Origin of the sequence: Streptomyces sp. NPDC060064 (assembly GCF_042736455.1) — a bacterium.
Classification (GTDB): domain Bacteria; phylum Actinomycetota; class Actinomycetes; order Streptomycetales; family Streptomycetaceae; genus Streptomyces.
Genome location: NZ_JBHWWF010000001.1, coordinates 1 through 40,755, shown reverse-complemented (window position 1 = coordinate 40,755; position 40,755 = coordinate 1). Strand labels below are relative to the sequence as shown.

The following is a 40,755-nucleotide window of genomic DNA, read 5'->3' as shown; positions in this document are numbered from 1 at the left end:
TTCTTTTTTTAATACCCCAAATCCCCCCCCCCCCCCCCCGCGCCCGGCACACCCGGGGGGTCCGTCGCCCCACCCCCAATTGGCCCCCCCGGTTTGGGGCCCCGCCCCCCACCGGGCACCGGGCCACGACACCTCAGGTCAGGTTCCGACAGACAGGGCATGCCGCCCGTCGGTACCCGCTCGCGCTAGGGGACGAACTGGTTCTTGACCAGCGTCCACGTTCCGTCGCAGTCGAGAGAGGCTGCTGCGAACGCCGGGTCTGTCGTGCCCGGGGGAGGATTGACGGCTTCGTCTCCACGATCGACGTCACAGAGCGTCTCCCAGACCTGCCCGCTCGTGGTGATGACCTCGACGAACACCTGGTTGGGGGTTCTCTCGTCGATCGTGGCGTCGCAGGCGCCCTCGATCGTCACCGGCGGGTCAACACCGAGCGTGGTGATGTCCGTCCAATCGAACGGGTCGACCTGGGGCGTGAGCCCCCTGACCCCGACCCAGATTGTCCCGTCGTTGACAGCCGCGAAGACCTGCGTCTGCCCGTGAATGTTGGAGTTGATGCTGTGGCACGTCCCGTCAGCACCGGTCGGTCCGGTCCCACCCGTCGGCCCTGTGTCACCGGTCGGCCCTACGCCACCGGTCGGCCCGGTCGGTCCGGTCGGACCGACATCCCCGGTCGGTCCGGTCGGACCCGTAGGCCCGCGGCGCCCGTTCTTTCCGTTCTTCCCGTTCTTCCCGTCCCGCCCTTCCTTACCGCGAAGTCCTCGAGGCCCGGGCTGGTCCATCGTGGTCGTCGGGGCATTCACTCCCGCAACGACACGGGACTGCCCCACGGCGGTGTGGGCGGCGGCCTGTACGGGTACCGAGGCCGCTCCCAGCGCGGCGGTCAGCAGCGCAAGCATGCTGCCGGTCACCAACTTCTTGCGAAGAAACGCGCGCGGCAAGCTCCTGTTACCAGGAATCATGCGACTCTCCCTTGGTCCTTTGGTCCTTGGCGGAGACTTGTTGAACGTCGATCCGCTACTGCGTGGACAATCGGAGCAAGAGGGATAAATCTTGACCTTTCACCTCCGCGTATCACCTGCCCGGTCGAGGTATTTGCGCCGAAAGTGCACCACACGCCGGAAAGGCTGAAAATCAGCCTTTCCGGCGTGTGAGCGGGGCCCTAGGCCCCGATTACCCGTCCAGCGCCTCCCGCCATTCCCGCACCGCCGGCGCCGCCACCGGGGCCGACCAGCCGCCCGGCCGCGCCGCGCCGCCGATATGGAACGCGTCCACGCCCGCCGACCGCAGCGCCGGCACGTGGTCGAGGCGCAGGCCACCGCCGACCAGGATCTGCGGCTCGTAACCCGGTTCACCCCGTCGCGCCGCCTCCGTCAGCAGCGTCGGAAGCCCGGCGTCGACGCCCTCGGCCGCGCCCGCGGTCAGATAGGTGTCCAGACCCGGCAAATCCGCCAACTGCTTGCGCAGCGCATCGCGGTCCGCCGCCCGGTCGATCGCCCGGTGGAACGTCCACCGGCAGCCGTTCAGCTCCGCCACCACCCGCTCCACCGCGACCAGATCGGGATTGCCGTTCTCGTCCAGGAACCCGAGCACGAACTCCTCCGCACCCTCCGCCCGCAGCTCTCGCGCGGCCCGCACCAGCGCGTCCACGCCGCTCACGTCACCCGCGGCGAACCCGTCGGCGAGGCGCAGCATCACGCGCAACGGGATGTCGACGGCCGCGCGGACCCGGGCGTATGTCTCCCGGGTCGGGGTCAGCCCGTCGGCCGCCATGTCGGTGACGAGCTCGAGCCGGTCGGCCCCTCCGGACTGGGCGGCGACCGCGTCCTCCGCGTCGAGAGCGATCACCTCCAGGACTGCACGGTTGCTCATGGAACCCCATTCCTCGAGGGAGACGACTACGGCTCATACAGGTCTAGTCCAATCACAGCCTAATACGCATGTACGACGAAGGCAGCTGTACCGAGCTCCGAGCGGGGCTTCCGCACAGGATCACCACGTGCGCCGTATACGACCTGGGGGTATGCGGGGGGGGTGACGCTGCTCGCCGTACACACCGATGAGGACGAGTCCGAAGTCCTGCGGCAGGCAGGCGCGTTGGAGCACGCGTCCGAGCACCTCGTCGCGCTGGAGGGCGCCAAGGACGAGGCCGTAGCCGCAGGCCGTACCGCGATCGCCGTCACCGTCACCGTCACCTGGGACGGCGCGGCTTCAAGGCGGCCCAGCGGGACCGTAGGGGCGGCTCAGCCGCCCGGGCCGCCGCTCCCGGACGCGCCGCCACTCCCGCCGGGGCCGCCACTCCCGCCCTGGGCGCCGCTCCCGGACGCGCTGTCACTGTCCTCCCCGGGCGGAGGCGCGGCCTCGGGCTTCTTGCTGGGGCTGTGCGTGCTGTGGGTCTTCATGTTGTACGGGAGGAGCCGCCCGCCGTCATGCGGGAAGTCGTCCTCGTCCGGCTCACGGACCTCTTCGATGTGCGTCGGATGGTCGGGCGGCTTCGGCTGCTCCTCGGGGCGCGGCGGGACCCGCTGCTGATCCCGCCGTCTCCCGTCGAACCACATGGCGCCCGCCAGGAGCGCGATGAGGAAGATTCCGAAGATGAAGGGCGCGGCTCCCTTCAGCTGCTCAGCGACCGCGAGGTCGGAAACCGGGCTGTTCTGGGCGAGCATCAAGGCGTTCATAGGGTCTGCCTCCGCACACCACCGGAATGGCACACATGCCCTTTGCCCCATTGTCGCCCCTCACCACCGTCACCACCGCTTCAGCCGAAGAAGACCAGCTCCTTCTCGTTCGCTCCGGTGAGCTCGTAGCGCGTGCCGGTCAGCGGGCGGCCTGCCAGCAGGCGGATCAGAGTCGGAGCCGCTCCGGTGTACGTGGCGGGGTCGGGGCTGTCCGCGCCGAGGACGATCGGGCCGTCCCGGCCGTCCAGCCGGGCCAGCAGCGGCATGGTCCTGCGGGCCCTGGTGAGCCCGGCCAGCAGCTCCAGCGCGTACCCGAGGCCCTCGCCCGCGTACGCTCCCGGCTCGCCGAACGCCTCCCGTACGTCGCCGGCGTGCACCCACTCGCCGAGCGCGATGCCGTCCAGCAGCCCATGCTCCGCCTTCGCGATGACCGGCCCGGCCTCGGTCATACCGCGCTCCAGCTCGTCCACGACACGGGAGTTGGACCACTCGGCCCGTTCGGCGATATCGCGGTCATTGGACTCGGGGCTGAACACACCCTCCTCGAACCGCCCCTCCACCACCCGCATCAGCGCCGCGCCGCAGTGCGCGAGCACATGGCGCACGGTCCAGCCGGGACAGCACGTCCGGAGGGCGAAGTCCTCGTCGGGGCGGGCACGCAGCAGCGGGACCAGGACGTCGCGCTCGGTGCGCAGCAGCCGGCCGGGAAGCTCGGGATCGCGTACAGATTCCATGGCGCCCAGCCAACCGCACCCGAGGGGCCCCGCTCTAGAGTCGCCCCATGACCGACGACTTCGTGGACCTGCGCGCACGCTGGCACCGGACCCTCCTCGCCGCCCGCCACGACGCGGGCGCACCGGACCCGCTGCCGTACGCCGAGAATCTGCTCTCGCGCTGGTCGGAGCCGCAGCGCCGCTACCACACGGTCGATCACCTGACGGCGGTGCTGAACCATATCGACGTACTGGAGGAGCACGCCGCGGATCCGGACCTGGTCCGCCTCGCGGCCTGGTTCCACGACGCGGTCTACCTCCCCGACCGCTCCGAGAACGAGGAACGCTCCGCCCACCTGGCGGAACGCGCCCTCACCGAGGCCGGGTTGACCCCCGCCGCCACCGCCGAGGTGGCCCGGCTGGTCCGCCTCACCGTCACCCACGCGCCTGAGATCGACGATCTGAACGGCGCGGTCCTGTGCGACGCGGACCTGGCCGTCCTGGCGGCGCCGCCTGAGCCGTACGCCGCGTACACCGCGGCCGTACGCGAGGAGTACGCCTTCGTCCCGGACGACGCCTTCCGCGAGGGCCGCGCGGCGGTGCTGCGCCAGCTGCTCGGCCTGCCGCGACTGTTCCGTACGCCGCACGGGGAGCGGGAGTGGGAGTCGCGTGCGCGGCACAACCTGGCGACAGAGCTGAAGCTGCTGGCGTCCTGACCCGCGTCCTCGGCGTTCCCGGCGTGCGCGGAACGGCGTGCGCGGAACGGCGCGCGCGGAGTTCTCCCTGGGTTCGCCCGCCCGACTCTCGCCGGGCGCCCTCAAGCGGGGCGGCGCCCCTTGCGTCTGCGCAGCCCCGCCTTCGTCAGCAGCACCACCACCTCGCGGCTGGACACCTCCACCGCGCCCGCCCCCACCGCATCGGCATACCGGTGCGACGGCACGTCGTAGTGGTCCCGCTCGAAGGCCCGCGGCGGGCAGCCGATCGATGCCGCGAACGCGTGCAGCTCCTCGTACGAGACATCGCTGACCAGGTGCGACCACAGCCGGCCGTGGCCCGGCCAGGTCGGCGGGTCGATGTACACCGTCACGAGAGGCCGCCGACCGGCGCCACCACGACGCCCGCCTTCGCGCAGACCCAGTGCGGGTCCGGGCCCAGCTCCGGTTCGACGTCCAGCGCGTGCGGGTCGCCGGCGTCGCAGACCGGGCACAGCGGCCATCTTCCGTGCCGCTCGAGCAGCGCGTCCTGGACGTCCTGGGCCACCAGGCCGGCGATGTACTCGACGCCCTCCGGCCACTGCTCGACCCACCAACGGCGGTGCGTCACCGCGTCCTCGACCAGCGAGACGACAGCCGCGTCGGCCACATCGCGGGCGGCCAGGTCGGCGAGGACCAGCGCACGCGCCGCGTGCAGGGCCTGCTCGAGTGGGTTCGCGTCGTCCATGAAGCCATTGTCACCCCACCCGCCGCACTGCCGGCCGGCGGTCCGCTCCCGGCCGCCGGTCCACCCCGGGCCAAAGGGGGTTGACGACAAAGGAACACCGAAAATATCTTTCAAGAGTGACCAATCCAGTGAAGGAAATTTTCAGCGTCGACGCTCCGCCCGCCCCCGCCGCCCTCGCGGCCAAGGTCCGGACCCTCGCGCCGTCCATGACCCGCTCCATGCAGCGGGTCGCCGAAGCCGTCGCCGACGACCCGGCCGGCTGCGCGGCCCTCACGGTCACCGGCCTCGCCGAGCTCACCGGCACCAGCGAGGCCACCGTGGTCCGCACCGCCCGGCTCCTCGGCTATCCCGGCTACCGCGACCTGCGCCTCGCGCTTGCCGGGCTCGCCGCCCACCAGCAGTCCGGCCGCGCGCCCGCCGTCACCGCCGACATCGCCGTCGACGACCCCATCGCGGACGTCGTCGCCAAGCTCGCGTACGACGAGCAGCAGACCCTCGCCGACACGGCCGCGGGGCTCGACACCGTACAGCTGGGCGCTGCCGTGAGCGCCGCGGCGACCGCCCGCCGTATAGACATCTACGGCGTCGGCGCGTCCTCCCTCGTCGGCATGGACCTCGCCCAGAAGCTGCTGCGCATCGGTCTGATCGCGCACGCCCATACCGATCCGCACCTCGCCGTCACCAACGCCGTGCAGCTCCGCTCCGGCGATGTCGCCATCGCCATCACCCACTCCGGCTCCACCGGCGATGTCATCGAGCCGCTGCGCGCCGCCTTCGACCGGGGTGCGACGACGGTCGCGATCACCGGCCGCCCGGACGGGCCCGTATCGCAGTACGCCGACCATGTGCTGACCACCTCGACCGCCCGCGAGAGCGAGCTGCGGCCGGCCGCGATGTCGTCCCGTACCAGCCAACTCCTCGTTGTGGACTGCCTGTTCATAGGCGTGGCGCAGCGCACGTACGAGACGGCGGCCCCTGCCCTGGCCGCTTCGTACGAGGCGCTCGCCCACCGGCACAGCCCCCGCACCCGCTGAGCACCCCGATCACCCCCTCCCCCCACGGACCGAGAAAGCTGAGCCGCTCTTCATGACCTTCTCCTACGGTGAACTCCGCGCCGAGCTGGCCACCCTCACCACCGAGGCGTTCCGGCCCGAACTCGCCGAGATCGACCGGCTCCCGACCCTCGAGATCGCCCGGATCATGAACGGCGAGGACGAGTCCGTCCCCGCCGCCGTCGCCGCGCAGCTGCCGCGGATCGCCGCCGCGATCGACGACACCGCCGAGCGGATGTCCCGCGGCGGCCGGCTGGTCTACGCGGGCGCCGGCACGGCGGGGCGCCTCGGCGTACTGGACGCGAGCGAGTGCCCGCCCACCTTCAACACCGACCCGACCGAGGTCGTGGGCCTGATCGCGGGCGGCCCGTCAGCCATGGTCAAGGCGGTCGAGGGTGCCGAGGACAGCAAGGAGCTGGCCGCCGCCGACCTGGACGCGCTGAAGCTGACCGCGGACGACACGGTGGTCGGGATCTCCGCCTCGGGCCGTACCCCGTACGCGATCGGCGCGGTCGAGCACGCCCGCTTCCTCGGAGCGCTCACCATCGGCCTGTCCTGCAACGCGGACAGCGCACTCGGCGCGGCCGCCGACCACAGCATCGAGATCGTCGTCGGCCCCGAACTGCTCACCGGCTCCACCCGGTTGAAGGCCGGTACGGCGCAGAAGCTGGTCCTCAACATGATCTCGACGATCACGATGATCCGGCTCGGCAAGACATACGGGAATCTGATGGTGGACGTCCGCGCCTCCAACGAGAAGCTGCGCGCCCGCTCCCGCCGGATCGTCGCGCTGGCCACCGGCGCGTCGGACGAGGAGATCGAGGCCGCCCTCGCCGCGACCGACGGCGAGGTGAAGAACGCCATCCTCACCATCCTCGGCTCGGTCGACGGCCCCACCGCCGCACGACTCCTGACCGAGAGCAAGGGCCATCTGCGCGCGGCACTGCAGTCCGCCCGCCGGTAACCACCGACTGAACGTCCCCCCACAGCAAGGCACTCCGCACCATGGCAACAGACGCCCCCAACGCTCCTGACGCCCCCAACACCCCGGACGGCCCGGACGCCCCCAACGGCCCCAACGGCCCCAACGCCCCGGACAAGAACAGCGCCGTCGCCGCCGCCATCCTCCCCCTGGTCGGCGGCGCCCGGAACATCACCACCGTCGCGCACTGCATGACCCGCCTCCGCCTCGGGCTGCGCGACTCCTCCCTCGTACAGGAAGAGGCGCTGAAGGCGCTTCCCGCGGTCATGGGCGTGGTCGAGGACGACACGTACCAGATCGTGCTCGGCCCGGGCACGGTCGCCCGGGTCACCCCGGAGTTCGAGGCGCTCGTGGCAGCGGCCCCCAGGACCGCCGATGACCTGGCCGACCGGGGCGCCGCCATCAAGGCGGCCCGGAGGGCGAAGAATTCGACGCCCTTCAAGCTGTTCCTGCGCCGTATCGCGAACATCTTTGTCCCGCTGATCCCGGCCCTCATCGGCTGCGGCATCATCGCCGGCCTCAACGGCCTGCTGGCCAACCTCGGTTGGGCCCCGGCCGTGGTGCCCGCACTGGCCGCGACGGCCTCCGGCTTCATGTCGCTGATCGCGGTCTTCGTCGGCTACAACACCGCGAAGGAGTTCGGCGGTACGCCGGTCCTGGGCGGCGCGGTCGCCGCGATCATCGTCTTCCCGGGCGTCGCGAAGATCAGCGCCTTCGGTGTCCATCTCTCCCCCGGCCAGGGCGGCGTCCTGGGCGCCCTCGGCGCGGCGGTGCTCGCGGTGTACGTGGAGAAGTGGTGCCGCCGCTGGGTGCCGGAGGCCCTGGACGTCCTGGTCACGCCGACCCTCACGGTCCTCGTCGCCGGCCTGGTGACTCTCTTCGGCCTGATGTTCGTGGCCGGTGAGATCTCCACCGCGATCGGCGAGTTCGCGAACTGGCTGCTGGCAGGCGGCGGCGCGGCCGCGGGCTTCGTCCTCGGAGGTCTCTTCCTGCCGCTGGTGATGCTGGGCCTGCACCAGGCGCTGATCCCGATCCACACCACGCTCATCGAGCAGCAGAGCTATACGGTCCTGCTCCCGATCCTCGCGATGGCGGGCGCCGGGCAGGTCGGCGCGGCGGCCGCGGTCTACGTCCGGCTGCCCCGCAACACCTCGATCCGCAGCACCATCAAGTCCGCGCTCCCGGCGGGCTTTCTGGGCGTCGGCGAGCCGCTGATCTACGGCGTCTCGCTCCCGCTGGGCCGACCGTTCATCACGGCCTGCGTCGGCGGCGCGTTCGGCGGCGGCTTCGTCGGCCTGTTCAACATGCTGGGCGACAAGGTCGGCTCCACGGCGATCGGCCCCTCGGGCTGGGCGCTGTTCCCGCTGCTCGACGGCAACAAGGGCCTGGGCGAGACGATCGGGGTCTACGCGGCCGGGCTGCTGGTCGGTTACGTCGTCGGCTTCCTGGCCACGTACTGGTTCGGCTTCACCGGGCCGATGCTCAAGGAGCTCAACGTGGCCCCGGAGGAGTCCTTGCCCCCAGTGGCAGCGGGCTCCCCCGCCCCACCGAAGGAACCCGCGTCGGCCACGAACTGACGCCCCCGTACGCCTTCCGGGCACAGCACACGTGGCCCGGCTGCGCGTCACGGGAGCCGCCCCTCCGCGTTGACCTCCCGCACTCGCGCCCGCAGCACCTCGCCCGGCCGGGCGGGAGTGACTGCTTCAAGCGGGCAGTCCCACTCCCGTCCGCCACCCGGTGGGCGCAGCTGTACGTAGGTGCCCACGCGCCCCATGACCCGACCGATCCGCCCGTTGCGGGAGTCGATCACGTACTCCCCGGCGGTCACCGGCGCACCTCATGAAGCACAGCGGCGAGCCGCAGCGCCGTGTCCAGGTTGCAGCGCCCCAGGTCCACGAGTGGATACGGGTCCTCACTCGCGAGCATCACCGGGTCCACCCGCAGCGACGGCAGTTTCACCCCCACCTCGCCGAGCTCGACCCGCAGCTGGGCCACCACCTCTTCCGCAGCCCGCAGCCGCTCCGCCGATCGCACCACCATGACCAGGCACATCCACGCTGAGTGTCCGCATTACGACACAGCGCGTCCGACAGGTGGCTAGCCTGAACAGCGACGGCCGCCCAACAATCCCCCGTGTACGACCGGGAGTTGCCCATGCCTGGCCCGAAGGATCTCGACCCGTCATCGTCCCCGCGCGCACTGCTCGGCGCGGAGCTGCGTCGGTGATCGACGAGCTGGTCGAGGCACGACTCGCTCGCGCGCACCTGTTGAACGGTCCAACGGTGCCCTTGTTTTGGACCGTTCTGGACGAAGCAGCCTTACGGCGGACGGTGGGTGGACCCGCGGTGATGGCAGAGGCGCTGCGCCATGTGGCCTCACGGGTACGCAGCCACCAGATCATCGTGCAGGTGCTCCTGCTCAACGCGGGCGCACACGCTGCTATGGACGGCGCCCTCAAGCTGATGTACTTCCCTGACGCGCCCCCTCTCGCTTACGTCGATGGCCCCGGCACAGGCCAGTTGTTGGACGACCCGGGCCACGGTCGCACGGCACGAACTGACCTACGATCTGCTCGGGGCCAGCGCACTGTCACCCCAAGAATCCCTGGCCCTGATCGAATCAGTGGCGGAGGATTACGCGCATGACGATCAGCCCTGAGTACGACCTGAGCGTGGCGACCTGGCACAAGCCCAGCTACAGCGACGGCAGCTGTCTCGAGGTCGCCACCTGGCGCAAGTCCACCCACAGCGGCGGCGACTGCCTCGAAGTCGCCGACGGCCACCCCGACATCGTCCCCGTCCGCGACTCCAAGAACCCCGCCGGCCCTGCGCTCGTGTTCCGGAGCGCCGCCTGGTCCGTCTTCGTCGCGGACCTCAAGCAGCACTAGCCGGCGGAGCCCCTCGGAACTGGCCGGTCTTGTTCGTGTGCCGAGGGGCCGCCCTCTGGGCGGACCAAGTAGCCCGCGCGGCGGCGGCCCGTTGCGCCCACCGATTCGGCGGACCGGGGCGCCCGTCGCGCCCACGCCTGCCGGGGATGTCAGGATGGTCCTATGACGACCAAGGTCTACTTCGACATCACCATCAATGACGCCCCCGCCGGGCGGATCAACTTCAACCTGTACGACGACGTCGTTCCCAAGACGGCAGAGAACTTCCGCGCGCTCGCCACCGGCGAGAAGGGGTTCGGCTACGAGGGGTCCTCCTTCCACCGCGTCATCCCCGACTTCATGCTGCAGGGCGGCGACTTCACCCGCGGTGACGGCACGGGCGGCAAGAGCATCTACGGCGAGAAGTTCGCCGACGAGAACTTCAAGCTCACGCACAACAGGCCGGGCCTGCTCTCGATGGCCAACGCCGGCCCGAACAGCAACGGCTCCCAGTTCTTCATCACCACCGTGCTGACGCCGTGGCTGGACGGCAAGCACGTCGTGTTCGGCGAGGTCGCCGACGAGGACAGCATGGCCCTGGTCAAGAAGATCGAGAGCTACGGATCGCAGAGTGGCCGGACCAAGGCCAAGATCACCATCTCCGGCTCCGGCGTCGCCTGACGAACCTGCGGGACCTGAGCGGCCGAGAGGTCCGGGTCCCCGCGTGAACACGCGCTGAAACGCCCGAAGGCGGCACCCCTGTCAGGGATGCCGCCTTCGGTTGCGTAACCGGGCTTACTGAGCCGAGGCTCAGAAGTCCATGTCACCGCCCGGCATGCCGCCGCCCGCGGGGGCACCGGCCTTCTCGGGCTTGTCGGCGATGACGGCCTCGGTGGTGAGGAACAGCGCCGCGATGGAGGCCGCGTTCTGCAGAGCAGAGCGGGTCACCTTCGCGGGGTCGATGATGCCCTCGGCGATCATGTCGACGTACTCGCCGGTCGCGGCGTTCAGACCGTGGCCGACGGCCAGGTTGCGCACCTTCTCGACGACGACGCCACCCTCGAGACCACCGTTGACGGCGATCTGCTTGAGCGGAGCCTCCAGCGCGAGCTTCACGGCGTTGGCGCCGGTCGCCTCGTCACCATCGAGGTCGAGCTTCTCGAAGACCGAAGTCGCCTGGAGCAGAGCCACGCCACCACCGGCGACGATGCCCTCCTCGACGGCGGCCTTGGCGTTGCGCACCGCGTCCTCGATGCGGTGCTTGCGCTCCTTGAGCTCGACCTCGGTCGCGGCGCCGGCCTTGATGACGGCCACGCCGCCGGCCAGCTTCGCGAGGCGCTCCTGGAGCTTCTCGCGGTCGTAGTCCGAGTCGGAGTTCTCGATCTCGGCACGGATCTGGTTGACGCGACCGGCAACCTGGTCGCTCTCACCGGCACCGTCGACGATCGTGGTCTCGTCCTTGGTGATGACGACCTTGCGGGCGCGGCCCAGCAGGTCCAGGCCGGCGTTCTCGAGCTTGAGGCCGACCTCCTCGGAGATGACCGTGCCGCCGGTGAGGATGGCGATGTCGTTCAGCATCGCCTTGCGGCGGTCACCGAAGCCCGGAGCCTTGACGGCAACGGACTTGAAGGTGCCACGGATCTTGTTGACGACCAGGGTCGACAGGGCCTCGCCCTCGACGTCCTCGGCGATGATCAGCAGCGGCTTGCCGGACTGCATGACCTTCTCGAGAAGCGGCAGCAGGTCCTTGACCGAGCTGATCTTCGAGTTGACGATCAGGATGTACGGGTCGTCGAGCGACGCCTCCATACGCTCCATGTCGGTGGCGAAGTACGCCGAGATGTAGCCCTTGTCGAAGCGCATACCCTCGGTGAGCTCAAGCTCCAGACCGAAGGTCTGGGACTCCTCGACGGTGATGACGCCTTCCTTGCCGACCTTGTCCATCGCCTCGGCGATGAGCTCGCCGATCTGGGTGTCGGCGGCGGAGATGGAGGCCGTGGAAGCGATCTGCTCCTTGGTCTCCACGTCCTTGGCCTGCTCGAGCAGCGCACCGGAGACGGCCTCGACGGCCTTCTCGATGCCGCGCTTGAGAGCCATCGGGTTGGCACCGGCGGCCACGTTGCGCAGGCCCTCGCGGACCAGCGCCTGGGCGAGGACGGTCGCGGTGGTCGTACCGTCACCGGCGACGTCGTCCGTCTTCTTGGCGACTTCCTTGACCAGCTCGGCGCCGATCTTCTCAAACGGGTCCTCGAGCTCGATCTCCTTGGCGATGGATACACCATCGTTGGTGATCGTGGGGGCGCCCCACTTCTTCTCGAGGACGACGTTGCGGCCCTTGGGGCCAAGGGTGACCTTGACGGCGTCGGCGAGCTGGTTCATCCCGCGCTCGAGACCGCGCCGTGCCTCCTCGTCGAACGCGATGATCTTGGCCATGTGAAGTGGTCCTCCCGGACTGGGGTGGATTCTCCGGACCGCGCTGGCGCCCGCGACGGACGGCCTGCATGCCTTGTGGTTCCTTGCCCCACCCGGCCTGCGGACCTCACCAACCCGGTCCTCGTTGTCACTCTCACTGTCAGAGTGCTAACGCCAATGATTAGCACTCGCCCTAGGAGAGTGCAAGCGACTCTCACGGATCGAAGACCCACGAGCGGACCCACGGGCGGACCCAGCAGCGGACGCGCGAAGGGACCCACGAAGGGACCCAGCAGCGGACGCGCGAGCGGACCCGCGGGCAGACGCACGAGGGGCCCGCATCCCTGGTGGGATGCGGGCCCCTCGTGCGTGAGTGCGTCGGTGGCCGATCGCGCCGAGATCAGACGGCGAGCTTGACCATATCCGCCTGCGGACCCTTCTGGCCCTGCGAGATCTCGAATTCGACTCGCTGACCCTCTTCAAGGGTGCGGTACCCGTCCATCTGGATCGCGCTGTAGTGGACGAAAACATCCGCACCACCGTCGACCGCGATGAAGCCGTACCCCTTCTCCGCGTTGAACCACTTGACGGTGCCCTGAGCCATGCCTAACTCCCCTATTACTGGCCCTTGCGCAGGACCGCACTTCGCGGACCCGGGTCAGACCTCCACCCTCCGACAGGAGAGGGTGTGCGCCGGAACGCGTCGACCGCGGCTGAATGTATCTGCCCAACTGCCCTCTGCAACAGGTCAATCCGACGAGAAATCCGAGCACGCGTGAACGGATAATTGAACTGAATTCAATAAATTCCGGGGCAAGTCGGGCCCGGCAAATGGCGCTTAAGAGGCAATTCGAGCGAACTTATTGGCTGCTTCTTGATGGGGCCAGGACGCATTCTCATATGCGGCCGGCATAAGCAGCGGCGGGGCCTTCCCCAACTGTACCGCGCTCAACCATACAGAATTGCCCCCTCCGCTTCTCTTGCGGAGGGGGCAATTCTGGTGACGCTGCGTAGCTCAGCCGCCGGCGACGGCAGGAATGATCGAAACGCCCGCACCGTCCGGCGTCGCGGTCTCAAGACCCTGCTCGAAACGGACGTCGTCGTCATTCACGTACACGTTCACGAAGCGGCGCAGCTTGCCCTGGTCGTCCAGGACGCGCGCGGCGATGCCCGTGTGGTTCTTCTCCAGGTCGGCGATCACCTCGGAGAGCGTCGCGCCCTCCGCCGGGACCTCGGCCTGACCGCCCGTGTACGTACGGAGAATGGTGGGGATGCGGACGTTCACGCTCATGGTGTTCTGCCTTCCGTAGGTAGTCAGCGGGCCAGGCCGGCGTCGCGGAACGCGTCGAGGCTCGGGCGGATGGTCGCCGTGGGTCCGGTCGTCGGAGCGACCGCGTCGAGGGTCTTGAGACCGTCGCCGGTGTTGAGCACGACCGTGGTGAGCGCCGGGTCGAGCACGCCCTCCTCGATCAGCTTCCGCGTCACGCCCACGGTCACACCGCCCGCGGTCTCCGCGAAGATGCCCTCGGTACGGGCCAGCAGCTTGATCGCGTCGACGATCTGCTCGTCGTTGACGTCCTCCACCGCGCCGCCCGTGCGGCGCGCGATGTCCAGCACGTACGGGCCGTCGGCCGGGTTGCCGATGGCCAGCGACTTGGCGATGGTGTCCGGCTTCTGCGGGCGTACGACGTCGTGCCCGGCCTTGAAGGCCGTCGACACCGGCGAGCAGCCCTCCGCCTGGGCACCGAAGATCTTGTACGGCTTGTCCTCGACCAGACCGAGCTTGATCAGCTCCTGCAGACCCTTGTCGATCTTGGTGAGCTGCGAGCCTGAGGCGATCGGGATCACGATCTGGTCGGGCAGCTGCCAGCCGAGCTGCTCGCAGATCTCGTACGCCAGCGTCTTGGAGCCCTCGCCGTAGTACGGGCGGAGGTTGACGTTGACGAAGCCCCAGCCCTCGCCCAGCGGGTCGCCGATGAGCTCCGAGCAGAAGCGGTTGACGTCGTCGTAGTTGCCCTCGATGCCGACCAGCTCGCCGCCGTACACCGCGGCCATGACGACCTTGCCCTGCTCCAGGTCGTGCGGGATGAACACGCAGGAGCGGAAGCCGGCCCGTGCGGCGGCCGCACCGACGGCGCCCGCGAGGTTGCCGGTGGAGGAGCAGGAGAGAGTCGTGAAGCCGAAGGCGCGCGCGGCCTCGACGGCGATCGCGACGACGCGGTCCTTGAAGGAGTGCGTCGGGTTGCCGGAGTCGTCCTTGATGTACAGGCCACCGGTAACGCCCAGCTCACGGGCGAGATTGTCGGCCTTGACGAGCTTGGTGAAACCGGGGTTGATGTTCGGCTTCTCGGCCACGTCGGCGGGGACGGGCAGCAGCGGGGCGTACCGCCAGATATTGTTCGGACCCGCTTCGATCCGCTTCTTCAGCGCGTCGGGGTCGCCGCTCGGCAGGTCGTACGCGACTTCGAGGGGCCCGAAACACAGGGCGCAGGCGAAGATCGGGCCGAGGTCGAAACGCTCTCCGCACTCGCGACACGAGAGCGCCGCGGCGGGACCGAGGTTCACTGGAGTGGTGCTTGCGACAGTCTGAACAGCCATGGAGGCGAGGCCCTTTCTCCTCATCTTCCCCGTGACGCATTTCGCCACGAGACGGAATTGGCACCTTCCCCACCGTGACCTCGCGGTCGGCGGGAGGGTTGCCGGGGCTTCAACGGGCCGTTCCCTCTGCCCCTCTGGATGAGCGGTATTCGATTGTCAGCGTGAGGACCCCCGACATGCGACGGTCATCCGCGTTGTTCAAGACTGTAACCGAAGGCCTGGACGGTTGAGATAGTCGTCCGAACCGCGAGATGAAGATCATGGCCCCTGCCGCTGGCGCGGCGTGGCACAACCAGGGAGTAACGAGCGTGCTGGAAGAGGTGGAGCGCTGGCTGAGCAGGCGTTCCTGGTCCGCGTCCGACCGGCCGCTGCACCAGCTCATCGCTGCCAAGCGCGGTACGACCGTCAGTGTCGTCCTGCCCGCGCTCGACGAGGAGGCGACGGTCGGCGAGATCGTCACCGTGATCCGGCGCGAGCTGATGGAAGCGGTGCCGCTCGTCGACGAGCTGGTCGTCATCGACTCGGGCTCGAGCGACCGTACGGCCGAGGTGGCCGCGGCGGCCGGCGCGCGGGTGGTGCACCGCGACGCGATACTGCCGCGGATACCGGCGGCCCCCGGCAAGGGCGAGGTGCTGTGGCGGTCGCTGATGGTGACCAGCGGCGACATCGTCTGCTTCATCGACGCGGACCTCAGGGACTTCTCGGCGGACTTCGTCTCCGGGATCGTGGGACCGCTGCTGACCGACCCCGAAGTGCAGTTCGTCAAAGCGATGTACGACCGGCCGCTGGGCGATGTGGCAGGTCAGGGCGGCCGGGTCACCGAGCTGGTGGCGCGCCCGCTGCTCAATCTGCACTGGCCGCAGCTGGCCGGGGTCGTCCAGCCGCTCGGCGGCGAGTACGCGGCGCGGCGCTCGCTCCTCGAGCGGCTGCCCTTCCCCGTCGGTTACGGAGTGGAGCTGGGCCTGCTCGTGGACGCGCTGCACACGGTAGGTCTTGACGCGCTGGCCCAGGTGGACGTCGGCTCGCGCAAGCACCGGCACCAGGACGGGCAGGCGCTGGGCCGGATGGCCGCGGCGATCTACCGTACGGCTCAACTGCGGCTGTCCCGGGGCCACTTGGTGCGGCCGGCACTCACGCAATTCGAGCGCGGCGAGGACGGTTTCGAACCGCGCACCTATCCGGTGGACACGGAGGAGCGGCCGCCGATGCGCGAGATCGGTGAGTACGCGGCGCGTCGCGCGGCATAACCACCACCGCTGTAGCGGTTTGTCCAACACTTCCTGCTTATGGCCTTCAGATGCAGTACGGGCGCTCCGCGCCGCAGTGCCGGGCTGCCGCGGTTCCTCGGGGCCCTGGCAGTCATCACCACCGTTCTGACCGCTGTGGTCATCCAGGGACAGGCGATGGCCGACACCGTCGCCCCGGCGAACCGGGGCGACCACAGCTCCGAGCGGCTGTGGCTCCTCGGCGGTCTGGCGCTGAGCCTGACCGCGGCCGGCGTGATCGCGGTCGCCGCCTCGCGCGGGCGCCGCGATCACTGAGGGGGCGCCGCAATCACCGGCCTGCTCCCGTGAATCACCAATCTGCCGACCTGCCCTTCGGCCGTACGCACGTTTGAGGGTTTGTGCGACGGGCTAGGTTTCGCCACATGGTCTCCGAGCACCCTGCTGCCCAGGTCCTCGTCGCGTCGAACCGCGGCCCGGTCTCGTACACGCTGCGCGAGGACGGCTCGCTCGACGCCAAGCGCGGCGGCGGCGGGCTGGTCTCCGGTCTCTCCGCCATCGGCTCCGAGGCGGACGCCCTGTGGGTGTGCGCCGCGCTGGGCGACGGCGACCGTGAGGCGGTACGGCGCGGGGTCGGCGAGGCCGGGGTGCTGATGCTCGACATCGACCCGGCCGTCCACTCCGACGCGTACAACGGCATCGCGAACTCCGTGCTCTGGTTCGTCCACCATCTGCTGTACCAGACGCCGGTGGAGCCGGTCTTCGACGATGAGTTCCGCCGCCAGTGGGCCTCGTATGAGACCTACAACCGGGCCTTCGCGGACGCGCTCGCCGCTCAGGCGGCTCCCGGTGCGGCGGTCCTGGTGCAGGACTACCACCTGGCGCTGGTACCCGGCATGCTCCGCGAGCTGCGCCCGGATCTGCGGATCGGGCACTTCTCGCACACGCCGTGGGCGCCCGTCGACTACTTCCGGATGCTGCCCGACGACATCGCCGAGCAGCTGCTGCGCGGCCTGCTCGGCGCGGACCGGACCTGTTTTCTCACCCGGCGGTGGGCGGACGCGTTCACGGCGTGCTGTACGGAGCTGCTGGGCGCGGACTCCCTGGAGGGCACCCGGATCGGGGTGCACGGGCTCGGCGCGGACGCGGACTTCCTGCGGGAGCGCGCGCACCGGCCGGATGTGGCGGAGCGGCTGGTGGCGCTGCGCGAAGAGATCGGCGGCACCCCGTCGGCGCCCCGGAAGACGATCGTCCGGGTGGACCGCACCGAGCTGTCCAAGAACATCGTGCGCGGCCTGCTCGCCTACCGGCAGCTGCTGGAGTCCCGTCCGGAGTGGCGGGAGCGGGTCGTCCATGTCGCCTTCGCCTACCCGTCCCGGCAGGACCTGGCGGTGTACCGCGACTACACGGCGGCGGTCCAGCGCCTCGCCGACGAGATCAACTCCGGCTACGGGACACCGACGTGGACCCCGGTCGTCCTCCATGTGAAGGACGACTTCGCACGCTCCCTGGCCGCGTACCGGCTGGCCGATGTGGCCCTGGTCAATCCGATCCGTGACGGCATGAACCTCGTCGCCAAGGAGATCCCGGTCGTCTCGGACAACGGCTGCGCGCTGGTGCTGTCGCGGGAGGCAGGGGCGTACGAGGAACTGGGCGAGGACGCGCTGGTGGTGAACCCGTACGACGTGACCGGCACCGCCGAGGCGCTCCACGAGGCGCTGACGATGCCGGACAACGAACGGGCCGGGCGCACCAAGCGGCTGGCGGCGGCGGCGACCGCGCTGCCGCCGCAGAAGTGGTTCCTGGACCAGCTACAGGCGCTGCGCGAGATCTGACAGAAACCCGACCACCGCCGCCGGGCCCGGCAGCAGCAGATCGGCCCGCTCCGCGAGCTCGGGGACCTCCTCGCTTCCGCTGCACACCAGCAGACCGGGGACGCCGTCCGCGCGGAGCTTCTCCACCGCGGCGAAAGCGGGCAGATCGCCGAGGTCGTCGCCGGCGTAGAGCACGGAACCGGCCTTCACCTCGCGTACGTACTCCTCGAGCGCCACGCCCTTGTCCATGCCGGGCGGGCGCAGCTCCAGGACCATACGGCCCGGCTCCACGATCAGGCCGTGGCGTGCGGCGAGTTCGGCGAGCGGTTCACGCAGGGCCTCGAAAGCCGCCTGCGGGTCGGACGCACGGCGGGTGTGGACGGCGACCGCCTGGCCCTTCTCCTCGATCCAGATGCCCTGCCAGGCGCCGATGCGGTCCAGGAATCCGGGGAGTTCGGCGCGGACGGCCGCGACGCCGGGGTGCGGGGCAGGCGTATGGACGGTGCCGGAGACGGCGTCCCAGCGCTCGGCGCCGTAGTGGCCGAGGACGACGAGGTGGTCGAGGCCCGGCACTCCGGCGAAGCCGCCGTACCGCACGGCGACACCGGCGGGGCGGCCGGTGATCACGGCGACGGACAGGACCCGCGGGGCGAGCGCGGCGAGCGCGGGGACCGCGCCCGGGTGGGCGCGGGCCTGGTCGGGGTCGGGCACGATCTCGGCGAGGGTGCCGTCGAAGTCGAGTCCGACGACGGTTTTCCCGGGCCTGGCGAGGATCGCGGCCAGACCTTCCCGGCCGGCGGGCGTCGACGGTGTCGGCAAGGGGTGCGCATACGGAGTGCTGCCCATCCCCCGACCCTATCGGCGACTTCGCCGGGCGTCTCTGACGCGACGCAGCCGGTTGACGGTCACGGGGTCGTGGGCCAGGGCGCGCTCGTCGTCGAGAAGGGCGTTGAGGAGCTGGTAGTAGCGGACCGGGGAGATGCCGAGCTGCTCGCGGATGGCCCGCTCCTTTGCGCCGGGTCCCGGCCAGGAGTGGTGCTCCATGGCCAGAACGGCACGGTCCCGCTCGGAGAGCGCCTCGTCGTGGGTCATACGATCCAACATATCCGCGCGACGAGGCCCACTGCCCGGCTGTCCGCGCACTCGGCCGCCCGGCTGCCCCGCTGCCCGGCTGCCCGCGCACTCGGCTGCCCGGTTGCCGGACCACTCGGCTGCGCGGTTGCCGGACCTCGGCTACTCGGCGTTCTCCGCGGCGGTGGCCGCCCGGCCGATCCGGCCGAGGACGGTCGCCGGGTCGCCGCCCGGCTCGACGGCCTTGCCTATGTTCCCCTTGATGTTCTCGCTGACCGAGGCCCACGACGTCTTGCCGACCGGCGGAAGCACCGAGGTGGGGAGCTCGTGGAGGAACTTCCTCAGCTCCAGGTGCTCCGGGTCCTTCTCCATCGCCTCGGACGCGGTGACCGTCGCCGGCAGCAGGGCATTCTGGCCGGCGAAGTCGAGGACGTTCTTGTCGCTGAAGACGAAGTCCAGGAACTTGCCGACCTCGACCCGGTGACCGTTCTGCTTGAAGCCCATGATCCAGTCGGCGACGCCCATCGCCGACTTGGCCTTGCCGTTCCTGCCGGGCAGCGCCACCTCGCCGACCTGGACGCCCGCCTTCTCCGCGGCCTGCATCAGCGAGGGGTGGCCGTTGAGCATGCCGACCTCGCCGCGGGTGAAGGCGGCGAACGCCTCCTTGCGGTTCAGCTTGGAGGGCGCGACCGGGCCGGTGAGCTTCTTCTCGACCAGGTTCTCCTTCAGCCAGGTGAAGGTGCTGATGTTCTGCGCGGAGTCGATCGCGTACTTGCCGACCGGGTCGATATAGCCGTCGCCGCCGCTGAGCAGCCACATCATGGTCTCGGCCTGGGCCTCTTCCGGACCGAGCGGCAGCGCGAAGGGGTACTTCGCGTCCGTGTTGGCCTTCAGCCTGACCGCGTCGTCCTTGAGGTCGTCCCAGGTCTTCGGGTCCTCCTTGATGCCGGCCTCTTTGAAGAGCTTCTTGTTGAAGAAGAGGAGCCGGGTGGAGGCGACGAACGGCAGACCGTACTGGACATGCCGGTGCTCGCCGGCGTCGACGAGCGGGGCGAGGAAGTTGGACTGCACGGGTACGGAGAGCAGTTGGTCGGCGCTGTAGAGCTTGTCGGCCGCGGCGTAGTCGGCGTACGCGCCGATCTGCGCGACGTCAGGGGCCTTGCCCGCCTTGACCATCTCGGCGACCTTGCGGTCGACGTCGTTCCAGGATTCGATCTGGACGTCGATCTTGATGCCGGGGTTCTTGGACTCGAACGCGGCGGCGAGATCCGCCCAGTACTTCTTGCTGCTCTGGCCGCCGGCCACGTCGTAGTCGGCCGCGACCAGCTTGAGCGTCACATCTCCGGAAGCGCTGGAGCTGCCACAGCCCGCGAGCGTCACCGTCATACCCAGCGCGGCGACTGCCGCGGTCAGACCCAAGAAGCGCTGCTGCACAGCTCTTCCCCACCCTCTGCCGTTGGTTGCCCGTCTTGTCCCAGACGGTCCCCCGCGACGTCTTCTGAGATGAGCTGCGATTTTCCCCCATCCGAGTGATGAGGTCTACTCCACTGGATATCACTTCCGCAACGCCTGGCCCACGGCGGAGGGGCATTGCCCGGGTGGGCCACGGCCTGCTAAGCACGTCACGGCACGAAGTGGTCGGTGCCGGTCCCGAGTTACGCGTACGTCACTAGGAGCCTTGCCGCATGTCCCGTACCGCAGCAGAGATTGCCACCCAGCCCGCCTGCTGGCGACGAGCGGCCGAGGCCGCCGCCGTCTTCGAGGGACTTCCGGCGCCGGGCGAGCGCGTCGCCGTCACCGGGTGCGGGACGTCCTGGTTCATGGCGATCGCGTACGCCGCGCTGCGGGAGGCGGCGGGACAGGGCGAGACGGACGCCTTCGCCTCCTCCGAGTTCCCGGCCGGCCGGTCCTACGACCGTGTCGTCGCGATCACCCGCTCCGGCACCACGACCGAGGTGCTCGACCTGCTGCGCGAACTGAAGGGCTCGGTGCCGACGCTGGCTCTGACCGCGGACCCGAAGACACCCGTGATGGAGGCGGCGGACGCGGTGGCGGTGCTGGACTGGGCGGACGAGGAGTCGGTCGTCCAGACCCGGTTCGCCACGACCGCGCTGGCGTTCCTGCGCGCGGGGCTCGGCGACATCCCCGGTCTGAAGTCGGTCACCGACGCGGCGGTCGACGCGGAGCTGGCGATCACGGAGCCGCTCGCGGACGCGGTGGTCGGCGCGGAGCAGTGGACGTTCCTGGGCCGCGGCTGGACGTACGGGCTGGCGCTCGAGGCGGGTCTGAAGATGCGCGAGGCGGCGGGTGCGTGGACGGAGTCGTACCCGGCGATGGAGTACCGCCACGGTCCGATCTCGATCACCGGTCCCGGCCGGGTGGCCTGGGTCTTCGGCGCGCTGCCGGAAGGCCTGTCGGTGGACGTGGCCCGGGTGGGCGGCACGCTGGTGGCCCGTCAGGAGACGGATCCGCTGGCGGACCTGATCCGTGCGCAGCGTCTCGCGGTGACGCTGGCCGAGTCGAAGGGCTACGACCCGGACCGCCCGCAGAACCTGACCCGCAGCGTGATTCTGGGCTGACGGGTCCGCGGGTCGCGGGTGCGGGTGCGGGTGCGGCTGCGCCTGCGGCGGGCCCTGTTCCCCTACCCGCCCCTTCCCGCTGTGTCGATGTGCGGCTCCGCCGCGTGGGGGGCTTCGCCCCAGACCCCGTATGCGACCTTCGGCCGCATGTCCTCAATCGCCGGACGGGCTTGAATTTCCGCCGGAGATCCAGTCCCGCCGGCGATTGAGGCGCGGGGTCCGGGGCAGGACCCCGGTCACTCCGCCGTTTGTATGACCGCGCAACAATCCGTCGTAGTGGACTAGACCTTTCTTGGGTGTACACGCCAGACTGTCCACGTGAGACACGTCATCGCCCTCGATGTGGGCGGCACCGGGATGAAAGCCGCCCTGGTCGGGGTGGACGGGACGCTGCTGTACGAGGCCCGCCGCGCGACCGGGCGCGAACGCGGGCCCGACGCCGTCGTCGAGACCATCCTCGGCTTCGCCGAGGAGCTACGCGCGTACGGCGCCGAGCACCTCGGCGAGAGCTCCCTCGCCGCCGGCGTCGCCGTACCCGGCATCGTCGACGCCGACCGCGGCATCGCCGTCTACGCCGCCAACCTCGGCTGGCGCGACGTACCCATGCGCGCCCTGCTCGCCGAACGCCTCGGCGGCGTACCGGTCGCGCTCGGCCACGACGTCAGGACCGGCGGCCTCGCCGAGGGCCGGATCGGGGCCGGCAAGGGCGCCGACCGGTTCCTGTTCGTGCCGCTCGGCACCGGGATCGCCGGCGCCATCGGCATCGCGGGATCCATCGAGGCCGGCGCCCACGGATACGCGGGCGAGATCGGCCATATCGTCGTACGCCCCGAAGGCCCCGACTGCGGCTGCGGCCAGCGCGGCTGCCTCGAGACGCTGGCCTCCGCCGCCGCGGTGACCAGGGCCTGGGCCGCCGCGTCCGGCGACCCGGACGCGGACGCCGCCGACTGCGCGAAGGCCGTCGCGTCCGGCGACGAACGGGCCGCACGGGTCTGGCACGACGCCGTCGACGCGCTCGCCGCCGGCCTGGTCACCGCGCTCACCCTGCTGGACCCCCGCACGCTGATCATCGGTGGCGGTCTCGCCGAGGCGGGGGAAACCTTGTTCACACCACTGCGGGCCGCGGTCGAGGAACGCGTCACGTTCCAGAAGCTGCCCGCGATCGTCCCGGCTGCCCTCGGGGACACCGCCGGATGCCTGGGCGCGGGGCTGCTCGCCTGGGATCTGCTCGCCACCGACTCGGAGGTAACCGCCTAATGGCCGCAAGCGCCGAAAGCACAGTTCTCGCGGGCGCCCGGGTGGTGCTGCCGACCGGGATCGTCGAGAACGGACGGCTCGTCGTCGCCGGCACGAAGATCGCCGGCGCCGCGCCGGCGGACGCGCCCGCCCGCGATCTGTCCGGCCACTGGCTCGTCCCCGGCTTCGTCGACATCCACAACCACGGCGGCGGCGGCGCCTCGTTCACCTCCGGCAGCGCCGAGGACGTGCTGAAGGGCGTACGCACCCACCGCGAGCACGGCACGACCACACTCGTCGCCTCCACCGTCACCGGCGAGATGGACTTCCTCGCCCAACGGGCCGGCTTCCTCTCCGAACTCGTCGAACAGGGCGACCTGGCCGGTATCCACTTCGAAGGCCCGTTCATCTCGCCGTGCCGCAAGGGCGCGCACAGCGAGGCGCTGCTGCGCGACCCCGACCCTGCCGAGGTGCGCAAGCTGATCGACGCCGCGCGCGGTACGGCGAAGATGGTCACCCTCGCCACCGAACTGCCCGGCGGCATCGACTCCGTACGCCTGCTCGCCGAGCACGGCGTGATCGCCGCGATCGGGCACACGGACGCGACGTACGAGCAGACCGTCGAGGCCATCGACGCGGGCGCGACCGTGGCGACCCACCTCTTCAACGCCATGCCCGCACTCGGGCACCGCGCGCCGGGACCGATCGCCGCGCTCCTCGAGGACGAGCGGATCACGGTCGAGTTGATCAACGACGGCACGCATCTGCACCCCGCCGCCCTGGAACTCGCCTTCCACCGCGCGGGCGCGGACCGGGTCGCGTTCATCACGGACGCCATGGACGCGGCGGGCTTCGGCGACGGCCGCTACCAGCTCGGCCCGCTCGCCGTCGACGTCAAGGACGGCGTCGCCCGGCTGGTGGAGGGCGGCTCGATCGCCGGCTCCACACTCACCCTGGACACCGCCTTCAAACGCGCGGCCACGATCGACAAGCTGCCGGTGGAGGACATCGTCCGGGCCATCTCGGCCAATCCTGCGAAGCTGCTCGGCGCATACGACACGGTCGGCTCGCTGGAGCCGGGCAAGGACGCCGACCTGGTGGTCCTCGACGCGGAGTTCACGCTCAAGGGGGTCATGCGCAAGGGCGAATGGCTGGTTGAGCCCCAAGTTGGGTGATTTCTGCGCAAGTTACGGCAAGGTGGTTGGCTCGGGGGTCTGGGCCAACCGTCTTCCGTTTGGCATGATCAGGTCCCGTACGAGCATGGCACGCGCATTCTCCGGGGGGTGTTACGGGTGATCCTGACGGTCACGCTCAACACCGCTCTCGACATCACCTACAGAGTGGGCTCGCTGGTCCCGCACGCCAGTCACCGCGTCAGCGAGGTCCGCGAACGCCCCGGCGGCAAGGGCCTCAACGTCGCCCGCGTGCTCGCCGCACTGGGACACGAGACGGTGGTCACGGGCTTCGCGGGCGGCTCCACCGGAGCCGTACTGCGCGATCTGCTGGCCCCTCTCGCACCGCATGACGCGCTCGTCCCGACCGCCGGAACCACGCGCCGCACCATCGCCGTCGTGGACGACACCAGCGGCGACACGACCCAGCTGAACGAGCCGGGCCCGACGGTGACCGCCGAGGAGTGGGCCATGTTCCTCTCCTCGTACGCCTCCCTCCTGCGGGACGCCGAAGCCGTCGCCCTGTGCGGCAGCCTGCCGCCCGGCATCCATGTCGGCGCATACGCCGAACTGGTCCGCCGCGCCCGCAGCGCGGACGTCCCCGTACTCCTCGACACCAGCGGCGAGCCACTGCGCCGCGGCATCGCCGCCCGTCCCGACCTCGTCAAACCCAACGCGGACGAGCTCGCGCAGCTCACCGGCTCCCGCGATCCACTGCGCGCCACCCGCGACGCCCGCCGCCGCGGCGCGCACACGGTGGTCGCCTCGCTCGGCGCGGACGGCGTGCTGGCGGCCACTCCTGACGGCGTCTGGCAGGCGATCCCGCCGACGTCTGTGAAGGGCAACCCGACGGGAGCGGGCGACTCGGCGGTGGCCGGACTGCTCTCCGGGCTCGTGGAACGGCTCCCGTGGCCGGACCGGCTGTCCCGGGCCGTGGCCCTGTCGGCGGCGACCGTACTGGCTCCCGCGGCGGGCGAGTACGACGCCGGGGCGTACGAGGATCTGCTGCCGCGCATAGCGGTGACCGAGCGCGCGGCCGCGGCGTGAGGACACGCGGGCTCGGCGTGAGAGCACGCGGGCTCGGCGTGAGAGCACGCGGGCTCGGCGTGAGAGCACGCGGGCTCGGCGTGAGAGCACGCGGGCTCGGCGTGACGGCGCGCGGGCGGCAGCTGCCGGGCGGCCCCGAGGCCGGTCGCCCCCGGTCCGACTCGACGCCGCAGCACCGGCGCCCCGGCACGCCGACACCATCGTGCCGCGGCGGCAACTCTCCGGGCGTGTGCGCCCGACTCCGCACAAACGGGCTCAGCCGCCCGGGAATTGGGATGCACCATGCCACTCGTCACCACTGGTGAACTCGTCGCGGCCGCCGCGGCCGACGGCCGCGGCATCGCCGCCTTCAACGTCATCACCCTGGAGCACGCCGAGGCGATCGCCGCCGGCGCCGAGCAGGCCGGCACACCCGCGATCCTGCAGATCTCCGAGAACGCCGTGAAGTTCCACGGCGGCCGGCTCTCCGCGATCGCCGCCGCCGCGGCCTCCGTGGCCCACGCGTCCACCACGCCGCTCGCCCTCCACCTGGACCATGTCGTCTCGGTGGACCTGCTGCGGTCGGCGGACGACGAGGGCTTCAGCTCGGTGATGTTCGACGCCTCGAAGCTGCCGTACGACGAGAACGTCAGGGCCACGGCGGACGCGGTGCGCTGGGGCCACGAGCGCGGCATCTGGATCGAGGCGGAACTGGGCAAGGTCGGCGGCAAGGAGGGTGAGGCCCCGCTCGACGCCCACGCCCCGGGCGTCCGTACGGATCCGGCCGAGGCGGCGGCCTACGTGGCCGCCACGGGCGTGGACGCGCTGGCGGTGGCGGTCGGCTCCTCGCACGCGATGACGGAGCGCACGGCGGCCCTGGACCACGCTCTGATCGGCCGGCTACGGGACGCGGTGCCGGTGCCGCTCGTCCTGCACGGCTCATCCGGCGTCCCGGACGAGGAAATCCGCGCGGCGGTCACCTCCGGCATGACCAAGATCAACGTCGGCACGGCACTGAACACGGCGTTCACCGGCGCGGTGCGGGCGTTCCTGGAGGCGAACCCGCAGGCGGTGGACCCCCGGAAATACCTCGTCCCGGCTCGCGAGGCGATGACCGGGACGGTGGCGGGCTTCCTGGAGCTGCTGTGACGATCCGGGCCGAGGCCCGGACTCACAGCGCGGCTGGGCTGAGGGTGCTCAGAGCTCCCCGTCGCTGACCTGGAGCCAGTCGAGTATGGCGTTGCACTGATTGCCGTTCTCGCACGAGATCTTGATCTCGTTCTCACCCTTCTTGAGGTTCACCGGCGCCCAAGTGGTCTGCCAGTTCTTCTCCCAGTTCGGGTCCGTGGACTTGACGAAGTTCTTCAGGCCCAGCGGGTTGCTGTTCGCCTTGCCGTTCACAGTCAGGGTGGCGTTGGCGTCCACGGCCGGGATGGCGTAGCGCACGTACAGCCGGTACTCCTTGGCCTCGGCGACGTTCGCCTTCCAGGTGACCGAGGCGCCCACCGCGTTGAAGCCGGTCACAAACGCGCCGTCGGTGCCTTCCGCGCCCTTGATGTCCTTCGCCAGCGCCGCCGGCGCCCCGAGCTGCAGCGTCGCCGCGTCCTGCTTCGGCAGCTCCGCCGGCTTGTCCGACGCGGACGGCTGCTCGCTGGGCTTCACGGACTCGCCCGCGGTCGCGCCGCCGTTGCCGCCCGGCCTGCCGCCCGCCTTCTTGTCCTCGTCGCCGCCCGTCAGGAGCGCCGCGCCGATGCCGATCACGACGACCGCGACGACCGCGATCGCGCCGATCAGCAAGCCCTTGGTGTTGGGGCCGCCACTGCGGCCGCCGCCGTGGCCCGTGCCCTGCTGCGGAACCGTGCGGGTGGTGGCGCCGCCGGGGTAGGTCTCGGGCGCCGCGTACTGCGCGGTCGGCTGGCCCTGGGCCTGGCCCTGCGGCTGACCGTACGCATACTGCTGCGGGACCTGCTGGCCGTACTGGCGCTCGCCGACCGTCCGGACCTGGTTGTACGAGGTTCTGGGGACGCCGGGCTGCGCGGCGGGACCCGGGTAGCCGTAGCCGCGGCCCTGGCCGGGCGGTGTCGCGCCTGCTGCCCGTCCGTCCTCGTACAGGTAGCCGAACGGATCGTCGTCCTCGGGCGTGCTCGCGCCGTTGTTCGCGGCCGTCATCCCAGTCACTCCTCACCATGTCGTCAGCACATCGCCGACGCGGGCGAGCCTACCCGGTTCGGAGCAACCGAAAGGGTGGCGTAGACCTCAGCCCGCCCGCCTGTGCACCTTCGCGCGGGACCGCTTCTCGATGTACATCCGCTGGTCCGCGGATTGCAAGACCTCCTCGACGGACATCCCGCAGCTCGCCCAGCCGATACCGAAGCTGGCCCCGACGCGGACCCCGCGACCGCCGACCCGGATCGGCAGGATGATCGCGTTCCGCAGGCGTACGGCCAGGTCGGCGGCGTCCGCCGAGCCCAGGCCGTCGGCGAGAACGACGAACTCGTCACCGCCGAGCCGGGCCACTGTGTCCCCGTCCCGTACGCCCGTGGTGAGCCGCCGCGCCACCTCGACCAGCACGGCGTCGCCCGTCTGGTGCCCGAAGCGGTCGTTGATCGACTTGAATCCGTCCAGGTCGCAGAAGAGGACCGCGAGGCCCTTCGTCCCGTCGTCGGTCTCTCCGTCCGGCGCGACGGAGTGGACATGGTGGTTGTACGGGCCGCCGACCGAGTCGGTGTCGAAGCGCTCGCTGCGGAAAATGTGCTCACCGTCACCGGCGTACGCGGCGTCCAGAGCCTCGATGGCCGACTCCCGCTCCGCGTACGGCCGCTCGCACAGCCGGGAGCTGAGCCGGGCCCGCAGCTCGGCGCTGTTGGGCAGGCCGGTGAGCGAGTCGTGCGAGGCGCGGTGGGCGAGCGCCAGCTCATGGCGCTTGCGCTCCTCGATGTCCTCGACGTGCGTCAGCAGAAAGCGCGGCCCGTCGGCGGTGTCCGCGACGACGGAGTTGCGCAGCGAGACCCAGACGTACGTCCCGTCCCGTCTGCCGAGACGCAGCTCGGCACGGCCGCCCTCGGCGGACGTACGCAGCAGAGTGCCGACATCCTCGGGATGGACGAGATCGGCGAAGGAGTAGCGGCGCATCGCGGAGGCGGGACGGCCGAGCAGCCGGCACAGGGCGTCGTTGGTGCGCAGCAGCCGGCCGTGCTGGTCGCCGCCCATCTCGGCGATGGCCATACCGCTGGGCGCGTACTCGAAGGCCTGCCGGAAGGACTCCTCGCTGGCGCGCAGGGCCTGCTGCTCGCGCTCGAGGCGGACCAGGGCGCGCTGCATATTTGCTCGCAGCCGGGCGTTGCTGATCGCAATGGCCGCCTGGGAGGCGTACATCTGGAGCGCTTCCTGGCCCCAGGCTCCCGGCCTGCGGCCATTGCGCGGCCGGTCGACGGATATGACACCGAGGAGTTCGCGGCCGCCGCCCGATGCGTACATGGGGGCGTAGAGGCGGTCCTGCGGGTGCCACTCGTCCTCGAAGCGGGGATCGGGGCCCTCGGTGTGCCACTGCGGTACGTCGTCCTCGATGAGGACCCAGCCCTCGGTGTGCGGTATGAAACGCAGCTCGCCCCAGGCCTCGCCCATGGAGAGCCGGCGTTCCCAGGAGGGGCGGGAGCCGACCCGCCCGGTGATCAGGGCTTCCGCGGCGGCACTGCCGGCGAACGCGGCGACGACGAGATCACCGTCGGGACGAACGAGATTGACGCAGGCCAGCTCGTAGCCGAGTCCTGCGACGATGCCGTCGGCGACGGTCTGCAGAGTGTCGGCCAAGCTCCGGGCCGTGTTGAGGTCCGCGACGGCCTGATGCAGCTGCCGCAGGGTCGCAAGACGGACGTAGGGCTCCGACTCGGTCTCCATTGCTCGCTCTCCCCGAGACCTCGACAGCAAACTCCAGGGTTCTCATCAGCGTTCTTGTTGCGGTATCACGGCCACTGAATCACAGCGAGCTGCCCACTCGGTACACAGGGTCAACAAATACCGCACTCTGTGACTCAAGTCACATCAGGTGATGAAAAGTTGCGCGGCCGAGTGGGAGCGCTCCATCGCTTTCTTGAACGCAAATCCGGTGCGCGGGTCCTAGGACTCGACTGGTCCCAAGGCCCGATGCGGGCGACGGACGGCCGAGACTAGCGTTCCTCGTGTGTTGCAGACGACCCCCACTCCCGCCGCTGTTGCCATCCCCCATGCTGAGGGGGTGAGCAACGAGGAATTCCGCGCAGCCATGTCCCGGCTGGCCGCGGGTGTGGTGCTGGTGACCGCGAACGACGCCGACTACGGACCGCACGGAGAGGACGTCGGCATGACCGCGACGGCGTTCATGTCGGTGTCGCTGGACCCGCCCCTGGTACTGGTGAGTCTGCGCAACGGCTCACGCATGGACGACCTGCTGGCGGAACAGCCGCTGTGGGGCGTCTCGGTGCTCTCGGAGAGCCAGCGGCACATCGCCGGACGCTTCGCCATGAAGGGGCGGGTCAGCGACCGGCTGCTGTTCGAGGACATCCCGTACACGAGGGGCGAGGTGTGCGGGTCGCTGCTGGTGCGGGGCGCGCTCGCGACGCTGGAGTGCCGTACCGAGCAGCGGATCGAGGCGGGCGACCACACGCTGGTGATCGGCCGGGTGCTGAAGGCCGGCCTGGAGAGCTCGGACGGCGGCCCACTGACGTACTTCAAGGGCCGCTACCACCAGCTTGGTTGAGCAACACTGAGCCCCGCCGACGATTGAGCGAACCCAAGCCCCGCCGGCGATTGAGGCGCCGGGCCCAGGGCGGAGCCCAACAACAAGCCCCGCCGGCGATTGAGGCGCCGGGCCCGGGGCGGAGCCCCGGCAAGAGGCCGCGCGCTACCAGTCCCTGCCCGTGCGCCCGCGCTTCGTCTCCGCCCGCTGCTTCTTCTCCCGCAGCCGCCGCTCGTTGATACCGCGCGGAATCTTCGTCGCCCGACGCGGCCGCGGCGGAGGCGCCGTCGCCTCCGCGAGCAGCGAGGCGAGCCGGACCGCGGCCGTCTCACGGTTGCGCCACTGCGAGCGGTGCTCCGACGCGCGTACGGCAATCACCCCGCCGACCAGCCGCCCCGCGAGCCGCTCCAGCGCGCGCTCCTTCCACACCGGCGGCAGCGCCTCGGTCTTGGCGAGGTCGAAACGGAGCTCCACCTGCGAGTCGCTGGTGTTGACGTGCTGCCCACCGGGCCCCGACGACCTCGAGAAACGCCACATGAGCTCGGCCTCCGGCAGGAAGACCGAACCGCGGATGCTGTGCTTACCCGGGGGACGCCCCCCGGACCCCCGATGGGGCTGGGTCCCGGACATAAGTCCATGGTCGCGTGCGGCGCCGTCCACGTCACCCGCTTTTCCACCGGACAGCGCCAGGCACCGCAGGCAGGCGCAGGTAAAAAGAACAAACGCGGGTGGAACCTGGCAGTCCCCTGCCTGCGTTATGAGGTGTGACGGTAACTTCGGGAGGGCTCGAAGCCCGCACAGTCGATCACGAAGGGGACTTCCCAATGGCAGTAAGCCTGTCCAAGGGCGGCAACGTCTCGCTCACCAAGGAGGCACCGGGCCTGACCGCCGTCACGGTCGGCCTCGGCTGGGACGTCCGCACCACCACCGGCACCGACTTCGACCTCGACGCCTCCGCGATCGGTGTGAACCCCGGCGGCAAGGTGGCCTCCGACGCCCACTTCGTCTTCTTCAACAACAAGGCCACACCGGACCAGACCATCGTCCACACCGGTGACAACCGCACCGGCGAGGGCGGCGGCGACGACGAGCAGATCAACGTCAACCTGGCGGGTCTGCCCGCCGACGTCGACAAGATCGTCTTCCCGGTCTCGATCTACGACGCCGTCACCCGCAGCCAGAACTTCGGCCAGGTGCGGAACGCCTACATCCGTATCGTCAACCAGGCCGGCGGCGCCGAGCTCGCCCGCTACGACCTGAGCGAGGACGCCGCCACCGAGACCGCGATGGTCTTCGGCGAGCTGTACCGCAACGGCGCGGAGTGGAAGTTCCGCGCCGTCGGACAGGGTTACGCCTCGGGCCTCGAGGGCATCGCCCGCGACTTCGGCGTCAACCTCTGACGTACGCGCTGCACACAGGAGCCCCGGGCCGTCGGCCCGGGGCTCCTGCCGTTGTCACGGCGTCGCCGGCTTGTCCTTGCCGTACAGCCAGGTGTCCCAGAGCTCGGTCAGATCCTTGCCGGACTTCTTCTCGACGTACTCGGTGAAGTCGGCGGTGGAGGCGTTGGAGTGGCGGTGCGCCGCCGCCCAGCCCTTCACGATGTCGAAGAAGACTTCTTCGCCGACCGCCTGACGGATCTTGTGCAGGACCATCGCGCCGCGGTGGTACACCGGGGCGTCCGAAACCTCCGCCCCGGAGGGCGGAACGGCCGGCGGGAAGGCCCAGTTGGCCTCCTCGGCGAAGGCCTCGTCAAAGCTCTTCCGGGCCGGGGTGTCGTGGTAGTCCTCGAGCCAGATCCACTCCGCGTACTGGGCGAAGCCTTCGTTGAGCCACATGTCCTTCCAGGACTTGGGCGACACGGAATCGCCGAACCACTGGTGCGCCACCTCATGGACGAGGAGCGTCTCGACATCGAGCTCGTTCTCGCCCGGGTCCAGGGGGAGGACCGGCCTGGTCTGCGTCTCCAGGGCGTAGTCGGCAGCGGCCCCCGGCACGACGATCGCACCGGTGGAGGAGAAGGGATACGGGCCGAAGTTCTCCTCCCCCCACTCCGTCATCTCGGGGATCCGGGCGAGGACCTTGGTGCTTTCGCCGGGCACGGCCCGGTTGACGGCGGTGAGTACGGGGAGACCGGACGGCGTACGCGACTTCGTCAGCCGGTAGTCGCCGACGGCGAGCGTGACGAGGTAGCTCGCCATGGGCTGCTTCGACGTCCAGCGGAAGGTGGAACGCCCGTCGGTGGTGCTCGGGGGCGCCTTCAACTCGCCGTTGGAGATGGCCTGCAGCTTTGCGGGGACGGTGACGGTGATGTCGTACGTGGCCTTGTCGCTCGGGTGGTTGTTACTGGGGAACCAGGCCATCGACCCGATGGGCTGGCCCAGCGCGAGCGCGCCGTCAGCGGTCTTCAGCCAGCCCTCCCGTGGCTTCCCGGTGTCCTTGTCGGCGCCCTTGTCGACGATCGTCTTCGGGACGCCGGAGTAACGGACGACGGCGCGGAAGGTCGTGCCCTTGTCGAGGTCGCGGTGCGGCCGCAGCGTCAGCTCGTCGCCCGCCCGGTTGGCAGCGGCCGCCTTGCCGTCGACGGTGGCGCCCGTGACCGTCATCCCGTGGAAGTCGAGGTTGAAGGCGCTCAGATCCTGAGTGGCGCGGGCGGTGATCTCGGCGGTGCCGTCGAGGCGGCCCGTCTTCGGGTCGTAGCCCAGCGTCAGGGCGTAGTGCTGGACGTCATAACCGCCGTTGCCGAGCTTGGGGAAGAGCGGATCACCCCTGCCCGCGGCGCCCGGCTTTCCGCGCACGCCCGCCTCGGCGTAGGTACAGCCCGCGAGGAGAAGCAGGGCGACGACGGGCGTCAGGGTGCGTACGAGAGTTCGCAGGTCCACCTTTTTGATCCTATCCGGGGCGGATTTCAGCCGCTTGTGCGCAGGAGGGCCGCCCGGTCCTCGTCGCCGGGCCCCGGCCGCCGGCCGCGTCCTGGACCGTCTGCGGGCACGGGCCGGCCGCCCCCGTCGACACGAGGGCAGGCGAGGTGGCGGTGGCGAAGGAGCGGCGGCTCCTCCCCCTCGCCGGTCGCCTCCCCCGTGCGGCGGAGGCGGTCCGCCCCGAACGCCGACGCGGCTTCGCCGTGTCCACGGCCAGTCTGTTCTCCATGACGACAGCGAACGTGACCTCGGCGACCGTGACCACACACACCGCCCCTGCGCCCCGCTGGGCCCGCCGGACCGCACATGTCATCGCGCTCTGCGCCGTCCCCTCCGGACTGTGGCGACTCGCGATGGCCTCCGGCATCTACGTGGGCTACAGCGACGAGATCCTGCGCGACAAGTTCGGCATCCCCGGCTGGGGCATCGCGTACGTCATCGGCCTGGCCGTCCTCCAGGAGTGCGCCGCCCTGCTCCCCCTCCTGCTCGTCACCGACCGGTGGCGGCTCCCCCGCCCGAAGACCGTCGCCATCACGGCCGCCGCCGCCTCGGCCTTCGCGACGCTGCTGGCCCTGAGCCAGGTGGTGGTCCACTTCACCGTCGAGAGCCAGACCTACATGTCCGGCACGGCGAACACCGTGACGGGTTTCTGCTACGCCCCGCTCTTTGTCATCGGCCCGCTGCTCGCTGCCGTGACCTGGTCGTACTGGAAGCGGCACCGGGCATGACACCATCGAGCACGTGCTCGACATCGGCTACTCCCTCTCCCGCCGTTTCCCAGACCCCCCGCAGACCGACTACCGGTGCGCGGACGTCCAGGCGCTGCGCCACGACCTCTTCTGCGGCGACGTCTACCTCGCGGACACCAAGGAGGACCGCGAGGTGTCCACAGCCTGGGGATGGGTCCCGGTGCTGGACTTCGCCTGGGCGCTGTGCGACATCGTCGAGCAACTCGACCGCGACCCGCTCGGCAGCCGCGCCGCGAAGCCCCAGTACGCCGAGCTGGACTTCACCGAATCGGCCGACCGGATGCTCTTCGAGCGGCGCTTCGGCTGGGTGGACGTGGAAGCCGACTGGATGCCCGGCGACGAACCGCCCCTCACCTTCAACCACACCGAGCTGCGCCGCGAAGCCCGCGACTTCCTGCACGACCTGATCGCGGACCTCTCCGACATGCACGAGGGTCTCGACGACAACCCGGTGGTCTGGGACCTCCAGGCACGCTTCCCCCGCCTCTAGTACTCCAACTGTGCTGAGGCAACGGGGCCGCAGTACTAACTCTCCACCCGCACTCCGATCTGCGCCGCGAACGCCGGTGCCAGATCCAGCAGTTGGGCCGGGCTGATCACCGCACCCGCCAGCCGGTCCACGCCCCGCGCGATGTCCAGCTCGGCGACCGTCCGCAGATCGACGTCCTTCAGCTGCGCCGCGCTGAAGTCCGCCCGCCGCAGCACACAGTCCCGGAACTCCACCCGTTCCAGCTGCGCACCCCCGAAGTCCGGCTCCGACAGCACACATCCCTCGAAGACGACGTCCTTGAGCCTGCCCTTCCGCAGATTCAGGTAGTCGATCTTCCCGCCGCGGATCAGCACCCGCTCCAGTACGGCTCCGTGCAGCTGCACCCCGCCCAGCCGCGCGTCCGTCACCTCCACATCGCGCAGCGAAGCGCCCGCCAGATCAGTGCCCACACCTCGTATGCCACTGAGCACGGAGTCGACGAAGCGGGCGTTCAGCAGCTCCGCCTCGTCCAGGCCGCACCCGCGCAGCGCACAGTCGATGAAGCGCGCGCCACGCCCCGACTGCCCCGTGAGGTCCACATCCTGGAACTCCAGGCCGTCGTAGTCGCCGTCCGGCTCCAGCCCGCCGCCGTCGTACGGAACGAGCGGCGGCAGCCGCACCTCCGGCCGCTGCGCTGTCCGCGATCTCTCCGGTTTCCGTGCCATGGCCCCATGGTGCCCCCTCCCACTGACAACGCCCGGATGAGCCGCCTTGACCTCAAGCGCGCTTGAGGTTGGAGGGTGTTGCCCATAGCCACGGAGTCACCGACCACGGAGTCACCGACCACACAGCTCAGGGGGAGCCCGCCATGCACGCCATCCGCCTCCACGCCTTCGGCCCCGCCGAGAACCTCACCTACGAGCGGACCGAAGACCCCGTCCCCGCCCCGGGCCAGGTACGGATCGCCGTCGCCGCGGCCGGCGTCCACCTCCTCGACACCGCCCTGCGCGAAGGCATACAAGGCCCCTACCCCACCCCCGCCGAGCTGCCCACCATCCCCGGCCGCGAGGTCGCCGGCATCGTCGAGTCCCTCGGCGAGGGCACGGACACCAGCTGGCTCGGCAAGCGCGTCGTCGCCCACATCGGCATGGCCCCCGGCGGCTACGCCGAACTCACCGTCGTCGACGCCGCCAAACTCCACGAAATCCCCGGTGACCTGGACGAAGCCGAAGCCGTCGCCATGATCGGCACCGGCCGTACGACCATGGGCATCCTGCAATTCACCGATCTCGGCCCCGACGACATCGCGATCGTCACGGCCGCGGCCGGCGGCATCGGCACCCTCCTCGTCCAGTACGCGAAGAACGCCGGCGCCCTCGTCATCGGCCTCGCCGGCGGCCCCGCCAAGGTCTCCCTGGTCGCCGAGAACGGCGCCGACCTCGCCGTCGACTACAAACAGGACAACTGGGCCGGCCAGGTCCGCGACCACCTCGGCGACCGCCGCGCCACCGTGCTCTTCGACTCGGTCGGCGGCGCCACCGCGCTCGCCGCCGTCGACCTTCTCGGCAAAGGCGGCAAGCACATCGTCTTCGGCTGGTCCGGCGAAGGCCTCCACGACGGCGCCCCGCTCACCTTCACCGACGAGGAACTGGCCGAGCGCGGCATCACCTCCGAAGGCGTACTCGGCCCGGTGATGCTCCAGAAGGCGGGCGGCAACGTACGCGCCCTGGAAGAACGCTCCCTCGCCGAGGCCGCATCCGGCCGCCTCCGCCCCGCCCTACAGCGCTTCCCGCTCGCCGACGCCGCGGCCGCCCACCGCGCCCTGGAAACCCGTGGCACGGTCGGCAAGGTCGTCCTCATCCCCCGGACGGCATCCAGCTGACCGGCTGGACAGTCAGACGACCGGACAGCTGGACGGCTGGACGGCTGGACGGCTGCACGGCCGGCCGGCCGGCCCCCAGCGACGCCAGCGCCCCGTCGGTCAGCCGGTACACCGTCCACTCGTCCTGCGGCCTCGCCCCCAGCGACCGGTAGAAGTTGATCGACGGGGTGTTCCAGTTCAGCACGGACCATTCAAGTCGCTCATAGCCGCGCTCCACACAGATCCGCGCCAGCTCCGTCAGCAGCGCCTTGCCGTAACCGCCGCCTCGCAGCCCGGGCCGTACATACAGATCCTCCAGATAGATGCCGTGCACCCCGCGCCATGTCGAAAAGTTCAGGAACCACAGCGTGAAGCCCGCCACCTCGCCTTCCGCAGTCTCCGCGACATGCGCGAAGGCGGCGGGCCGCTCGCCGAACAGCGCCTCGTGCAGCTGCTCCTCGCTCGCCCTGGCCTCGTCCAAGGCCTTCTCGTACTCGGCAAGTTCACGGACCATACGGTGGATCTCAGGGACATCATCAGGCGTGGCGATACGAATCATGAGGTCAGAGTGCCCGCCGACCGGGCTACCGTGCCAACAGATTCCGACCGATGGACACCTGCTCCGCCTGAAGCCGCGTCTCCCCGTCCTGCACATGCCACAGGCTGTTCTGCAACACACGCCCCCACGAGGACGACCGTGGGCGAGGACCACCGCCGCGTACGACCATGGGAGCCATGGGGTGGGCGCCCGATCAGCCACCCGGTCCTGCGAGTACCCTCCCGCCACACGCACTCGAGCTGAGCAGCAGGGGCATCATGAGCACGAACACCGTCAACGGCGGCATATCGTTCTGGTACGCACAGGAGGGCACCCCCCTCCCCAGGGAGCCCCTCCCCGGCGACACCACCGCGGACATCTGCATCGTCGGCGGCGGATACACCGGTCTCTGGACGGCCTACTACCTCAAAAAGGCCGTCCCCTTCCTCAACATCACCGTCCTCGAAGGCAAGTTCTGCGGCTACGGAGCCTCCGGCCGCAACGGCGGCTGGCTCTACAACGGCATCGCCGGCCGCGACCGCTACGCCAAGCTCCACGGCCACGACGCCGCCGTCCGCCTCCAGCAGGCCATGAACGACACCGTCGACGAGGTCGTACGCGTCGCCGCGGAAGAAGAGATCGACGCCGACATCCACAAAGGCGGCGTCCTCGAAGTCGCCCACACCCCCGCCCAGCTGACCCGCCTCAAAGCCTTCCACGCCGTCGAAATCGCCTTCGGCGAGAAGGACCGCGTACTGCTCGGCGCCCGCGAGACCGCCGAGCGCGTACGCGTCACCGGCGCCGTCGCCTCCACCTGGACCCCGCACGGCGCACGCCTGCACCCCGTGAAACTGGTCAAGGGACTCGCGGCAGCCGTCGAAGCCCTTGGCGTCACCATCCACGAGTCGACCCCCGTCACGGAGATCAAGCCAAAGCACGCGATCACCCCGTACGGCACGGTCCGCGCCCCGTACATCCTGCGCTGCACCGAAGGCTTCACGGCCAACCTCAAGGGCCAGAAGCGCGCCTGGCTCCCCATGAACTCCTCCATGATCGCGACCGAGCCCCTCCCCCAGTCCGTCTGGGACACGATCGGATGGGACGGCCGCGAAGCGCTCGGCGACATGGCACACGCCTACATGTACGCCCAGCGCACCGCCGACGACCGGATCGCACTCGGCGGCCGCGGCGTCCCCTACCGCTACGGCTCCCGCACCGACAACGACGGCCGCACCCAGCCCGCCACCATCGAAGCACTGCGCGACATCATGGTCCGCTTCTTCCCCACAACGGCAGGCGCCCGTATCGACCACGCCTGGTCCGGCGTCCTCGGCGTCCCCCGCGACTGGTGTGCCACTGTCACCCTGGACCGCTCCACCGGCCTCGGCTGGGCCGGCGGCTACGTCGGCTCGGGCGTCGCCACCACCAACCTCGCCGCCCGCACCCTGCGCGACCTGATCCAACAGGACTCGGGCCAGGCAGGCCCCACCGAACTCACGGCGCTCCCCTGGGTGAACCACAAGGTCCGCAGATGGGAACCGGAGCCGCTGCGCTGGCTGGGCGTACAGGGCATGTACGCGGCCTACCGCGGCGCAGACCGCCGCGAGGCGACGGCCAGGACGGCGGAAACCGACCGCATCGCACAGATCGCGAACCGGATCTCGGGCCGCCACTGATGCCCCCGGCCGACAGCACTCGGCAGCAGCCCCGGGAATGACAAAGCCCAGGCCGGCGAATCGCCGGCCTGGGCAGCTGAGCCCCCTGTCGGATTCGAACCGACGACCTACGCATTACAAGTGCGTTGCTCTGGCCAGCTGAGCTAAGGAGGCGCGTCCGAGCAGTCTAACCGGACCGGTCACGCGCTCCGGTCGAATATTTCATCGCCGTTCAGCTGCTGACAGAACGGGGCATGCCAGGTAGCGTCTCGGCAGGTCCACGTGTGTGGACCAGACCACTCCCTTACTCGGATCGTCCGGCACGTTCCTGCCGGTGAAGGAGAAGCATCACCATGGCCACTGTCACATTCGACAAGGCGACCCGGGTCTACCCGGGCTCCACCAAGCCCGCCGTCGACCAGCTCGAGATCGAGACCGAGGACGGCGAGTTCCTCGTCCTTGTCGGACCCTCCGGCTGCGGCAAGTCGACCTCCCTGCGCATGCTCGCAGGTCTCGAGGACGTCAACGCCGGCTCAATACGCATCGGTGACCGCGACGTCACGCACCTGCCGCCCAAGGACCGGGACATCGCCATGGTGTTCCAGAACTACGCGCTCTACCCGCACATGTCCGTCGCCGACAACATGGGCTTCGCGCTCAAGATCGCCGGCGTCAACAAGAGCGAGATCCGCAAGAAGGTCGAAGAGGCCGCGAAGATCCTCGACCTCACCGAGTACCTGGACCGCAAGCCCAAGGCGCTCTCCGGTGGTCAGCGCCAGCGTGTCGCCATGGGCCGCGCCATCGTGCGTGAGCCGCAGGTCTTCCTCATGGACGAGCCGCTGTCGAACCTCGACGCCAAGCTCCGTGTCTCGACCCGTACGCAGATCGCGAGTCTGCAGCGCCGTCTCGGCATCACCACGGTGTACGTCACTCACGACCAGGTCGAGGCCATGACCATGGGTGACCGGGTGGCGGTACTCAAGGACGGGCTGCTTCAGCAGGTCGACTCGCCGCGCAACATGTACGACCGTCCGGCCAACCTCTTTGTCGCCGGGTTCATCGGCTCGCCGGCCATGAACCTCGTCGAGGTTCCGATCACCGACGGCGGCGTGAAGTTCGGCAACAGCGTCGTACCGGTCTCCCGTGAGGCCCTGTCCGCGGCCGCCGACAAGGGTGACACCACGGTCACGGTCGGTGTCCGGCCCGAGCACTTCGACGTGGTCGAGCTGAACGGTTCCGCGGCCAAGTCCCTCTCCAAGGACAGTGAGGACGCTCCGGCCGGTCTCGCCGTCTCCGTCAATGTCGTCGAGGAGCTCGGCGCCGACGGTTACGTCTACGGTTCCGCCCAGGTCGGCGGCGAGCACAAGGACCTCGTGGTCCGTGTCGGCGGGCGTTCCGTACCGGACAAGGGTGCCGAGCTGCACGTCGTGCCGCGGCCGGGCGAGATCCACGTCTTCTCGACCTCGACGGGCGAGCGCCTCAGCGGCTGACCGAGTAGCGACTGACCGAGTCCGGCGTCACCGCCAATTCGGTGGAACGGCTCCGCAGTTACCTGCGGAGCCGTTCCGCTGCCAGGGCAGGCGTGTCGACAAATACCCCGGCAGATCCGCCATTTCGATCCTGTTCGTCAACACCGATTCGAAAAGCATCGTCGAACGATCCCTCGCCAGAGTGACTAAATGTCGCCAAATCATCACTGCCCGCTACGCTCGCTCGCGTGACCCACACAGCCCGCCGAATCGGCCGCACTCTTGCCCTCGTTCTGCCCGTCGTCCTGGTGCTCTCCGGAACCCTCGCGGTCACCAGCGTGCCGTGGGCAGGGCGCAACACCGAGTCGCAGATTCTCACCGCGTCCTCGCGGAACGTCTCCGTGCGCGCCAAGTCCCGCTCGCCGCAGGACGTTCTGCGCGACCGACTGCTCGCCGAACTCCAGGAGAAGAACCCGAGCATCGCGCTCACCCACCTCCAGCGCGAGGTCGAGGAGCGTCCGTCGCTCGCCAGGCACTGCATGTCGCTCGCCCGTGCCCTCGGACGCGCCGCCGTGGACCGCTACGGCCCCACTCGCGCCCAGACGTTCTCCCGTCCCGTCTGCGACACCTCCTTCGCCACCGGCGTCTCGCAGCAGACCCAGGGCAGCTGACCGCACGAGCTGAGCCGGGAGCTGGCCGCGGGGCCGCCGCCCACGGCGCATATCGTTCACGGCATGCATACGCCTACGTATCCGACGCAGGCCGTGGTCCTGGCGGGCGGCCAGGGCTCGCGGCTGCGCCCGTACACCGATGACCGCCCCAAGCCGATGGTCGAGATTCCCGGAACCGGGACCCCGATCATCGGCCATCAGCTTGCCTGGCTGGCCGCCGAGGGCGTGACGGACGCCGTCGTCTCCTGCGGTCATCTCGCCGAGGTTCTCCAGACGTGGCTGGAGACCGCGGAGCTGCCGCTGCGTGTCACCACCGTCGTCGAGACGGAGCCGCTGGGCCGCGGCGGAGGCCTCAAGTACGCCGCCGCTCATCTGCCGCACCCGGACCAGCCCTGGTACGCCACCAACGGCGACATCTGGACCCGTTTCTCGCTGCGCGACATGGCCGCCTTCCACGCGGAGCGCGACGCCATCGCCACGCTCGCCCTCGCCCGCCCCCGGATCCCCTGGGGAGCCGTCGAGACGGACGCCTTCGGCCACATCACGGACTTCATCGAGTCTCCGCCGTCGCCGTATCTGATCAACGCGGGTGTGTACGTCTTCTCCGCGGCCTTCACCGCGCTCCTCCCCGACCGGGGTGACCACGAGCGCACCACGTTCCCGCGTCTCGCCCGTGAGCAGCGGCTGGCCGGCTTTCCGCTGCCGAACGGCGCGTACTGGCGGGCGATCGACACCGCGAAGGATCTCACCGAGGCCGCCAAGGAGCTTGCTGCGCAAGCGCGTTGACCGACCTCGGCGAGATGCACGAGGTGCACGAGATACGCGACGAGAGGGGCGGCCACCGGACTTCGG

43 protein-coding genes, 1 tRNA gene, 2 pseudogenes and 1 riboswitch are annotated in these 40,755 nt (G+C 70.1%); of the genes and pseudogenes, 24 read left to right on the top strand and 22 right to left on the bottom strand.

From position 1 onward, the window contains the following. Positions 1–185 precede the first annotated feature (185 nt). The 4 genes from ACFWDI_RS00230 to ACFWDI_RS00215 all read right to left on the bottom strand — a co-directional run bounded on the left by ACFWDI_RS00230 (position 186) and on the right by ACFWDI_RS00215 (position 3,409). Positions 186–959 (bottom strand): hypothetical protein, encoded by a 774-nt coding sequence (locus tag ACFWDI_RS00230; RefSeq protein WP_385300415.1) that lies wholly within the window; start codon positions 957–959, stop codon positions 186–188. 211 nt (positions 960–1,170) lie between these two features. Further along, complete coding sequence (locus ACFWDI_RS00225; protein ID WP_385300414.1) at positions 1,171–1,869, bottom strand: copper homeostasis protein CutC; 699 nt, start codon at positions 1,867–1,869, stop codon at positions 1,171–1,173. A gap of 371 nt (positions 1,870–2,240) precedes the next feature. Further along, positions 2,241–2,675, bottom strand: coding sequence for a DUF6479 family protein (locus tag ACFWDI_RS00220; protein ID WP_385300413.1), 435 nt, complete (start codon positions 2,673–2,675; stop codon positions 2,241–2,243). 80 nt (positions 2,676–2,755) lie between these two features. Beyond that, complete coding sequence (locus ACFWDI_RS00215; protein ID WP_385300412.1) at positions 2,756–3,409, bottom strand: maleylpyruvate isomerase family mycothiol-dependent enzyme; 654 nt, start codon at positions 3,407–3,409, stop codon at positions 2,756–2,758. 47 nt (positions 3,410–3,456) lie between these two features. On the opposite strand from ACFWDI_RS00215, the gene ACFWDI_RS00210 reads away from it, so the two are divergent. Further along, positions 3,457–4,104: a hypothetical protein gene (locus tag ACFWDI_RS00210; RefSeq protein ID WP_385300411.1), complete on the top strand. Its 648-nt coding sequence runs from the start codon at positions 3,457–3,459 to the stop codon at positions 4,102–4,104. Between the two features lie 101 nt (positions 4,105–4,205). Here ACFWDI_RS00210 and ACFWDI_RS00205 read toward each other — a convergent pair whose 3' ends face one another. Both ACFWDI_RS00205 and ACFWDI_RS00200 read right to left on the bottom strand, forming a co-directional pair. Beyond that, positions 4,206–4,475, bottom strand: coding sequence for a DUF4031 domain-containing protein (locus ACFWDI_RS00205; protein WP_385300410.1), 270 nt, complete (start codon positions 4,473–4,475; stop codon positions 4,206–4,208). Continuing rightward, positions 4,472–4,828, bottom strand: a complete 357-nt coding sequence (locus tag ACFWDI_RS00200; RefSeq protein WP_327324426.1) for a hypothetical protein — start codon at positions 4,826–4,828, stop codon at positions 4,472–4,474. The genes ACFWDI_RS00205 and ACFWDI_RS00200 overlap by 4 nt, the downstream gene beginning before the upstream one ends. A gap of 116 nt (positions 4,829–4,944) precedes the next feature. Here ACFWDI_RS00200 and ACFWDI_RS00195 point away from each other — a divergent pair, with 116 nt between their 5' ends. From ACFWDI_RS00195 to ACFWDI_RS00185, 3 genes are read left to right on the top strand one after another with little or no spacing between them, the layout of a single operon-like run. After that, a complete protein-coding gene (locus ACFWDI_RS00195) occupies positions 4,945–5,862 on the top strand; it encodes a MurR/RpiR family transcriptional regulator (protein WP_385300409.1) in 918 nt (305 codons plus the stop codon). A 52-nt stretch (positions 5,863–5,914) separates the two neighbouring features. Next, a complete protein-coding gene (murQ, locus tag ACFWDI_RS00190; RefSeq protein ID WP_385300408.1) occupies positions 5,915–6,844 on the top strand; it encodes an N-acetylmuramic acid 6-phosphate etherase in 930 nt (309 codons plus the stop codon). A 41-nt stretch (positions 6,845–6,885) separates the two neighbouring features. Beyond that, positions 6,886–8,439 carry a PTS transporter subunit EIIC gene (locus ACFWDI_RS00185; RefSeq protein ID WP_385300407.1) on the top strand — a complete coding sequence of 518 codons (1,554 nt, stop codon included), beginning with the start codon at positions 6,886–6,888 and terminating at the stop codon, positions 8,437–8,439. Positions 8,440–8,486: 47 nt separating this feature from the next. Here ACFWDI_RS00185 and ACFWDI_RS00180 read toward each other — a convergent pair whose 3' ends face one another. Together ACFWDI_RS00180 and ACFWDI_RS00175 are read right to left on the bottom strand one after the other, a co-directional pair. Further along, positions 8,487–8,690, bottom strand: a complete 204-nt coding sequence (locus ACFWDI_RS00180; protein ID WP_385300841.1) for a hypothetical protein — start codon at positions 8,688–8,690, stop codon at positions 8,487–8,489. Continuing rightward, entirely contained in the window at positions 8,687–8,902 is a 216-nt protein-coding gene (locus ACFWDI_RS00175) for a hypothetical protein (RefSeq protein WP_385300406.1), read from the bottom strand. Before ACFWDI_RS00175 ends, ACFWDI_RS00180 begins: the two co-directional genes overlap by 4 nt. 185 nt (positions 8,903–9,087) lie before the next feature. On the opposite strand from ACFWDI_RS00175, the pseudogene ACFWDI_RS00170 reads away from it, so the two are divergent. The 3 genes and pseudogenes from ACFWDI_RS00170 to ACFWDI_RS00160 form a co-directional block, all read left to right on the top strand. After that, positions 9,088–9,520, top strand: a pseudogene (locus ACFWDI_RS00170) (DUF5753 domain-containing protein); the annotation flags it as partial. Further along, positions 9,504–9,749, top strand: coding sequence for a DUF397 domain-containing protein (locus tag ACFWDI_RS00165; protein ID WP_385300405.1), 246 nt, complete (start codon positions 9,504–9,506; stop codon positions 9,747–9,749). The pseudogene ACFWDI_RS00170 and the gene ACFWDI_RS00165, both read left to right, overlap by 17 nt. Before the next feature lie 162 nt (positions 9,750–9,911). Beyond that, entirely contained in the window at positions 9,912–10,409 is a 498-nt protein-coding gene (locus tag ACFWDI_RS00160) for a peptidylprolyl isomerase (RefSeq protein WP_327324430.1), read from the top strand. 129 nt (positions 10,410–10,538) lie between these two features. Here ACFWDI_RS00160 and groL read toward each other — a convergent pair whose 3' ends face one another. The 4 genes from groL to thrC all read right to left on the bottom strand — a co-directional run bounded on the left by groL (position 10,539) and on the right by thrC (position 14,738). Continuing rightward, on the bottom strand, positions 10,539–12,161 hold the full coding sequence (gene groL / locus ACFWDI_RS00155; protein ID WP_327324431.1) for a chaperonin GroEL: 1,623 nt from the start codon (positions 12,159–12,161) through the stop codon (positions 10,539–10,541). A gap of 379 nt (positions 12,162–12,540) precedes the next feature. Further along, entirely contained in the window at positions 12,541–12,744 is a 204-nt protein-coding gene (locus ACFWDI_RS00150) for a cold-shock protein (RefSeq protein ID WP_005315736.1), read from the bottom strand. Between the two features lie 411 nt (positions 12,745–13,155). After that, positions 13,156–13,431, bottom strand: coding sequence for a MoaD/ThiS family protein (locus ACFWDI_RS00145; protein WP_142217854.1), 276 nt, complete (start codon positions 13,429–13,431; stop codon positions 13,156–13,158). A gap of 23 nt (positions 13,432–13,454) precedes the next feature. Further along, positions 13,455–14,738 (bottom strand): threonine synthase, encoded by a 1,284-nt coding sequence (gene thrC / locus ACFWDI_RS00140; RefSeq protein ID WP_385300404.1) that lies wholly within the window; start codon positions 14,736–14,738, stop codon positions 13,455–13,457. Positions 14,739–14,755: 17 nt separating this feature from the next. After that, a riboswitch (SAM riboswitch) is annotated at positions 14,756–14,883 on the bottom strand. A 163-nt stretch (positions 14,884–15,046) separates the two neighbouring features. Between thrC and ACFWDI_RS00135 the strand changes: the two genes are divergently transcribed. The 3 genes from ACFWDI_RS00135 (at position 15,047) to ACFWDI_RS00125 (ending at position 17,796) form a co-directional block, all read left to right on the top strand. Next, on the top strand, positions 15,047–15,985 hold the full coding sequence (locus ACFWDI_RS00135; protein ID WP_385300821.1) for a glucosyl-3-phosphoglycerate synthase: 939 nt from the start codon (positions 15,047–15,049) through the stop codon (positions 15,983–15,985). A gap of 39 nt (positions 15,986–16,024) precedes the next feature. After that, positions 16,025–16,279, top strand: a complete 255-nt coding sequence (locus tag ACFWDI_RS00130) for a hypothetical protein (RefSeq protein ID WP_385300403.1) — start codon at positions 16,025–16,027, stop codon at positions 16,277–16,279. Positions 16,280–16,386: 107 nt separating this feature from the next. Continuing rightward, the gene (locus ACFWDI_RS00125) at positions 16,387–17,796 is read left to right on the top strand and encodes a trehalose-6-phosphate synthase (RefSeq protein WP_385300402.1); all 1,410 of its coding nucleotides are present in this window, start codon (positions 16,387–16,389) and stop codon (positions 17,794–17,796) included. Here the strand turns inward: ACFWDI_RS00125 and otsB are convergent. The 3 genes from otsB to ACFWDI_RS00110 form a co-directional block, all read right to left on the bottom strand. Continuing rightward, positions 17,773–18,621, bottom strand: coding sequence for a trehalose-phosphatase (gene otsB / locus ACFWDI_RS00120; RefSeq protein WP_385300401.1), 849 nt, complete (start codon positions 18,619–18,621; stop codon positions 17,773–17,775). The two genes, ACFWDI_RS00125 and otsB, sit on opposite strands and share 24 nt — an antisense overlap. Positions 18,622–18,630: 9 nt before the next feature. Next, positions 18,631–18,867 carry a DUF3263 domain-containing protein gene (locus ACFWDI_RS00115; RefSeq protein WP_385300400.1) on the bottom strand — a complete coding sequence of 79 codons (237 nt, stop codon included), beginning with the start codon at positions 18,865–18,867 and terminating at the stop codon, positions 18,631–18,633. Between the two features lie 141 nt (positions 18,868–19,008). Next, on the bottom strand, positions 19,009–20,232 hold the full coding sequence (locus ACFWDI_RS00110; protein WP_385300820.1) for an ABC transporter substrate-binding protein: 1,224 nt from the start codon (positions 20,230–20,232) through the stop codon (positions 19,009–19,011). A gap of 299 nt (positions 20,233–20,531) precedes the next feature. Between ACFWDI_RS00110 and ACFWDI_RS00105 the strand changes: the two genes are divergently transcribed. The 5 genes from ACFWDI_RS00105 to ACFWDI_RS00085 all read left to right on the top strand — a co-directional run bounded on the left by ACFWDI_RS00105 (position 20,532) and on the right by ACFWDI_RS00085 (position 26,008). Then, the gene (locus ACFWDI_RS00105; RefSeq protein ID WP_362681874.1) at positions 20,532–21,425 is read left to right on the top strand and encodes a sugar isomerase; all 894 of its coding nucleotides are present in this window, start codon (positions 20,532–20,534) and stop codon (positions 21,423–21,425) included. A 318-nt stretch (positions 21,426–21,743) separates the two neighbouring features. After that, complete coding sequence (locus ACFWDI_RS00100; RefSeq protein ID WP_385300399.1) at positions 21,744–22,682, top strand: ROK family protein; 939 nt, start codon at positions 21,744–21,746, stop codon at positions 22,680–22,682. Next, positions 22,682–23,836: an N-acetylglucosamine-6-phosphate deacetylase gene (gene nagA, locus ACFWDI_RS00095; protein ID WP_385300398.1), complete on the top strand. Its 1,155-nt coding sequence runs from the start codon at positions 22,682–22,684 to the stop codon at positions 23,834–23,836. The genes ACFWDI_RS00100 and nagA overlap by 1 nt, the downstream gene beginning before the upstream one ends. Positions 23,837–23,953: 117 nt before the next feature. Continuing rightward, entirely contained in the window at positions 23,954–24,880 is a 927-nt protein-coding gene (locus tag ACFWDI_RS00090; RefSeq protein ID WP_385300397.1) for a 1-phosphofructokinase family hexose kinase, read from the top strand. A 282-nt stretch (positions 24,881–25,162) separates the two neighbouring features. Beyond that, positions 25,163–26,008, top strand: a complete 846-nt coding sequence (locus ACFWDI_RS00085) for a ketose-bisphosphate aldolase (RefSeq protein ID WP_385300396.1) — start codon at positions 25,163–25,165, stop codon at positions 26,006–26,008. Between the two features lie 48 nt (positions 26,009–26,056). Here ACFWDI_RS00085 and ACFWDI_RS00080 read toward each other — a convergent pair whose 3' ends face one another. Then, a complete protein-coding gene (locus ACFWDI_RS00080; RefSeq protein ID WP_385300395.1) occupies positions 26,057–27,028 on the bottom strand; it encodes a CBM35 domain-containing protein in 972 nt (323 codons plus the stop codon). An 87-nt stretch (positions 27,029–27,115) separates the two neighbouring features. After that, positions 27,116–28,756, bottom strand: a complete 1,641-nt coding sequence (gene cdgB, locus ACFWDI_RS00075) for a diguanylate cyclase CdgB (RefSeq protein ID WP_385300394.1) — start codon at positions 28,754–28,756, stop codon at positions 27,116–27,118. A 337-nt stretch (positions 28,757–29,093) separates the two neighbouring features. On the opposite strand from cdgB, the gene ACFWDI_RS00070 reads away from it, so the two are divergent. Continuing rightward, the gene (locus ACFWDI_RS00070; protein ID WP_385300393.1) at positions 29,094–29,594 is read left to right on the top strand and encodes a flavin reductase family protein; all 501 of its coding nucleotides are present in this window, start codon (positions 29,094–29,096) and stop codon (positions 29,592–29,594) included. Positions 29,595–29,738: 144 nt separating this feature from the next. Here the strand turns inward: ACFWDI_RS00070 and arfB are convergent, their stop codons facing one another. Beyond that, positions 29,739–30,203, bottom strand: a complete 465-nt coding sequence (gene arfB, locus ACFWDI_RS00065) for an alternative ribosome rescue aminoacyl-tRNA hydrolase ArfB (protein ID WP_327324444.1) — start codon at positions 30,201–30,203, stop codon at positions 29,739–29,741. 194 nt (positions 30,204–30,397) lie between these two features. Between arfB and ACFWDI_RS00060 the strand changes: the two genes are divergently transcribed. After that, positions 30,398–30,973 carry a TerD family protein gene (locus ACFWDI_RS00060; protein WP_266547139.1) on the top strand — a complete coding sequence of 192 codons (576 nt, stop codon included), beginning with the start codon at positions 30,398–30,400 and terminating at the stop codon, positions 30,971–30,973. A gap of 54 nt (positions 30,974–31,027) precedes the next feature. On the opposite strand, the gene ACFWDI_RS00055 is transcribed toward ACFWDI_RS00060, so the two are convergent. After that, positions 31,028–32,446: a M1 family metallopeptidase gene (locus tag ACFWDI_RS00055; RefSeq protein WP_385300819.1), complete on the bottom strand. Its 1,419-nt coding sequence runs from the start codon at positions 32,444–32,446 to the stop codon at positions 31,028–31,030. A 272-nt stretch (positions 32,447–32,718) separates the two neighbouring features. On the opposite strand from ACFWDI_RS00055, the gene ACFWDI_RS00050 reads away from it, so the two are divergent. Beyond that, positions 32,719–33,219: a hypothetical protein gene (locus tag ACFWDI_RS00050; RefSeq protein ID WP_385300392.1), complete on the top strand. Its 501-nt coding sequence runs from the start codon at positions 32,719–32,721 to the stop codon at positions 33,217–33,219. A 13-nt stretch (positions 33,220–33,232) separates the two neighbouring features. Further along, a complete protein-coding gene (locus tag ACFWDI_RS00045; protein WP_385300391.1) occupies positions 33,233–33,730 on the top strand; it encodes a hypothetical protein in 498 nt (165 codons plus the stop codon). Positions 33,731–33,765: 35 nt separating this feature from the next. Here the strand turns inward: ACFWDI_RS00045 and ACFWDI_RS00040 are convergent, their stop codons facing one another. After that, entirely contained in the window at positions 33,766–34,434 is a 669-nt protein-coding gene (locus tag ACFWDI_RS00040) for a pentapeptide repeat-containing protein (protein ID WP_385300390.1), read from the bottom strand. Between the two features lie 143 nt (positions 34,435–34,577). On the opposite strand from ACFWDI_RS00040, the gene ACFWDI_RS00035 reads away from it, so the two are divergent. Then, positions 34,578–35,591: a zinc-binding dehydrogenase gene (locus ACFWDI_RS00035; protein ID WP_385300389.1), complete on the top strand. Its 1,014-nt coding sequence runs from the start codon at positions 34,578–34,580 to the stop codon at positions 35,589–35,591. 70 nt (positions 35,592–35,661) lie between these two features. Here the strand turns inward: ACFWDI_RS00035 and ACFWDI_RS00030 are convergent. Continuing rightward, positions 35,662–36,129, bottom strand: a pseudogene (locus ACFWDI_RS00030) (GNAT family N-acetyltransferase); the annotation flags it as partial. A 257-nt stretch (positions 36,130–36,386) separates the two neighbouring features. Between ACFWDI_RS00030 and ACFWDI_RS00025 the strand changes: the two are divergent. Continuing rightward, complete coding sequence (locus ACFWDI_RS00025) at positions 36,387–37,784, top strand: NAD(P)/FAD-dependent oxidoreductase (RefSeq protein WP_385300388.1); 1,398 nt, start codon at positions 36,387–36,389, stop codon at positions 37,782–37,784. A gap of 79 nt (positions 37,785–37,863) precedes the next feature. On the opposite strand, the gene ACFWDI_RS00020 is transcribed toward ACFWDI_RS00025, so the two are convergent. Then, a tRNA-Thr gene (locus ACFWDI_RS00020) sits at positions 37,864–37,937 on the bottom strand. A 179-nt stretch (positions 37,938–38,116) separates the two neighbouring features. Between ACFWDI_RS00020 and ACFWDI_RS00015 the strand changes: the two genes are divergently transcribed. The 3 genes from ACFWDI_RS00015 (at position 38,117) to ACFWDI_RS00005 (ending at position 40,689) form a co-directional block, all read left to right on the top strand. Further along, the gene (locus ACFWDI_RS00015) at positions 38,117–39,253 is read left to right on the top strand and encodes a sn-glycerol-3-phosphate ABC transporter ATP-binding protein UgpC (RefSeq protein WP_327324451.1); all 1,137 of its coding nucleotides are present in this window, start codon (positions 38,117–38,119) and stop codon (positions 39,251–39,253) included. 227 nt (positions 39,254–39,480) lie between these two features. Next, positions 39,481–39,903 carry a hypothetical protein gene (locus ACFWDI_RS00010; protein WP_385300387.1) on the top strand — a complete coding sequence of 141 codons (423 nt, stop codon included), beginning with the start codon at positions 39,481–39,483 and terminating at the stop codon, positions 39,901–39,903. Between the two features lie 63 nt (positions 39,904–39,966). Continuing rightward, entirely contained in the window at positions 39,967–40,689 is a 723-nt protein-coding gene (locus ACFWDI_RS00005) for a nucleotidyltransferase family protein (RefSeq protein ID WP_362681918.1), read from the top strand. Positions 40,690–40,755 lie beyond the last annotated feature (66 nt).

Coding starts and splice junctions, on each gene's coding strand:
- ACFWDI_RS00125 (WP_385300402.1), top strand. CDS start 16,387: ATGGTCTCCGAGCACCCTGCTGCCCAGGTCCTCGTCGCGTCGAACCGC.
- ACFWDI_RS00230 (WP_385300415.1), bottom strand. CDS start 959: ATGATTCCTGGTAACAGGAGCTTGCCGCGCGCGTTTCTTCGCAAGAAG.
- thrC (WP_385300404.1), bottom strand. CDS start 14,738: ATGGCTGTTCAGACTGTCGCAAGCACCACTCCAGTGAACCTCGGTCCC.
- ACFWDI_RS00080 (WP_385300395.1), bottom strand. CDS start 27,028: ATGACGGCCGCGAACAACGGCGCGAGCACGCCCGAGGACGACGATCCG.
- ACFWDI_RS00040 (WP_385300390.1), bottom strand. CDS start 34,434: ATGGCACGGAAACCGGAGAGATCGCGGACAGCGCAGCGGCCGGAGGTG.
- cdgB (WP_385300394.1), bottom strand. CDS start 28,756: ATGGAGACCGAGTCGGAGCCCTACGTCCGTCTTGCGACCCTGCGGCAG.
- ACFWDI_RS00160 (WP_327324430.1), top strand. CDS start 9,912: ATGACGACCAAGGTCTACTTCGACATCACCATCAATGACGCCCCCGCC.
- ACFWDI_RS00210 (WP_385300411.1), top strand. CDS start 3,457: ATGACCGACGACTTCGTGGACCTGCGCGCACGCTGGCACCGGACCCTC.
- ACFWDI_RS00085 (WP_385300396.1), top strand. CDS start 25,163: ATGCCACTCGTCACCACTGGTGAACTCGTCGCGGCCGCCGCGGCCGAC.
- nagA (WP_385300398.1), top strand. CDS start 22,682: ATGGCCGCAAGCGCCGAAAGCACAGTTCTCGCGGGCGCCCGGGTGGTG.
- ACFWDI_RS00215 (WP_385300412.1), bottom strand. CDS start 3,409: ATGGAATCTGTACGCGATCCCGAGCTTCCCGGCCGGCTGCTGCGCACC.
- ACFWDI_RS00150 (WP_005315736.1), bottom strand. CDS start 12,744: ATGGCTCAGGGCACCGTCAAGTGGTTCAACGCGGAGAAGGGGTACGGC.
- ACFWDI_RS00060 (WP_266547139.1), top strand. CDS start 30,398: ATGGCAGTAAGCCTGTCCAAGGGCGGCAACGTCTCGCTCACCAAGGAG.
- ACFWDI_RS00225 (WP_385300414.1), bottom strand. CDS start 1,869: ATGAGCAACCGTGCAGTCCTGGAGGTGATCGCTCTCGACGCGGAGGAC.
- ACFWDI_RS00050 (WP_385300392.1), top strand. CDS start 32,719: ATGACGACAGCGAACGTGACCTCGGCGACCGTGACCACACACACCGCC.
- ACFWDI_RS00105 (WP_362681874.1), top strand. CDS start 20,532: ATGTCCCGTACCGCAGCAGAGATTGCCACCCAGCCCGCCTGCTGGCGA.
- ACFWDI_RS00185 (WP_385300407.1), top strand. CDS start 6,886: ATGGCAACAGACGCCCCCAACGCTCCTGACGCCCCCAACACCCCGGAC.
- ACFWDI_RS00175 (WP_385300406.1), bottom strand. CDS start 8,902: ATGGTGGTGCGATCGGCGGAGCGGCTGCGGGCTGCGGAAGAGGTGGTG.
- ACFWDI_RS00220 (WP_385300413.1), bottom strand. CDS start 2,675: ATGAACGCCTTGATGCTCGCCCAGAACAGCCCGGTTTCCGACCTCGCG.
- ACFWDI_RS00035 (WP_385300389.1), top strand. CDS start 34,578: ATGCACGCCATCCGCCTCCACGCCTTCGGCCCCGCCGAGAACCTCACC.
- ACFWDI_RS00115 (WP_385300400.1), bottom strand. CDS start 18,867: ATGACCCACGACGAGGCGCTCTCCGAGCGGGACCGTGCCGTTCTGGCC.
- murQ (WP_385300408.1), top strand. CDS start 5,915: ATGACCTTCTCCTACGGTGAACTCCGCGCCGAGCTGGCCACCCTCACC.
- ACFWDI_RS00145 (WP_142217854.1), bottom strand. CDS start 13,431: ATGAGCGTGAACGTCCGCATCCCCACCATTCTCCGTACGTACACGGGC.
- ACFWDI_RS00110 (WP_385300820.1), bottom strand. CDS start 20,232: ATGACGGTGACGCTCGCGGGCTGTGGCAGCTCCAGCGCTTCCGGAGAT.
- ACFWDI_RS00130 (WP_385300403.1), top strand. CDS start 16,025: ATGGCCTTCAGATGCAGTACGGGCGCTCCGCGCCGCAGTGCCGGGCTG.
- ACFWDI_RS00165 (WP_385300405.1), top strand. CDS start 9,504: ATGACGATCAGCCCTGAGTACGACCTGAGCGTGGCGACCTGGCACAAG.
- ACFWDI_RS00015 (WP_327324451.1), top strand. CDS start 38,117: ATGGCCACTGTCACATTCGACAAGGCGACCCGGGTCTACCCGGGCTCC.
- ACFWDI_RS00005 (WP_362681918.1), top strand. CDS start 39,967: ATGCATACGCCTACGTATCCGACGCAGGCCGTGGTCCTGGCGGGCGGC.
- otsB (WP_385300401.1), bottom strand. CDS start 18,621: ATGGGCAGCACTCCGTATGCGCACCCCTTGCCGACACCGTCGACGCCC.
- arfB (WP_327324444.1), bottom strand. CDS start 30,203: ATGTCCGGGACCCAGCCCCATCGGGGGTCCGGGGGGCGTCCCCCGGGT.
- ACFWDI_RS00200 (WP_327324426.1), bottom strand. CDS start 4,828: ATGGACGACGCGAACCCACTCGAGCAGGCCCTGCACGCGGCGCGTGCG.
- groL (WP_327324431.1), bottom strand. CDS start 12,161: ATGGCCAAGATCATCGCGTTCGACGAGGAGGCACGGCGCGGTCTCGAG.
- ACFWDI_RS00025 (WP_385300388.1), top strand. CDS start 36,387: ATGAGCACGAACACCGTCAACGGCGGCATATCGTTCTGGTACGCACAG.